This is a genomic window from Nocardioides rubriscoriae, assembly GCF_008087085.1.
In the GTDB taxonomy this organism is placed as follows: Bacteria; Actinomycetota; Actinomycetes; order Propionibacteriales; family Nocardioidaceae; genus Nocardioides; species Nocardioides rubriscoriae.
Genome location: NZ_VIYJ01000016.1, coordinates 1 through 57,023, shown reverse-complemented (window position 1 = coordinate 57,023; position 57,023 = coordinate 1). Strand labels below are relative to the sequence as shown.

General features: G+C 73.6%; 50 protein-coding genes. 23 read left to right on the top strand and 27 right to left on the bottom strand.

Annotated features, from left to right (window positions below; translation table 11 throughout):
* Window positions 1–29 precede the first annotated feature (29 nt).
* Both FZC61_RS24020 and FZC61_RS22030 read right to left on the bottom strand, forming a co-directional pair.
* On the bottom strand, window positions 30–1,355 hold the full coding sequence (locus FZC61_RS24020; protein ID WP_148616422.1) for a lytic murein transglycosylase: 1,326 nt from the start codon (window positions 1,353–1,355) through the stop codon (window positions 30–32).
* A 158-nt stretch (window positions 1,356–1,513) separates the two neighbouring features.
* Window positions 1,514–2,392 carry a hypothetical protein gene (locus tag FZC61_RS22030; protein ID WP_148616421.1) on the bottom strand — a complete coding sequence of 293 codons (879 nt, stop codon included), beginning with the start codon at window positions 2,390–2,392 and terminating at the stop codon, window positions 1,514–1,516.
* A 165-nt stretch (window positions 2,393–2,557) separates the two neighbouring features.
* Between FZC61_RS22030 and egtB the strand changes: the two genes are divergently transcribed.
* Both egtB and egtD read left to right on the top strand, forming a co-directional pair.
* On the top strand, window positions 2,558–3,850 hold the full coding sequence (gene egtB / locus FZC61_RS22025) for an ergothioneine biosynthesis protein EgtB (RefSeq protein WP_148616420.1): 1,293 nt from the start codon (window positions 2,558–2,560) through the stop codon (window positions 3,848–3,850).
* Window positions 3,847–4,827: an L-histidine N(alpha)-methyltransferase gene (gene egtD, locus FZC61_RS22020; RefSeq protein ID WP_148616419.1), complete on the top strand. Its 981-nt coding sequence runs from the start codon at window positions 3,847–3,849 to the stop codon at window positions 4,825–4,827. The genes egtB and egtD overlap by 4 nt, the downstream gene beginning before the upstream one ends.
* Before the next feature lie 7 nt (window positions 4,828–4,834).
* Here the strand turns inward: egtD and FZC61_RS22015 are convergent, their stop codons facing one another.
* Entirely contained in the window at window positions 4,835–5,572 is a 738-nt protein-coding gene (locus FZC61_RS22015; RefSeq protein ID WP_148616418.1) for a hypothetical protein, read from the bottom strand.
* Window positions 5,573–5,721: 149 nt separating this feature from the next.
* Between FZC61_RS22015 and FZC61_RS22010 the strand changes: the two genes are divergently transcribed.
* Window positions 5,722–7,410, top strand: a complete 1,689-nt coding sequence (locus FZC61_RS22010; protein ID WP_148616417.1) for an O-antigen ligase family protein — start codon at window positions 5,722–5,724, stop codon at window positions 7,408–7,410.
* Here FZC61_RS22010 and FZC61_RS22005 read toward each other — a convergent pair.
* The 4 genes from FZC61_RS22005 to FZC61_RS21990 form a co-directional block, all read right to left on the bottom strand.
* A complete protein-coding gene (locus tag FZC61_RS22005) occupies window positions 7,407–8,561 on the bottom strand; it encodes a cysteine desulfurase-like protein (protein WP_148616416.1) in 1,155 nt (384 codons plus the stop codon). The two genes, FZC61_RS22010 and FZC61_RS22005, sit on opposite strands and share 4 nt — an antisense overlap.
* Window positions 8,558–9,394, bottom strand: a complete 837-nt coding sequence (locus tag FZC61_RS22000) for an HAD-IIA family hydrolase (protein WP_148616415.1) — start codon at window positions 9,392–9,394, stop codon at window positions 8,558–8,560. The genes FZC61_RS22005 and FZC61_RS22000 overlap by 4 nt, the downstream gene beginning before the upstream one ends.
* Before the next feature lie 323 nt (window positions 9,395–9,717).
* Window positions 9,718–10,602 carry an aldo/keto reductase gene (locus tag FZC61_RS21995; RefSeq protein ID WP_148616414.1) on the bottom strand — a complete coding sequence of 295 codons (885 nt, stop codon included), beginning with the start codon at window positions 10,600–10,602 and terminating at the stop codon, window positions 9,718–9,720.
* 42 nt (window positions 10,603–10,644) lie between these two features.
* Window positions 10,645–11,892, bottom strand: a complete 1,248-nt coding sequence (locus FZC61_RS21990) for a PucR family transcriptional regulator (protein ID WP_148616413.1) — start codon at window positions 11,890–11,892, stop codon at window positions 10,645–10,647.
* Between the two features lie 245 nt (window positions 11,893–12,137).
* Between FZC61_RS21990 and FZC61_RS21985 the strand changes: the two genes are divergently transcribed.
* The 6 genes from FZC61_RS21985 to FZC61_RS21960 all read left to right on the top strand — a co-directional run bounded on the left by FZC61_RS21985 (window position 12,138) and on the right by FZC61_RS21960 (window position 18,981).
* On the top strand, window positions 12,138–12,929 hold the full coding sequence (locus FZC61_RS21985; RefSeq protein ID WP_148616412.1) for an ABC transporter ATP-binding protein: 792 nt from the start codon (window positions 12,138–12,140) through the stop codon (window positions 12,927–12,929).
* Complete coding sequence (locus tag FZC61_RS21980; RefSeq protein WP_148616411.1) at window positions 12,926–13,699, top strand: ABC transporter ATP-binding protein; 774 nt, start codon at window positions 12,926–12,928, stop codon at window positions 13,697–13,699. Before FZC61_RS21985 ends, FZC61_RS21980 begins: the two co-directional genes overlap by 4 nt.
* Window positions 13,696–15,609, top strand: coding sequence for an AMP-dependent synthetase/ligase (locus tag FZC61_RS21975; RefSeq protein WP_148616410.1), 1,914 nt, complete (start codon window positions 13,696–13,698; stop codon window positions 15,607–15,609). Before FZC61_RS21980 ends, FZC61_RS21975 begins: the two co-directional genes overlap by 4 nt.
* Window positions 15,606–16,517, top strand: coding sequence for a branched-chain amino acid ABC transporter permease (locus tag FZC61_RS21970; protein ID WP_148616409.1), 912 nt, complete (start codon window positions 15,606–15,608; stop codon window positions 16,515–16,517). Before FZC61_RS21975 ends, FZC61_RS21970 begins: the two co-directional genes overlap by 4 nt.
* Window positions 16,514–17,632, top strand: a complete 1,119-nt coding sequence (locus tag FZC61_RS21965; RefSeq protein WP_148616408.1) for a branched-chain amino acid ABC transporter permease — start codon at window positions 16,514–16,516, stop codon at window positions 17,630–17,632. The genes FZC61_RS21970 and FZC61_RS21965 overlap by 4 nt, the downstream gene beginning before the upstream one ends.
* 65 nt (window positions 17,633–17,697) lie before the next feature.
* Window positions 17,698–18,981, top strand: a complete 1,284-nt coding sequence (locus FZC61_RS21960; RefSeq protein ID WP_148616407.1) for an ABC transporter substrate-binding protein — start codon at window positions 17,698–17,700, stop codon at window positions 18,979–18,981.
* 30 nt (window positions 18,982–19,011) lie between these two features.
* On the opposite strand, the gene FZC61_RS21955 is transcribed toward FZC61_RS21960, so the two are convergent.
* The 5 genes from FZC61_RS21955 to FZC61_RS21935 all read right to left on the bottom strand — a co-directional run bounded on the left by FZC61_RS21955 (window position 19,012) and on the right by FZC61_RS21935 (window position 27,499).
* Window positions 19,012–19,866 (bottom strand): class I SAM-dependent methyltransferase, encoded by an 855-nt coding sequence (locus FZC61_RS21955; protein ID WP_148616406.1) that lies wholly within the window; start codon window positions 19,864–19,866, stop codon window positions 19,012–19,014.
* Window positions 19,867–19,926: 60 nt separating this feature from the next.
* On the bottom strand, window positions 19,927–20,706 hold the full coding sequence (locus tag FZC61_RS21950; RefSeq protein ID WP_148616405.1) for an alpha/beta fold hydrolase: 780 nt from the start codon (window positions 20,704–20,706) through the stop codon (window positions 19,927–19,929).
* Window positions 20,707–20,710: 4 nt separating this feature from the next.
* Window positions 20,711–22,279 carry an adenylate/guanylate cyclase domain-containing protein gene (locus FZC61_RS21945; RefSeq protein ID WP_211357396.1) on the bottom strand — a complete coding sequence of 523 codons (1,569 nt, stop codon included), beginning with the start codon at window positions 22,277–22,279 and terminating at the stop codon, window positions 20,711–20,713.
* Window positions 22,280–22,398: 119 nt separating this feature from the next.
* Window positions 22,399–25,497, bottom strand: coding sequence for a S8 family serine peptidase (locus FZC61_RS21940; protein WP_170286227.1), 3,099 nt, complete (start codon window positions 25,495–25,497; stop codon window positions 22,399–22,401).
* Between the two features lie 169 nt (window positions 25,498–25,666).
* Window positions 25,667–27,499 carry a phosphoenolpyruvate carboxykinase (GTP) gene (locus FZC61_RS21935; protein ID WP_148616402.1) on the bottom strand — a complete coding sequence of 611 codons (1,833 nt, stop codon included), beginning with the start codon at window positions 27,497–27,499 and terminating at the stop codon, window positions 25,667–25,669.
* Between the two features lie 315 nt (window positions 27,500–27,814).
* Between FZC61_RS21935 and FZC61_RS21930 the strand changes: the two genes are divergently transcribed.
* Entirely contained in the window at window positions 27,815–28,615 is an 801-nt protein-coding gene (locus FZC61_RS21930) for a transglutaminase-like domain-containing protein (protein WP_148616401.1), read from the top strand.
* A 4-nt stretch (window positions 28,616–28,619) separates the two neighbouring features.
* On the opposite strand, the gene FZC61_RS21925 is transcribed toward FZC61_RS21930, so the two are convergent.
* The gene (locus FZC61_RS21925) at window positions 28,620–29,654 is read right to left on the bottom strand and encodes a hypothetical protein (protein ID WP_148616400.1); all 1,035 of its coding nucleotides are present in this window, start codon (window positions 29,652–29,654) and stop codon (window positions 28,620–28,622) included.
* Entirely contained in the window at window positions 29,647–30,570 is a 924-nt protein-coding gene (locus FZC61_RS21920; RefSeq protein WP_148616399.1) for an NAD-dependent epimerase/dehydratase family protein, read from the bottom strand. Before FZC61_RS21920 ends, FZC61_RS21925 begins: the two co-directional genes overlap by 8 nt.
* 100 nt (window positions 30,571–30,670) lie before the next feature.
* On the opposite strand from FZC61_RS21920, the gene FZC61_RS21915 reads away from it, so the two are divergent.
* Entirely contained in the window at window positions 30,671–31,636 is a 966-nt protein-coding gene (locus tag FZC61_RS21915) for a hypothetical protein (protein ID WP_148616398.1), read from the top strand.
* Between the two features lie 63 nt (window positions 31,637–31,699).
* On the opposite strand, the gene FZC61_RS21910 is transcribed toward FZC61_RS21915, so the two are convergent.
* From FZC61_RS21910 to FZC61_RS21880, 8 genes are all read right to left on the bottom strand, one after another.
* The gene (locus FZC61_RS21910; RefSeq protein WP_148616397.1) at window positions 31,700–32,905 is read right to left on the bottom strand and encodes an MFS transporter; all 1,206 of its coding nucleotides are present in this window, start codon (window positions 32,903–32,905) and stop codon (window positions 31,700–31,702) included.
* A 106-nt stretch (window positions 32,906–33,011) separates the two neighbouring features.
* Window positions 33,012–34,106: a pyridoxal-phosphate-dependent aminotransferase family protein gene (locus FZC61_RS21905; protein WP_148616396.1), complete on the bottom strand. Its 1,095-nt coding sequence runs from the start codon at window positions 34,104–34,106 to the stop codon at window positions 33,012–33,014.
* A gap of 566 nt (window positions 34,107–34,672) precedes the next feature.
* Entirely contained in the window at window positions 34,673–36,040 is a 1,368-nt protein-coding gene (locus tag FZC61_RS21900) for an FAD-binding oxidoreductase (RefSeq protein ID WP_148616395.1), read from the bottom strand.
* 19 nt (window positions 36,041–36,059) lie between these two features.
* Window positions 36,060–37,277, bottom strand: a complete 1,218-nt coding sequence (locus tag FZC61_RS21895) for an MFS transporter (RefSeq protein WP_148616394.1) — start codon at window positions 37,275–37,277, stop codon at window positions 36,060–36,062.
* Between the two features lie 66 nt (window positions 37,278–37,343).
* Window positions 37,344–38,252 (bottom strand): lipase family protein, encoded by a 909-nt coding sequence (locus FZC61_RS21890; protein WP_211357395.1) that lies wholly within the window; start codon window positions 38,250–38,252, stop codon window positions 37,344–37,346.
* Between the two features lie 39 nt (window positions 38,253–38,291).
* Window positions 38,292–38,693 (bottom strand): hypothetical protein, encoded by a 402-nt coding sequence (locus tag FZC61_RS23515; protein ID WP_211357394.1) that lies wholly within the window; start codon window positions 38,691–38,693, stop codon window positions 38,292–38,294.
* A gap of 88 nt (window positions 38,694–38,781) precedes the next feature.
* Window positions 38,782–39,318 carry a GNAT family N-acetyltransferase gene (locus FZC61_RS21885; RefSeq protein WP_170286226.1) on the bottom strand — a complete coding sequence of 179 codons (537 nt, stop codon included), beginning with the start codon at window positions 39,316–39,318 and terminating at the stop codon, window positions 38,782–38,784.
* Window positions 39,319–39,326: 8 nt separating this feature from the next.
* On the bottom strand, window positions 39,327–39,635 hold the full coding sequence (locus FZC61_RS21880) for an STAS domain-containing protein (protein WP_170286225.1): 309 nt from the start codon (window positions 39,633–39,635) through the stop codon (window positions 39,327–39,329).
* Window positions 39,636–39,755: 120 nt separating this feature from the next.
* Here FZC61_RS21880 and FZC61_RS21875 point away from each other — a divergent pair, with 120 nt between their 5' ends.
* The 3 genes from FZC61_RS21875 to FZC61_RS21865 all read left to right on the top strand — a co-directional run bounded on the left by FZC61_RS21875 (window position 39,756) and on the right by FZC61_RS21865 (window position 44,170).
* Window positions 39,756–41,213, top strand: a complete 1,458-nt coding sequence (locus FZC61_RS21875; RefSeq protein WP_148616391.1) for an ATP-binding SpoIIE family protein phosphatase — start codon at window positions 39,756–39,758, stop codon at window positions 41,211–41,213.
* Window positions 41,203–41,853, top strand: a complete 651-nt coding sequence (locus tag FZC61_RS21870) for a response regulator transcription factor (protein ID WP_148616390.1) — start codon at window positions 41,203–41,205, stop codon at window positions 41,851–41,853. The genes FZC61_RS21875 and FZC61_RS21870 overlap by 11 nt, the downstream gene beginning before the upstream one ends.
* Window positions 41,854–42,007: 154 nt before the next feature.
* The gene (locus FZC61_RS21865) at window positions 42,008–44,170 is read left to right on the top strand and encodes a SpoIIE family protein phosphatase (protein ID WP_148616389.1); all 2,163 of its coding nucleotides are present in this window, start codon (window positions 42,008–42,010) and stop codon (window positions 44,168–44,170) included.
* A 36-nt stretch (window positions 44,171–44,206) separates the two neighbouring features.
* Here FZC61_RS21865 and FZC61_RS21860 read toward each other — a convergent pair whose 3' ends face one another.
* Entirely contained in the window at window positions 44,207–44,413 is a 207-nt protein-coding gene (locus FZC61_RS21860) for a hypothetical protein (protein WP_148616388.1), read from the bottom strand.
* 102 nt (window positions 44,414–44,515) lie between these two features.
* Entirely contained in the window at window positions 44,516–45,259 is a 744-nt protein-coding gene (locus FZC61_RS21855) for a TetR/AcrR family transcriptional regulator (RefSeq protein WP_148616387.1), read from the bottom strand.
* An 82-nt stretch (window positions 45,260–45,341) separates the two neighbouring features.
* Here FZC61_RS21855 and FZC61_RS21850 point away from each other — a divergent pair, with 82 nt between their 5' ends.
* From FZC61_RS21850 to FZC61_RS21820, 7 genes are all read left to right on the top strand, one after another.
* The gene (locus FZC61_RS21850) at window positions 45,342–46,217 is read left to right on the top strand and encodes an NmrA family NAD(P)-binding protein (protein WP_148616386.1); all 876 of its coding nucleotides are present in this window, start codon (window positions 45,342–45,344) and stop codon (window positions 46,215–46,217) included.
* 135 nt (window positions 46,218–46,352) lie between these two features.
* Entirely contained in the window at window positions 46,353–47,042 is a 690-nt protein-coding gene (locus FZC61_RS21845) for a hypothetical protein (protein ID WP_148616385.1), read from the top strand.
* Window positions 47,035–47,622, top strand: a complete 588-nt coding sequence (locus FZC61_RS21840; protein WP_148616384.1) for an RNA polymerase sigma factor — start codon at window positions 47,035–47,037, stop codon at window positions 47,620–47,622. The genes FZC61_RS21845 and FZC61_RS21840 overlap by 8 nt, the downstream gene beginning before the upstream one ends.
* A 119-nt stretch (window positions 47,623–47,741) precedes the next feature.
* Window positions 47,742–48,146, top strand: a complete 405-nt coding sequence (locus FZC61_RS21835) for a hypothetical protein (RefSeq protein WP_148616383.1) — start codon at window positions 47,742–47,744, stop codon at window positions 48,144–48,146.
* A gap of 93 nt (window positions 48,147–48,239) precedes the next feature.
* Window positions 48,240–49,229 (top strand): aldo/keto reductase, encoded by a 990-nt coding sequence (locus tag FZC61_RS21830; protein ID WP_148616382.1) that lies wholly within the window; start codon window positions 48,240–48,242, stop codon window positions 49,227–49,229.
* A gap of 140 nt (window positions 49,230–49,369) precedes the next feature.
* Window positions 49,370–49,870, top strand: a complete 501-nt coding sequence (locus tag FZC61_RS21825) for a hemerythrin domain-containing protein (RefSeq protein WP_148616381.1) — start codon at window positions 49,370–49,372, stop codon at window positions 49,868–49,870.
* Window positions 49,871–49,910: 40 nt separating this feature from the next.
* On the top strand, window positions 49,911–51,374 hold the full coding sequence (locus tag FZC61_RS21820) for a serine/threonine-protein kinase (RefSeq protein WP_148616380.1): 1,464 nt from the start codon (window positions 49,911–49,913) through the stop codon (window positions 51,372–51,374).
* Here the strand turns inward: FZC61_RS21820 and FZC61_RS21815 are convergent.
* Window positions 51,344–52,069: an SDR family NAD(P)-dependent oxidoreductase gene (locus FZC61_RS21815; protein WP_148616379.1), complete on the bottom strand. Its 726-nt coding sequence runs from the start codon at window positions 52,067–52,069 to the stop codon at window positions 51,344–51,346. The genes FZC61_RS21820 and FZC61_RS21815 overlap by 31 nt on opposite strands.
* Window positions 52,070–52,181: 112 nt before the next feature.
* Here FZC61_RS21815 and FZC61_RS21810 point away from each other — a divergent pair, with 112 nt between their 5' ends.
* Together FZC61_RS21810 and FZC61_RS21805 are read left to right on the top strand one after the other, a co-directional pair.
* On the top strand, window positions 52,182–53,060 hold the full coding sequence (locus FZC61_RS21810; protein ID WP_211357393.1) for a helix-turn-helix domain-containing protein: 879 nt from the start codon (window positions 52,182–52,184) through the stop codon (window positions 53,058–53,060).
* Window positions 53,061–53,360: 300 nt separating this feature from the next.
* Window positions 53,361–54,209: a septum formation family protein gene (locus tag FZC61_RS21805; RefSeq protein WP_170286224.1), complete on the top strand. Its 849-nt coding sequence runs from the start codon at window positions 53,361–53,363 to the stop codon at window positions 54,207–54,209.
* Window positions 54,210–55,008: 799 nt separating this feature from the next.
* Here the strand turns inward: FZC61_RS21805 and FZC61_RS21800 are convergent.
* Both FZC61_RS21800 and FZC61_RS21795 read right to left on the bottom strand, forming a co-directional pair.
* The gene (locus tag FZC61_RS21800) at window positions 55,009–56,253 is read right to left on the bottom strand and encodes an HNH endonuclease signature motif containing protein (RefSeq protein WP_148616376.1); all 1,245 of its coding nucleotides are present in this window, start codon (window positions 56,251–56,253) and stop codon (window positions 55,009–55,011) included.
* Between the two features lie 169 nt (window positions 56,254–56,422).
* Window positions 56,423–56,836, bottom strand: coding sequence for a hypothetical protein (locus FZC61_RS21795; RefSeq protein ID WP_148616375.1), 414 nt, complete (start codon window positions 56,834–56,836; stop codon window positions 56,423–56,425).
* Window positions 56,837–57,023 lie beyond the last annotated feature (187 nt).

Sequence of the window (57,023 nt, the reverse complement as noted above, 5' to 3'; positions counted from 1 at the left end):
AGCAACCCGCACGGGGGTCGGCCGGCACCTCAGCCGACGGGACGGGCCTCGTCGCTGGACGGGGACGTCCGGGGCGTGGCCGGCGGGCTCGACGGGGTGCTCGGCGGGGTGGGCACGGGCGTCTCGTCGGCCGGTGCGGTGTAGGTGGCCAGGCAGGTGTCGTAGTCGTCGTCGGCCACGGTGGGGTCGTCGACCAGGTCGAGCTCGGCGCAGTAGAGCGCGGCGTCCTCGGGGGTGAGGGTGCCGGGATCGGGCTCGGGGTCGGGGGGCGGGTCGGGGGTCGGGTCGGCCGGTGCGTCGGGGTCGGCCGGCGCCTGGGTGGGCGGGTCCACCGGGGCGCCCGGTCCGCCCGGCAACGCTGCGCCGACCGGTTCGGCCGCGGTGGCGGGGGTGCCGGCCGAGACGACCGACGGGCCGACCGGCTGGGCGGCGGCGGTCGGGCCACGGTGGCCGTGCGCCGGCTGGGCGGCCACGAGCCCCCCGACGGGAGGGGCGGCCGGGGCCGGCGGGCCGACCAGGGCGGTGCGGGCCGAGAGCACCGGGCGCGGGCCGGGGAGGTGGTCGTCGCGGAGGTAGCCGGCCATGACGGCGAGCACCTCGGTGACGTAGGCGTCGCTGCGGTTGTAGCGGTGGACCGCGAGCCGCTGGCCCGCGGGGCTCGAGAGGTCCTCGTCGCCGGAACAGAGGTAGACGGCCGCGGCGAGGGCCGCGTCGTCGAGGTCCTGGGGGTTGCGGTTGCCGTCGTCGTCGGCGTCGACCCCGACGACCGCCCAGGTCGACGGGATGAACTGCATCGGGCCGACGGCACGGTCGTAGCGGGTGTCGCCGTCGTACTGGCCGGCGTCGGTGTCGGGGATCGCACGGGTGCCGTGTCGCCCGTCGAGGACCGGCCCGGTGATCGGAGGGGTCGAGACCCCGTCGGCGCCGGTGACTCCCCCGCCGACGCGTCCGTGGTCGGACTCGACCCGGCCGACGGCGGCCAGCAGCTGCCAGCTCAACCGGCAGGTCGGGTCGGCGGCGCTGATGACCGTCTCGGCACGTTGGTAGGCGGCGAGCGCGGCGGAGGGGATGTCGGTCGAGGACGGCGTGCTGACCACCGGCGTGACGCGGCCGACGGACGCGGCGATCTCGTCGGACGCCGAGAGGCTCGCGGGGCGGTCGAGGGGGGCGAGGGGGACGACGGGCGCGTCGGGGAGGGGTCGCGCACCGGGGGCGGCGGCCGTCAGGGGCGTCGGGGTCGCCGCGCCCGACAGCGCCGGGCCGGACCCGGCCACGTGGGCGGTCCAGGCGACCGAGACCAGCGCGAGGGGCACCACGGACGCGACCTGCTTGAAGCGCGTCGTGTGGCCAGTCATGTCGTCGCCCCTCCGAGGGTCCGTCGTACGGCGCCTCGGACGTCCGTCGCCCGCTGCGTGGGTCCATTAGAGCACCGCCGCACAGGCAACCTCACCAATGTCCACTTGAACACTGAAGATTCACCCGGAGTTACCCGGAAAGACGGGACCGACGGCGGCTACAGGAGCCCGGTGAAGGCCTTCGTGCCCTTGACGAGCTGCAGTCCCTTGATGCCGGAGCGGCGCTGGGCGAAAGCGAGCTCCTTGGCGAGGTCACCGAGGTTGTTGGAGGCGGGGATGGGCGCGAGGGCGACGGTCGAGAGCGTGCCGACGGCCTTGCCGCCGGCGGTCATGAAGCCCGAGCCGGAGTCGCCGGGGATGCCCGGGGTGAGGGTGTAGAGCGGGTGGGACCAGCCGCGGTCGGCCGCGGCGTCACCGAGCCCGGCGCCGTACTTGGGCGACAGGACCGTGAGTCCGGCGCGCAGGCTGGAGTTGCCGTAGCTGTAGACGCGCTCGCCGAGGCCCAGGCCATCGGTGTCGAGGCCGGTGGGCCCGCCCCAGAACGGCACCGAGGGGTTGACCTTGGCGACATCCTTGGCGTCGACCTTGACCAGCGCGAAGTCGTTGTAGGCGCAGGTGGCGGGGTCGGTGGTGCCGATCCTGCGCTCGGTCAGCCACGAGGAGTAGGCGAGCGTGCCGCCGCCCAGGCGGGTGCCGCCGCTGACCAGGCTGCCGCCGCGCACGAAGGTGACCCGGGTGCCGAGCGGCAGCGACGCGGTGGTGCAGCCGTTGGTGTCGGTGGCCTCGCCCTTGCCGGCGCAGTGGGCGGCGTAGCCCAGGTAGACCCCGCCGGTGGCGTCGCTGAAGACGAAGTTGGTGGTGCACTGGGCACCGGCGGTGTAGGCCATCACGCCGGGCGTCAGCGTGGCCCGGGCCGCCGCGGTCCAGGTGGTCTTGCGCCGGGCGGGTGCGGCGTCACCGGGGCTGGGCGCGAGCAGCAGCGACGCGGCCAGGACGGCGGCGGTGGCGGTCGCGAGCAGGCGTGCGAGGCGGGTCATCGGTCCTCCGGGGAGCAGACGGGGTCGATACCCCAACGAGCATGCCCCACCCCTGGTCACGGGGCGTCTCGACGGGTGATCGCAGCGCGACGCAGACATGACGTTCTGATGACGGACGGGTGCCGGGGTGTCGACCTGGCTCGGAACGTCGTGTTCAGTGGACGCATGACGATCCAGACCCCGGCCGACTGGCCGACCGACTGGGACCCCCATGCGCTGCTCCAGCGCTACGACGAGGTCCGTGCGCACACCGAGAGACTGGCGGCGCCGCTCTCCCCCGAGGACCAGACGGTGCAGTCCATGGCCGACGTGTCGCCCACCAAGTGGCACCGGGCCCACGTCACCTGGTTCTTCGAGACCTTCCTGCTGGCCGACCACGAGGCCGGCTTCGCCCCGTTCCAGGACCAGTACTGGTTCCTCTTCAACAGCTACTACGAGACGCTCGGCCCACGCTTCTCCCGCCCCGACCGTGGCCTGATCACCCGGCCCGGTGTCCACGAGGTCGGCGACTACCGCGCCAACGTCGACGACCGGGTCCGTGACCTGGTCAGCCGCCTCGACGGCGGCACGCTCGACAAGCTGGGCGCGACGATCGAGCTCGGCTTCCACCACGAGCAGCAGCACCAGGAGCTGCTGCTCATGGACGTCAAGCACGTCTTGTCGCGCAACCCGCTGCGGCCGGTCTACGCCGGCGCTCCCCCGCCGCGCAGCGAGCCCGACGAGCTGGGCTGGGTCGACGTCGAGGGCGGCCTGGTCGAGGTCGGCCACCGTGGCGGCGGCTTCTCCTTCGACAACGAGCTGCCGCTGCACCGCCAGTGGCTCGAGCCCTACCGGCTCGCCGACCGGTTGGTGACCAACGCCGAGTGGCTCGACTTCATGGCCGACGGCGGCTACCGGCGCCACGAGCTGTGGCTGTCCGACGGCTGGTCCAGGGTCAACGGCGAGGGCTGGGACTCCCCGCTCTACTGGTCGCGGCACGACGGGGTCTGGCTCGAGCACACCCTGCACGGCACCTGGCCGGTCGACCCCGGCGCGCCGGTGTGCCACGTCAGCTTCTACGAGGCCGAGGCGTTCGCGACCTGGGCCGGCAAGCGCCTGCCCACCGAGGGCGAGTGGGAGCACGCGGTGGTCTCGACCGGCGCCGGCGGGGGTGGCCCGGACCTCGAGGCCTTCCACCCGCGCGCGGCCGGCCCGGCCACCGGCGGGCTGCGCCAGGTGCACGGCGACTGCTGGGAGTGGACGGCCTCGGCCTACCACCCCTACCCCGGCTTCCACCCGCCCGCCGGCGCGATCGGCGAGTACAACGGCAAGTTCATGTCCAACCAGATGGTGCTGCGGGGCGGCTGCGCGCTGACCCCGCCGGGCCACGCCCGCACGACCTACCGCAACTTCTTCCCGCACGCCGCCCGCTGGGCGGTCTCCGGTGTGCGCCTCGCCGATGGAGGTGCTCCCCGATGACGGAGCTCAAGGTGTCCGTGCTCGTCGACAGCGACTGGGCCTCGGGCTCCCTGGTCGACGACGTACGCCGCGGGCTCGGCTCGCACCCGCGGCGGCTGCCGCCCAAGTGGCTCTACGACGACGAGGGCTCGCGACTCTTCGACGAGATCACCCGGCTCCCGGAGTACTACCCCACCGAGGCCGAGCGCGCGATCCTGCAGGCCCACGCCGCCGACATCGTCACCGCCAGTGGCGCGAGCACCGTCGTCGAGCTCGGCTCGGGCACCAGCGACAAGACCCGCACCCTGCTCGACGCGTTCGCCGCGGCGGGCCGGCTGCGGCGCTTCGTGCCGGTCGACGTGTCGGAGCAGACCCTGCGCGACGCGGCCGACATGCTCCACCGGCGCTACCCCGGGCTGGCCGTCGAGGCGCTGGTCGGCGACTTCACCCTCCACCTGGGCCACCTGCCGCCCAACGAGCCCGACGGGCGCCGCATGGTCGCCTTCCTCGGCGGCACCATCGGCAACCTCTACGTCGAGGAGCGCGCCGCGTTCCTCGGCGCACTGGCCGACTCGCTCGACCCGGGCGACTCGCTGCTGCTCGGCACCGACCTGGTCAAGCCGGTCGACCGGCTGGTCGCCGCCTACCACGACAGCCAGGGCGTCACCGCGCAGTTCGTGCGCAACTGCCTGGCCGTCCTCAACCGCGAGCTCGACGCCGACTTCGACCTCGACGCGTTCTCCTACGTGCCGTTCTGGGACGGCCACATGGAGCGGATGGACCTGCGGCTGCGCGCCGAGTCGCCGCAACGGGTCACCATCCCCGGCGCCGGGCTCGACCTCGACCTCCACGTCGGCGAGGAGCTGCGGGTCGAGATCTCGACCAAGTTCCGCCCCGACGGCATCCGCGCCGAGCTCGCGGCCGCGGGGTTCGAGACCGTCGAGCTGTTCACCGACCCGGCGGGCGACTTCGGGCTGACCCTGGCCCGGCTCGCCTGACGGGCTGCTAGTCGACGGGGGCGGTGCGCGCCGAGGCCGTGGCGTCGTCGTAGCCGGGCCGCGAGGCGCTGACGACGACCCGCAGGCGCACGCCGCGGTCGGCGCGGACCACCCGGTACTCGGGCCGGGTGGCGCGCGGGATCGCCGTACGCCCACGGAACCACTGGTAGGTCAGCTCGACGCCGCGCGGCGACCACGAGCCCTCGGAGACCGAGAGCCGGCGTCCGACCGCGGCGCGGCCGCTGATCTCCGGGACCTCGCGCAGGTCGATGGTGCCCGGCTGCACCCGGCGGGTCGACTCCGAGACGGCACTGCCGGCGGTGTAGCCGCTGCGGCGGGCGACCACGACCACCGCGACCCGCTGGCCGACCGCGCGGGCGCCCGGGGTGTACGTCGGGCCGGTGGCGTCGGGCACGACCCGGCCGCCCAGGAGCCACTGGTAGCGGACCTTGACCTCCCGCGGCCGCCAGGTGCCCGGGGTGGCGCGCAGGGTCTCGCCCACCTCGGGGCTGCCGGTCACGACGGGCGCGACCCGCACGGTGACCGACGGCGTGCTCACGCTGAGCCGGTCGTACGACGCCGCGTAGGCACCCCGCAGCAGGTCGCCGGCCTGGCCGGCGGCGGCACCGTGGTGGGCCCCGGCGGGCCGGTGGTGCCCCTGCGGGGCGACGAGGGCGTACGACGAGCCGGCGGCGCCGAGCACGAGGGCGGCGACGGCGGTCGGGACGAGACGGCGGAGCGGCACGGGAGTCTCCTACGGGTGGTGGGTGGAGCGACGGTAGGCGCCGCGCGGACCGCGCCGCAGGGCTTCGGGGGCCACGTGGCCCTGCCTGACCAGGAGGTCCGACCGATCGGCCACCCCACACGGTCGGGCGGCGTGCCAGGCTGCGCGGTGTGAACGGCCCGGTGAGCGCGTCCTGGCGCCGTCGGCTCGCGCTCGGCCTCCTGGTCGCGGCCCCGCTGGTGTCGGTGCCCGGTGGCTTCTCGGGCCACGTGCCGGCGGCGCTGCTGCTGACCACGCTGGGCTGCCTGGTCGCCCTGAGCGCGCCGGCGGTCGGCGTCCTGCCCCGGCCGCTCGTGGTCGTCGGCGTGGCCTGGCTGGCCGTGCTGGTCGTCGCCGCCCTGGCCGGCGAGACCCCGGTGGCGTCGCTGGTCGGCCGGTGGCCCCGCTACGAGGGGGCGCCGGTGCTCGTGCTGTACGCCGCCGCGGCGTGGGCGGGCGCGCGGGTCTTCGTGGTCCGCGAGCCATGGCTGGCGCGGGCCCTGGCCGCGGCGTCGGCGGTGCTGGCCGTCGCCTCGGTGGTCGCCGTGGCCGGCGGGGAGGGACGCTCCGGCGCGCTGCTGGGCAACGCCAGCGACCAGGGCGCGGTGGCGATGATGGCGGCGCTCGTGCTCGCGCGGCCGGCGGTGCGCGACCGCAGCCCGGTCGAGGTCGTCGGCCTGGTGGCCGCCCTGACGACCGTCGCCGCGTCCGGCTCGCGCACCGCCCTGGCGCTGACCGCGGTGGGCCTGGTGGTGCTGCTGGCGCGCGTCGCCGTGCTGCCGCTGGTCATCCTGCTGGCGGCGATGGTGGCCGCGGCCCTGGCCGTGCCGTCGACCCGTGACCGGCTCGTCGGCGCCGAGACCGGGCGGGCCCGGCTCGACCAGTGGCGCCTGACCCTCGACCTCGTCGCCGACCACCCGTGGCTGGGCCTGGGCCCGAGCCGCTACGGCGACGCGTTCCCCGCCCACGAGAGCGCCGGCTTCGTCCGGTTCACCGGTCCGTCGGTGCTCGCCGACTCCCCGCACTCACTGGCCCTGCAGGTGCTGGTCGCGGGCGGGGCGGCCCTGCTCGCGGTGTCGGCCGTCGGGGTGGTCCTGGTGGCGCGCCGGTGCGCGGCGGCGGTCCGCGCGGACGCGACGACGCTGCCCCTGGTGGTCGCGGTGGCGGCGTACCTGGGGTCGGTGGCGGTCAACTTCACCACCGCCGGCCCGACCTGCCTGGCCGCGGTCCTGCTCGGGGCGGCGGTCGCCCTGCCGGCGGGCGACCGACCACCGCGGTCCGTGCTCGCCCCCGGGTCGCTGCTGCTGGTCGGCGTCGTCGTGCTCGCCGCGGCCTGCGTCGGCGACGTCCGGACCGCGCAGGGCATCGACGCCGCGGTCGACGGCGACGTCGGCGCCGTCTCCGACCGGCTCGACGCCGCCCACCGCTGGCGCCCGTGGGACGCCGACCTCGGCACCCTCGCCGCGCCCGCCCTCGCGCAGCGCGCCAGCAGCGGGCTCCCGGGTGCCGACGGCGCGGCCGGTCTCGCCGAGGAGTGGGCCGAGCAGGGCCTGGCCCGCTCCCCCGACGACTACCGGACCCTCGTCGCGCTCGCCGTGGCCCGCTCCGTCGAGGGCCGGTACGCCGAGGCCGTCACGGTGCTCGACCGCGCGGTGCGGCTCGCCCCGCGGCGCCCGGACGCCTACGTGCAGCGCGCCATCGCGCGCGTTGGGCTCGGCACCCCCGAGGGCCGCCGCGCCGCCCTCGCCGACGCGCGCGCCGCGGCTGCGATCACGCCGCGCTCCCCCGTCGTACGCCGGCTGCTGCGGGTGCTCGGCTAGAGCGCGGCGAGCGCCTCGAGCAGCCGGTCGACCTCGACATCGGTGGAGTACGGCGACAGCCCGACCCGCACGCCCCCGGTGTCGCCGAGACCGGCGTGGCGGGAGGCCTCGATCGCGTAGAAGCTGCCGGCCGGGGCCAGGACGCCCTGCGCGGCGAGGTCGGCGCGCACGTCGTCGCCGGCCCGGCCGTCGACGTGCAGCAGCACGGTCGGCGTACGCCGGGCGGGTGTGCCGTGCACGCGCACGTGGTCGAGGCCCGCGAGGCCGGTGAGCAGCCGGTCGAGCAGCGCGGCCTCGTGCTCCTCGACCAGCGGCATGCCGCCGATCGCGTCGATGAAGTCGACGGCGGCGGTGACGCCCGCGAGCTGCTCGTAGGGCAGGGTGCCGAGCTCGAAGCGCTCGGGCACCGCGTCGCTGGAGGGTAGCAGCTTGCCGGGGCGCAGGGTCTCGAGCAGCGCCGGGGCCGCGGCGAGCGCGCCGAGGTGGGGCCCGAAGAACTTGTAGGGCGAGCACGTCAGCAGGTCGGCCCCGAGGTCGCCGAGCGAGACCGGCGCGTGGGCGGCGAGGTGGACCGCGTCGACGTGCACCAGCGCGCCGACGGCGTGCGCGGCGTCGGCGACCGCGCGCACCGGCGGGCGGGTGCCGAAGAGGTTGGAGGCCCCGGTCAGGGCGACCAGGCGGGTGCGCTCGGAGAGCACGGTCGCGGGGTCGTCGAGCTCGGTGGTCACCGGGTCGAAGCCGAGCCAGCGCACGGTCGCGCCGGCGGCCTCGGCGGCCAGCACCCACGGCCGCACGTTGGCGTCGTGGTCGAGGCGGGTCACCACGACCTCGTCGCCCGGGCCCCACGTCGCGGCCAGGGCCCGGGCGACGTCGAAGGCGATCGCGGTCATCGACCGGCCGAAGACGACGCCGGCCGGGTCGGCGTCGAGCAGCCGACCGATCGCGGCGCGCGCGCCCTGGGTCGTGGCCTCGGTCAGCCGCTCGGGCTCGGTCAGCGACCCGCGCTGGCACATGCCCGACGTCATCGCCGTCGCGACCGCCTGGGCCACCTCGACCGGCAACAGCGACCCGCCCGGGCCGTCGAAGCGCACCAGGCCCGAGTCCAGCGCGGGGAAGGACGCGCGGACCCGCTCCACGTCGAAGGTGCTCATCGGTCGTCCTCCTGGGTCTCCGAGTGGGTCTCCGTCTGCGTCTCGGTCACCAGCGCGACCAGGTCGGCGATCGAGTCGACCACCACCGTCGGGCGGTAGGGGAAGGTCTCGACCTGCTCCGGCCGGGTGGAGCCGGTCGTCACCAGCACCGTACGCAGGCCCGCCTCGAGCCCGCTGATGATGTCGGTGTCCATCCGGTCGCCGACCATCACCGTCGACTCGGAGTGGCCGTCGATGCGGTTGAGCGCGCTGCGCATCATCAGCGGGTTGGGCTTGCCGATGAAGTACGGCGTGCGCCCCGTCGCGGTGCTGATCAGCGCGGCCACCGACCCGGTCGCGGGCAGCAGCCCCTGCTGGCTCGGGCCGCTCGGGTCGGGGTTGGTCGCAATGAACCGCGCCCCGGCCGCGACCAGCCGGATCGCCTTGGTGATCGCCTCGAACGAGTAGGTGCGTGTCTCGCCGAGCACGACGTAGTCGGGGTCGCGGTCGGTCATCACGTAGCCGATGTCGTGCAGCGCGGTGGTCAGCCCCGCCTCCCCCACGACGTACGCCGTCCCGTGCGGGCGCTGGTCGGCGAGGAACTGCGCGGTCGCGAGCGCCGAGGTGAAGATGGCCTCCTCGGGCACGTCGATCCCGCTGCCGAGCAGTCGCGCGCGCAGGTCGCGCGGGGTGTAGATCGAGTTGTTGGTCAGCACCAGGAACCGGCGACCCGACGACTGCAGCGCCGAGATGAAGTCGGTCGCGCCGGGGATCGGCACCTCCTCGTGCACGAGGACGCCGTCCATGTCGGTGAGCCAGGTCTCGACCGGGCGGGCGGTGAGCAGGGAGGTCATGACCCCAGTCTCGACCACGGCACCGCCGGCGCGAAGATGCGGGGACGTCGACGGCACTGGGCGTGACGACCGCCTGCCCGCCAGAGGCCGGTCGATTGCGGGAGTTTCACCGCTGAAGCGGTGAAACTCCCACTTCTGTCGCAAAACTTCGTACCAGAAGTGGGAGTTTCTTCACGTGAGTTGAGCGTGACGACCTGCTGCTGGCCTGGGGGGGCGGCCGGTTGTGGGAGTTTCACCGCTGAAGCGGTGAAACTCCCACTTCTGTTGCAAAACTTCGTGCCAGAGGTGGGAGTTTCACCGCGTACGCGGTGAAACTCCCGCCGCTAGCTCGCGTCGAGAGCAGCGATCTCGTCGTCGGTCAGCACGAGGTCGGCGGCGGCGGCGGAGTCCTGGATCGACGAGGGCCGCTTGGCGCCGGGGATCGGGATGACGACGGGCGAGCGGGCGAGCATCCAGGCCAGGGCGACCTGCTGCGGGCTCACGGCGTGGGCGGCAGCGACCTCGGCGAACGCCGGGTGCTTGTCCGCGAGCTGCTTGGCGTCGCCAAGGCCGCCGAGGGGGCTCCACGGCAGGAAGGCCAGGCCGAGCTCCTCGCAGACGTCGATCTCAGGGGCGCTGGAGCGGAAGGCCGGGCTGTACTGGTTCTGCACGCTGACCAGCGCGTCGCCGAGGACGGAGTGCGCGAGCCGGATCTGGTCGGGGTCGGCGTTGGAGAGCCCGAGCATCGCGACCTTGCCCGACTCGTGGATCTCCTTCATCGCCCCGAGGACCTCCTCGTAGGGCACGGCCGGGTCGGGGCGGTGGTGCTGCCACAGGGCGATCTGCTCGACGCGCAGGCGCATCAGGCTCGCGTCGACCGCCTCGTGCAGGTGCTCGGGGTCGCTGTCGAGCCCCCAGCCGCCGCCCTCGGTGCGCACGTGCCCGCCCTTGGTGGCCAGCAGGACCTGGTCGCGGACGCCGAGCTCGTCGAGGAGCCCGGCCACGAGCCGCTCGTTGGCGCCCTGGGCGTCGATGCCGAGCTCGTCGCCGGGGCCGTAGGCGTCGGCGGTGTCGAAGAGGGTGACGCCGGCGTCGAGGGCGGCGCGCACGGTGTCGAGCAGCTGCTCGCGGGGCTGGGTGCCGGTCTGGTCGAAGGTCATCAGGCCCAGGCCGATCGCCCCGACCTCGTGACGGCCGACGGTGTCGTTGCCGAGGTGTCGTGTCTGCATGGTCCCTGTCTAACAGGGCCGGCAACGGGCAGGAGCAGGGCGCTACTCGCTGCCCGACACGATGCTCACGGCCAGCAGCAGGTCGATGAGCTCCTCCACCCGGCGCACGTCGCAGCCGGTGCGCTCGGCGATCCGCTCCAGGCGGTAGTAGACGGTGTTGGCGTGCACGTGCAGCTGCATCGCGGCGAGCTTGGCGTTGAGGTCGCAGGCGACGTAGCGGCGCAGGGTCTCGACGAACGTGCCGCCGGCGGCGAGGTCCTCCTGCACGAAGGCCCGCACCTGCGGGCGCACCAGGCGCCGGACGGTGCGGTCGTGGGTCTGCACGAGGTAGTCGAGGGTTGACATGCGCGACAGCGACTGCACGCCGGAGCGCCCGCGCAGCGATCGCCGCGCCATGCGCGCCTCCTCGTAGGCCTCGGGGATGTCGAGGAAGCCCGGGTGCACCGAGCTCACCCCGACGACCGGGAAGACGCCGTGCCCGGCGAGCGAGGCGATGCCGGCGCGCACCCGGGTGAGCATCCGGTCCTCGCCGCCCTCCTCGACGGGCACCACGGCGACCACCTCGTCGTGGCGTACGACGACCAGTCCGCGCCCGGGGTTGTTGAGGGCCGAGCGCAGCAGCGCGTGCGCGGCCCGGTCGGGGCTGCGCCCGGCCGGCAGCGCCAGCGACCCGACCACCACGGCCAGCGGGGCACTCTCGCTGATGCCGACGTCGGCGAGCATCTCCAGGCGCGGACGCACCGTGGGCGGTCGGCCCTCGAGGAGGTCCTCGAGCAGGTCGCGCGCCAGCCGCGCCGAGTCGGCGAGCTGGAAGGCCTGGGCCTCGAGGTAGGCCTCGGCCGCGGCGGTGCTGCCGACCTCGATGGTGCGCATCAGCTGCCCGACGATGTGCAGGGCCGAGTCCTTGGTCGAGGGGTCCTGCGCGACGCCCTCGAGGACGCCGTCCCACAGGGCGATCTGGCCGATGCGGAAGGCCTTCATGAAGTCGGCGAGGGTGATGCCGAGGTCGACGCGACGCATCGCGTGGCGGCCGGTCCAGGGGAAGTCGGCCCGGGTCGGGTCACGACGCTCCGCGAGCGTCTCGGTGAAGGCGGCGAAGACCTGCGCGCAGTGCGACTCGACCTCGGAGCGGAACCCCCGGTCGTCGTGCACCGCGTAGGCGTCGATCTCGTCCCACATCGTCGCCGCGGCGGCGTGCGCGACCTCGTCGGTGCACGCGCGCACCCAGGAGACGAGCCGGTCGACCCCACTCGTCTCGTTGCTGCCGGCCGTGGCCACAGCCCCGGTCACCGCCATCTCGCACCCCATGTGTTCGCTGGTGGCGCGGAGTCTGCACCAGGTGAATGTGGTCACACCACCCCCACGGGCGATCGCTGAGACGCGGTCTATACCGCGCCGACCGGATGCTCGTCCCAACCCCCGTCGGGGATCTTTGTGACCCGACCCCAAAGACACCGGGCGGTGCACGACGGGACGGTGAGACGGCGCTCACACGGCGCAGTCCCCTCACCCTCCCTGTCCCCGATCGGAGTCCTGTGCTCGCCGTCCGCAACCTCGAAGTCGTCTACGACGACTCGGTCCTCGCCCTGCGCGGGGTCAGTCTCGAGATCCCCGACCAGCGCATCGTGGCGCTCCTCGGCTCCAACGGCGCCGGCAAGACGAGCCTGCTGCGGGCGCTGACCGGGCTGCTCGACGTCCACGACGGCGAGGTCACCAAGGGCGAGGTCAGCCTCGACGGCCAGGACCTGCGCCGCACCCGCCCCGAGAAGATCGTCAAGTCGGGCGTGCGCCAGGTGATGGAGGGCCGCCGGGTCTTCGTCGAGCTCAGCGTCGAGGAGAACCTCCGCGTCGGCGGCCACACCACCCGGGGCCGGATCTCCACCAACCTCGAGCGCGTCTACAGCCTGTTCCCGGTCCTCGCCGACCGGCGCGCCAAGACCGCCGGCTACCTCTCCGGCGGCGAGCAGCAGATGCTCGCCATGGGACGGGCGATGATGTCGGACCCCCGCTACCTGCTGCTCGACGAGCCCAGCCTCGGCCTCGCACCGCTCATGGTCGAGTCGATCCGCGACGTGATCGTCGAGATCAACGCCACCGGCACCGGCATCCTGCTCGTCGAGCAGAACGCCACCATGGCGCTCTCGGTCGCCCACCACGGCTACGTCCTGGAGACCGGCCGCGTCGTGCTCGACAAGCCGGCCGAGGCGCTGCTGGCCGACGACGACGTGCGCGAGTTCTACCTCGGCCTGCACCCCGGCGAGGACGGCGTCCGCAAGTCGTTCCGCGATACCAAGCACTACCGACGCAAGAAGAGGTGGTCGGCATGAGCCCCGTCCTCGAGCTCGACGACGTCCACCTCGCGTTCGCGGGGGTCAAGGCGGTCAACGGCGTGAGCCTGCACGTCGACCCGGGCGAGCTCTTCGCGATCATCGGCCCCAACGGCGCCGGCAAGACGTCGCTGTTCAACGTCATCTCCGGGGTCTACCGCCCCCAGCGCGGCAGGGTCCGCTTCCTCGGCCAGAGCACGCTGGGCGAGAAGCCGTCGACGATCGCCGGTCGCGGTGTCGCCCGCACCTTCCAGAACATCGCTCTCTTCGAGCACCTCACCGTGATCGACAACCTGATGCTCGGTCGCCACCAGCACATCAGGTACGGCGCCGCGTCCGCGATCGCCTGGCTCGGTCGGGCGCGCCAGCAGGAGATCCACCACCGCCGCTTCTGCGAGGAGATCGTCGACTTCCTCGAGCTCGAGGCGTGGCGGCGGCAGCCGGTCGGGCTGCTGCCCTACGGCGTGCAGAAGCGCGTCGAGCTGGGCCGGGCCCTGGCCATGGAGCCCAAGCTGCTGCTGCTCGACGAGCCCGTCGCCGGGATGAACCTGGAGGAGACCGAGGACATGGCGCGCTTCGTGCTCGACATCCGCGACGAGCTCGACGTGCCGATCATCATGGTCGAGCACGACATGGGCCTGGTCATGGACCTCGCCGACCGGATCCTCGTCGTCGACTTCGGCACCCCCGTGACCACCGGCACGCCGGCCGAGGTGCAGACGCACCCCGAGGTCGTGCGCGCTTACCTCGGCGAGGAGGTGTCGCGATGAGCGTGCTCGACCAGGCCCCCGCCGGGGCCCACGCCGCCACCACGAGCCCAGCCACCCGGATCCGCGAGCACGCCCGGGTCCGTCCGCGCGCGGTCGCGCTGCGCGACAAGCACCTCGGCGTGTGGCGTCCCTGGACCTGGGCGCACTACTGGGACCAGGTCGAGCTCGTCGGACACGCCCTGCTCGCCCGCGGCGTGCAGCCCGGCGACCGGGTCGCCATCCACTCCGAGAACCGGCCCGAGTGGCTGGTCGCCGACATGGGCGCCCTCGCGGTGCGCGCCGCGTCGGTCGGGCTCTACCCGTCCAACCCGGCGGCCGAGGTCGGCTACCTGCTGGCCGACTCGGGCGCGGTGGTGCTGGTCGCCGAGGACCAGGAGCAGGTCGACAAGGCCCTCGAGGTCCTGGCCCAGGGCGGCGCCCCCGCCCTGCGGACCATCGTCTACGTCGAGCCCCGGGGCGTGCGCGGTCGCTACGAGGCCACCTACGGCCAGGCCACACTGGTCTCCTGGGAGGACTTCCTCGCCGAGGGCGTCCAGCACCGCGAGACCCACCCCGGCGCGGTCGACGCGCTCACCGACGCCGCGCGCCCCGACGACCTGGCGACCCTGATCTACACCTCGGGGACCACGGGCCCGCCCAAGGGCGCGATGCTCACGGTCGCCAACGTGGAGTTCGCGATCAAGGTGCTGTGCGAGGAGGGCGGGTTCACCAGCCCGCCCCCGGGCCCCGACGACCTGCTGCTGTCCTACCTGCCGCTGAGCCACGTCGCCGAGCGCATCTTCACCACCTGGTTCAACGCCGCGGCCGCCACGCAGGTCTGCTTCGCCGAGTCGATCGACACGGTGCCCCAGGACCTGCGCGAGGTGCAGCCGACCATCCTGTTCGGCGTACCGCGGATCTGGGAGAAGCTGCTCGCCGGCGTCGAGACCCGACTGACCGGGGCCACCCGCTTCAAGCGGCTCTCCACCCGGTACTGGCTCAAGCGGGCGTCGGCCATCGCGGCCGCGGTCGAGGCCAACGGCGGGGAGCACACCCGGGCGACCCGGCTGCAGTACGCCCTGGGCTGGCTGTTCTGCTACCGCTCGCTGACCGAGCGGCTGGGCATGCGCCGCGTGCGGCACGCGACGTCGGGCGCCGCCCCCATCGCCCCCGAGGTGCTGACGTTCTTCTCCAGCATCGGGGTGCCGATGCACGAGGCCTACGGGATGACCGAGAACACCGCGGTCGCCACCTCGGCCAAGCCCGGGCGCATCCGGCTCGGCACGGTGGGCGAGGCCCACCGCGGGGTCGAGGTGCGCATCGACGAGCAGACCGGCGAGATCCTCACCCGCCACGCCGGCGTCTTCGCCGGCTACTGGGGCCGGCCCGAGGCCACCGCGGAGGTGCTCGACCCCGACGGGTGGCTGCACACCGGCGACGTCGGCGAGTGGGTCGACGGCTCGTTCCTGAAGATCACCGACCGGATGAAGGACATCATCATCACCGCCGGAGGCAAGAACATCTCGCCCTCGCAGATCGAGAACGAGCTCAAGGCCTCGCCGTACGTCAAGGAGGCGCTCGTCGTCGGCGACGGCCGCACGTATCTCACCGCCCTGATCGGCATCGAGCTCGACACCGTCGGCGAGTGGGCCCAGCGCCAGCGCCTGGGCTACAGCACCCTGCGCGACCTCACCGAGAAGCCCGAGGTGGTGGAGCTGCTCACGACGGTCGTCGACGACGTCAACAGCCGGCTCGCCTCGGTCGAGCAGGTCAAGGTCTTCCGACTGCTGCCCAAGGAGCTCGACCACGAGGACGGCGAGCTCACCGCGAGCCAGAAGGTCAAGCGGGCCGCGGTCGTCGCGGCCTTCGACGACCTCGTCGAGTCCATGTACGACGGCCGCCCGGCCGCAGCGACAGGAGCCCAGCGATGAGCCAGTTCCTCGAAGCCCTGATCCGCGGCCTCGGCACCGGATCGGTCTACGCCCTGCTAGCACTGGGGTTCGTCATCATCTACAAGGCGACCCGGGTGATCAGCTTCGCCCAGCCGGCCTTCATGCTCACCGGCGCCGTGCTGACGTCCTACCTGGTGCCGGCGATGGGGTTCGTGCTGTTCACCGGGCTGTCGTTCCTGCTGTCGGTCACCACCGCCGCCCTGCTGACCGGTGCCCTCGCGCTGGTCATCGAACGGGTCGCGGTGCGGCCGATGGTCGGCAAGGCCGTCTTCACCATCGCGATCATCACCCTCGGCATCGACATCGCGGTACGGGTCGTCGTCAACGGCTACATCGGCATCGGGGCGCGGCCGATCGGCTTCCCCTGGGGCATCGACACCATCGAGCTCCTCGGGCTGTCGATCCAGATCCGGCACCTGGTGATGATGGGCACCGTCGTCGTCGTGGGGCTCGCGCTCTACGCGTTCTTCCAGAAGTCGCCGTTCGGCCTGGCGATGCGGGCGGCAGCCTTCGACCAGGAGGCCGCGATGACCCAGGGGGTCAGCGTCGGCTCGGTGTTCGCGACGTCGTGGGCCCTCGCCGGGGCCCTGGCCGCGATCGCCGGCTCGCTGCTGGCGACCAGCGCCGGCGTCGACCGGCAGCTGTGGGTGATCGCGCTCGTGGCGCTGCCGGCGATCATCCTCGGCGGCCTGGACTCCCTCGAGGGAGCCGTCATCGGCGGCCTCGCGGTGGGTGTCGTCGAGGCCCTCGTGAGCACCTACCAGCGCGACTACGCCCCGTGGCTGGGCGACAACGCGGCCACCGTGGCGCCGTACGCCCTGATGCTGGTGGTCCTGCTCGCCCGCCCGTACGGACTGTTCGGCACCCCTGAAGTGAGGCGAGTATGAGCACCAAGGTCACCGGACGCCCGGCGTTCTTCCAGTCCTACGGCCAGGAGCTCGCGCTCTTCAACACCCGGCCCAAGAAGGTCGGCGTCGCGCTGGTCGTCCTCGTGGCCGTGCTGGGGCCGTTCTTCTTGCAGGACCCGCTGCTGCGCACGCTGTCGCTGGCGTTCGTCTTCGCCATCGGGGCGCTGGGGCTCAACATGGTCACCGGCCTGGCCGGCCAGGTGTCGCTGGGCCACGCGTTCTTCGTCGGCATCGGCGCCTACACCGCCGCGGCGATCTCGGGTGACCCCGACGCGCGCACCATCGGCTTCGGCGTGCAGGAGATGTGGGTCTGGCTGCCCGCCGCCGGCATCGTCGCCGCGCTCTTCGGCGTCCTCGTCGCACCGATCGCGACCCGCCTGCGCGGGCTCTACCTGGCCATCGTCACCCTCGGCCTGGTGTTCCTCGGCGAGCACGTCTTCCGCGAGTGGAGCAGCCTGACCGGCGGGGCCGGCGTGGGTCGCAGCGCCGCCGACCCCGTGCTGTTCGGCTTCGACTTCAGCCAGTCGTCGTCCGACTCCTCCTTCACCGGACCCCAGCAGCTGTACTCCCTGATGCTGGCGCTGCTGCTGGTCTTCGCCCTCGCGGCGCGCAACATCGGCCGGTCCAAGGTCGGCCGGTCGTTCGCCGCGGTCCGCGACCGCGACATGGCGGCCGAGATGATGGGCATCGACCTGCCGCGGGCCAAGACGCTGGCCTTCGCGCTGTCGTCGTTCTACGCCGGCTGCGCGGGCGCGCTGCTCTACACGATCTCCGGGTTCTTCGACCCGGGCTCGTTCAGCCTGCTGCTGTCGGTGCAGTTCATCGCGATGGTCCTCATCGGCGGCGCCGGCACCGTCGGCGGCACCATCGCCGGTGCACTGTTCGTCTCGTTGCTGCCGACGCTGAGCCGCGAGCTCCCGAGGTTCCTGACGTTCCTCAGCTCGTCGCCGGCCGAGACCCCCAACGTCTTCCAGGTCGAGCAGATCCTCTACGGACTGCTGATCGTGGTGTTCCTGCTGTTCGAGCCTCGGGGCCTGTACGGCATCTGGGTGCGCCTGCGCACCTATTGGAAGAGCTGGCCGTTCAGCTACTGAGCGCCCGGACCCGCATCGCCAGCAACTGGCGTTGATCAACCGGCAAACAACAAGGAGTACGTGCTGTGAAGGTGCACAAGACAGGCATCGCGCTGGCAGTCGCTGCGCTCGTGCTGAGCGGGTGTCGTGGGGGCGACGACGGTGGCGCGGGCGGCGCCATCAACGCGCCGGGCGTCACCGAGGACGCCTGCCCCGAGGCGGTCAACAAGGACAACGGGTGCATCTACCTCGGCACCATCTCCGACCTGACCCAGGGCCCGTTCGCCGCGCTCGGCGTCCCGATCACCGCCGCTCAGAAGGCCTTCTGGAACCGGGTCAACGAGCAGGGCGGCATCGGTGGCTACGACATCGACGTCACCAAGTACGTCAAGGACAACCTCTACAACCCCGAGACGCACGCCCAGCTCTACACCGAGATGGAGCCCGACGTGCTCGCGCTCGCGCAGACCCTCGGCTCGCCGACCACGCTCGCCATCCTCGAGCAGATGAAGGGCCAGGACGTCGTCGGCGCCCCGGCCTCGTGGACGTCGCTGTGGGGTTTCGAGGACAACATCCTCGAGTCCGGCTCGTCGTACTGCGTCGACGCGATGAACGCCGTCGACTACTTCAGCGAGTCCCAGGACGTCGACAGCGTGATGGCCGTCGGCTTCCCCGGCGACTTCGGTGGCGACGGCGCCGCCGGCGCCGAGATCGCGGCCAAGGCCGCGGGCGCCGACTTCGAGTTCGTCGAGACCGCGCCCGGCGCCGAGAGCCAAGCCGGCGCGATCAGCGCCGTCGTCGGCAAGAAGCCCGACCTCGTGATCCTCGGGGTCGGCCCGACCGAGACCGGCGTCATCGTCGGCCAGGCCGTCGCCCAGGGCTTCACCGGCGGCTTCGTCGGCCTGGCCCCGACCTGGAACCCGGCCCTGCTCGACAGCCCGGCCGCGCCGGCCCTCGAGAAGGCCTTCGCCCACGTCGGCCCCTGGGGCAGCTACGGCACCGACACCCCCGGCCACCAGGCGATGCGCGAGGCCCTCGGCGACGTCGAGCAGCCCAACGACGGCTACACCGCCGGCTGGGCCTGGAGCTACCCGATGAAGGCCGCGCTCGAGAAGTGGCTCGACGGCGACACCTACGACAAGACCCGCGAGGGCCTCTACGAGGCCGTCGGCGACCTGGAGTCGGTCGACTACGAGGGCATGCTGCCCGAGGCGGCGGGCGACCGTACGGGCGACAACGACATCTTCACCGAGAGCGTCATCAGCACGGTCGACCCGTCGGCGCCCGCGGGCCTGAAGCTGGCCAAGGACTTCATGGCCGGACCGACCGCGTCGGGCTACGACTTCACCGGCGCCTGCTTCGAGGGCTGATCCACCGCACGCCCCCCACGGACGGCCCGGTCACCGCGAGGTGACCGGGCCGTCCGGCGTCGTCGCGACGACCTCGAACCACCGTGTGGGGGCGCTGATCGGCCCGTCCCCGTAGCGCTCCCGCAGGGCGCGCTCAGCGACCTGGGTGGCGCGGTCGGCATCGAGCGTCGCGTGGGCGTCGAGGGCCACCCGCAGCGGCGTGCCCTGGCAGTAGGCGACCGCGGCGTCGGCGGGCGTCGTGACGGAGGTGCCGTCGACCGGCGTGACCGTGACGTCGACGTAGCCGGCCGCGGCGAGGTCGGCGCGCACGACGTCGGGGTCGTGGTAGCCGTGCGGGGTGCGGCCCATGAAGAGCAGCGGGTCGTCGGGCACGGTCGCGTTGATCGCCGACTCGATCACCCACGCGAGCTCGTTGGTCTCGATGCGGTCCCAGGTGTCGAGGACGAAGGCCCCTCCCGGGCGCAGCACCCGCCGCGCCTCGGCGTAGCCGCGGACCCGATCGGGGAAGAACATCACCCCGAACTGGCAGGCCACCACGTCGAACGACGCGTCGGCGTACGGCAGGTCGAGCGCGTCGGCGGGCGCCCACGTCACCCGCTCCTCGGCCGCCAGCCCCGGCGCGTGCGCCGCCGCCGCGAGCATCGGGCGGTTGAGGTCGGTCGCGGTGATCAGGGCGTCCGGGCACCGGCGCACCAGCGCGCGGGTCAGGGCGCCGGTGCCCGCAGCCGTCTCCAGCACGTCGTGCGGCGCCCGCTCTGCGACCAGCCCCGCGAGGCGTTCGGCCGGCTCGGCAAAGATCATCGGCACCAGCAGACGCTCGTAGACGTCGGCGACCGCCCCCACGAACCCGGCGGCGTCGCCGCTCCTGCCCTCGTCGGCACCCATCTCGTGACGGTACTGCCGGTGACGACCCGCGTCGAGGGACCGACGTCGTGACGTGCGGTGTCAGCCGACCATGTCGAGGAGCGCTGCGGCGGCCTGCAGCGGCCGCTCGAGCACCGTGAGGTGGCCGGTGCGCGCCAGCACGACGGTCCGGGTGGCGCGAGCACCGCGCGCCGCCGCCATCTCGGCCGCCCGGACCGGCGGGGTCTCGGTGTCCTCGTCGCCGAAGAGCAGCAGGACCGGCCCGTCGTACGCCGCGAGGTCGGCGGTCGTGTCGCGTCGCCCGGCGACGGCGCGGGCCACCCACGCGACACCGACCGGGTCGCTGGCGGCCACGACCTCCTGCAGCAGCGGCAGCAGGGTGGGCTGCTCGCGCAGCGCGGTGCGCCCCAGCCCGGCGTCGGCACCCTTGACCAGCGCGTCGAGGTCGCCGGTCGCGTCGAGCTCGTCGGCGAGCGCGCGCCGCTGGGCCGGCACGTCGGGTTCGATCACCCGGGTCGTGGTGCTGCCGAGCACGAGCCCGCTGACGCGGTCGGGGTGCCGGGCGGCGAGCTCGAGGGCGACGTAGCCGCCGGTCGAGACGCCGAGCACGACCGCGCGCTCGACCCCCTCGGCGTCGAGGACGGCGACGACCGCGTCGGCCATCGCGGCCACCGACGGCTCACCGACGGCCGCCGGGGCACTGCGCCCCAGCCCGGGCAGGTCGACGCGCACGACCCGCGAGCCGTCGAGGTGACGGCGCAACCGGTCGAAGACCGTCGACGACAGCGGGAAGGCGTGGAGCAGGACGACGGGTGGGCCGGCGGGAGGACCGGTGACGTCGTACCAGGGAAGGGGTGACATCTCCTCAGTCGACCGGCTGCTCCCGGGGTCCGGCTACCTCCGTGGGGAGGGGCCGGCCGGCGACCGGGGCGAAGACCTCCACCGGCTCCGACTTGCCCTTGAGCGCGACCAGGCCGCGCGCGACCAGCGGCTGGGGCCGGGTCAGCAGGTCGCGGGTCGCGGCGGTGATGAGCAGGTCGTCGCCGGTGTCGCGGGTCGCCGCCTCGACCCGGGCGGCCACGTTGACGGCGTCGCCGATGACGCTGAAGTTGAGCCGCCCCGCACCGCCCAGCGGACCCGCCACGACCCGACCGGAGTTGACGCCGGCCGCGACCCGCAGCCCGCTGACCCCGAGGTCGACCGCGTCGACGATCATCCGGGCGGCGTCGACCGCGCGGTCGGCGTGGTCGAGCTGCCGCTCGGGCGCCCCGAACACCGCCATCAGGCCGTCACCGAGGAACTTGTCGACGTGGCCGCCGTAGGCCTCGACGACCGGCACGATCTCGGCGAACAGGGCGTTGAGGGTCGCGACGACCTCGGTGGCCTCGGCCCGCTCGGCGTAGGCGGTGAACCCGCGGACGTCGCAGAACAGGATCGACACGTCGACCTCGACCCCGGCGGCCGGCACCTGCCCCGACAGGATCAGCCGCACGACCTCCTTGTCGACGTAGGTGCCGAACGCGTTGCGCAGCTCCTCGCGCTCGGCCAGCCCGCGCGCCATCCGGTTGAAGTCGTGGGCCAGCTCGCCGAGCTCGTCGCTGCTGAGCACCGGCGCCCGTGCTGCGTAGTCCTCGTCGCGGACCCGTGCGAGCTGGGCGCGCACCTGTCCGAGCGGCCGGGTGATGCTCACGGTGAGCAGGTTGGTCAGCTCCAGCGACAGGAACAGCCCGACCGCGAGCGACACGACCACGGTCAGCACCAGACGACCCGAGCCGTCGGGGCCGTCGGTCGACCCGCCGAGGAGTCCGGCGACCACCACCCCCGTCGTCGTCGTGTACGCCGGCACCGAGAGCCGCAGCCGGCGCGCGAGCGACAGCCCGTGCGGCACGAACGCGAGGTCGTCGGGCAGCTCGGCGGCGATCTCCTCGACCAGCGGGCGGACCAGGATCTCCCCGACGCTGAAGCTGAGCACCGTGCCGTAGAACCCGGGGATGACCGCGGCGAGGACGAGCGCCCCGGCCCCCGACCAGCCGAGGTCCCAGACCACGGTGGCCGCGGCCACGGTCGGCACGATCGACGCCGCCCCGACCAGCACCGAGAGCCGGCGGTACTGGCGCAGCGTGAACGTCGTGGCGACGCGCCAGGCCGCGGCCGTCTCGCGCGGGGTCGGCATCGCCGTGGCCTTCCAGCGGTCGATCACGGCGGCGTCGCGGCCGCCCCACCACACCGAGCACGAGACCGCCACGGCCGTGGCGAGCACGCCCACGGCGCCGACGAGCACGACGTCGCGCCACGGCGGGTCGTAGTAGGTCGACACCACCACGACCGACACCGCGGCGACCAGCACCGCCGAGGCGGCCTCGCCGACCAGCACGACGTAGCGGTAGCGCCGCCCGGAGGCGCGGTAGAGCAGCCCCACGAGCCGCTCGAGCACGCTTCCACCACGAGGCCTCACGAAGGGAGAGTGTGCCGTGTCGCGACGCTCGCCGGTCCGGGAACGCCGAACGGCACCCGGGCGGACCCGGGTGCCGTTCGGTGTGACGTGCCTGTCGCTCAGCAGCGGGCGCCTGCGGGCCTGACGGGCGGGCACCCCGCGACGTCCACCTGGAGCAGCGTGGTGTCGGTGCTGCCCGCGTAGTCGACCAGTCCGAAGTAGCGGTTGGGCACCAGGCCCGTCCACGACGCGGTGTACGACGTGTCCTCGGCCTGCGTGACCGGCAGCGGGTCGGGCGCGACGGTGAGGTCGCCGACCGCGGTGCCGCCCCCGACGTCGTAGGAGGCGTTGCTGAACGCGATCGGGGCGCCACCCTGGCCGGCGGCGTAGCCGGCGACCTCGGTGATGTAGACCGGGTGGTCGGGATCGGCGATGACCACGCGCTCGTCGGCCGACCCGGTCGCCGACGTACCGGCGATGGCGTCGATGGCGGCGAAGTCGCACGCCGACGCCGAGTAGACCGTCAGGTCGAGGTCGGCGGTGTCGTCCACGGCGTCGACGTCGAAGATCGCGGCCCTGGTGGTGCCCGGCGTGACGGTCCAGCAGTCGTAGTAGAACTCGCCGACCGGGATGGCGTCGCTGTAGCTGCCGGCGCTGGGGGCGACCAGGCCGGTGGCCGTCAGGTCGAGGGTGCCGGTGAACCCGGCGGTGACCGGGACCTCGACCGAGCCGGTGCCACCGGTGCCGGTGACCGACGTCGGGGCGTCGACCAGGACCGGGCGCATGGCGACCGGCATCCGCACGAGGGTGGGGCCGGCCAGGGTGATGGTGCCCTTGGCGTAGGTGCCGAGCGGCGCGGTGGTCCGGGTGAAGGTGAAGGTCACGTCGACGACGTCGTTGACGCGCTTGGACACGACCTTGGCCACCGACGGGGTGACGGTGAAGCCCGGCAGGTAGGAGCTGATCTTCCAGGTGCCGACGCGCGAGGCGCGGAAGCTGCGGGTGATCGTGGTCGAGCCGGCCACGCCACCGTCGGCGAACGACGGGAGGTTGAGGTCCTTGGCCTCGACGGCGGGGACGCCGGTGTCGAGGCCCTGACCGGTGATGAAGCCGCGCCAGCCGCGACCGGTCTCGGTGACGAACAGGCCCGGGTCGAAGAACTTCTTCGGGTCGACCTGGCCGGCGCCGGTGGCGAAGACGTCGGAGCTGTTGCCGCCGGTGGCGTTCTTCATCTTCGAGGCGGTCGTCATCATGGCCGACTTGATCTGCATCGGCGTCCACTCGGGGTGGACCCCGAGCAGGAACGCCGCGAGGCCGGTGATGTGCGGGGCCGACATCGAGGTGCCCGAGTAGAGGTCGTAGGCGCGGCCCTGGTTGGACGGCGGCGCGACCGCGGCGAGCACGCTGGCCCCCGGGGCGGTGATGTCGGGCTTGAGGATGTCGCCGTCCTGGGCGAGCGCCGGACCGCGCGAGGAGAAGCCGGCCACCTGCGGCAGCGGCGTCACGTCGGAGGTCTTGTTGCCCGGCGAGAACAGCGCCGTCGGGGCGGTCGCGGTCGCCAGGAAGTCGGCGAGCGTGGCGCCGTCGGTGTCGGAGATGTGGACGGTCGGGACGGCGTGGAAGTCGGCGTCGAGGCTGTTGGGCGTCGGGTTGACCAGGATCATCGCGGCGCCCCCCGCCCGCTCGACCTCGGCGCTCTTGGCGACCCGGTCGTAGGTGCCGCGGTAACAGACCACGATCTTGTCGGCGACCTTGGCGGGGTCGAGGGTGTCGGGCCCGCAGATGCGGGCGTCGGCCGCGTCGCCGCCGGCGACCACGCTGGCCTCGGCGGTGACGATCGGACGGCGTCCGACCGGCGCACCGATGATGGAGGCGCCGACGATCTTGTCGGGCACCAGCGTGTTGCCGTCGGCCAGGACGATGGTGGCCTCGAAGTTGACGTGGGTGCCCGCGGCGACGGTGGTCAGCCACGGGCTGTTGTGGGCGACCGTGGCGGCCGTCGGGCCGCTGTTGCCGGCCGACGCCGCGACGAAGACGCCGGCCTCGGCTGCACCCTCGAAGGCGAGCTCGACGGCGTCCAGGACGGTGTCCTGCGCGCCCGAGATCGAGTAGTTGATGACGTCGACGCCGTCGGCGACCGCGTCGTCGATGGCCGCGAGGCTCGCCGAGGTGGCGCAGCCGCTGAGGTCGGGGTCGACGTTCTCGAAGCAGACCTTGTAGATCGCGAGCTTGGCGGCGGGCGCCATGCCGGAGACGGTGCCGAAGGTGCGGCCCTCGACGCTCACGGGGCCGGTGACGCCGCCCGCGGCGGTGCTGGCGGTGTGGGAGCCGTGCCCGGAGCCGTCGCGCGGCGAGATGTACTCGGAGTCGGGCCGGTCCTCGGGGGCGGTCTGGTCGAGGTAGGCGTCGGGGTAGTAGCGCGCGCCGATCACCTTGGAGGTGCAGTTGGACGTGGTGAACGCCTGGCCGGTCTCGCACTGCCCGCGGAAGACGGAGCCGTCGAGCTTCTCCATGCGGGTGTTGCCGTCACCGTCCATGGTGATGTCCCACTTGGTCACCGGAGCGGTGCTCAGCGGCGCACCGCTGAACGACGGGCCGGGCCAGTAGCCGGAGTCGATGTCACCGACGACGATGCCGCCACCGGCGTTCTTGCGGTTGCTGCCGTGCGCGGTCCACGCCCCGCCGGGGCCGTCGAGCCCGAGGAAGGTCGGGGTGTTCCAGGTGTCCTTCTTCAGCAGCGCGTCCTCGGCCAGCAGCAGCACCGACTTGTCCTGCGACAACCGGGTCGCCTGGGGGCCGGTGAGCCGGGCGGCGAAGCCGTTGAGCGCGATCGTGTAGTGCTCCCGGGCGGTCGCGCCGACCTTGCCGGCCAGCGCGTCCTGCGTGCGGCGCAGGTAGGTGGTGTAGGCCCGGGTCGCGGCGGAGTCGGCGCGGAACTGTTGACCGCCCGCGGCCCGCGTGGCCGCGAACCGACGGTTGCTGCCGTCGTACGACGCGGCGGGCGCGGCCTTGAGGACCACGACGTAGCGACCCGCGTCGTAGGTGCTGGGCGCGGAGCCCTTCGGGATCTGACGGTCCGACGCCGGGGAGGCCGGGTCGGCGGCCACGGTCGGGCTCGGCGCGACCAGCGCACCGGTGAGCGCCACGGCCAGGCTGGCCGTGGCCAGGCCGAGGAGGCGGACGTGTCGCCTCCGGCCTGCGAGGGGGTTCGAGGACAAGATGTCTCCCTGGTGAAGGGACGGCGTACGGCCGTCAGCGCCGCGATGGCACTGAGTGGCATCCTGGACCATGCGAGCCGGTTTGTGACCCGATCCTCACCGGGAAGTTCTGCGGATTTTCTGCCCCGGGGCCGGACGTCCGTTCGTCGGGACGCCCGGAGCGCCGGAGCTAGGCCGTGTCGAGGGCCTTGGCCACGCGCCGGTGCGCCTCCCAGATCGCCTCGGGCAGCCGCTCGAACTGCCGGAGGTGGTCCTCGCGGAAGCCCATCTCCTGGCGCCACCGCTCGAGGTCGAGACCCAGGATGCGGTCGAGGTCCTCGCTAGGCACGTCGAGCCCGGTCAGGTCGAGCTCGTCGAGGGTCGGGAGGACGCCGACGGGGGTCTGGCGACCGGAGACCTCGCCGTCCTTGAGCTGGCACAGCCAGAGCAGGGGCCGGAGGTTCTCGCGGTAGCCGGGCCACAGGAAGTGCCCGTCCTCGGGGTCCTTCTGGAACCAGTTGACGTGGGCGAAGATCGGCTGGTCGGTGGCCGCGCCGATGATCGACAGCCACTGCGCGGCGTAGTCGCCCTCGCCGTAGGCCATGAAGGGCCGCATCGACATCGGGTCGTAGCGCAGCTGGCCGTCGAGGCCGTCGGCGGCGAACGTCGCCTCGGCGCCCAGGGTCAGCCCGTCGTAGACGCCCTCGGCCAGGTCGGTGATCGCGCGGACCAGCGGCTCGCGGTCGCGGGTGCGGCCGCCGAAGATGATCGCGTCGATCGGCACGCCGGCGGGGTCGGCGAAGTCGGACGCCACGTTGGGCACGTTGGCCAGCGTCGTGGTGAAGCGGCTGTTGGGGTGGGCCCAGGGGCTGTCGTCGCCCGCAGGGCGGTCGGCGATCCTGTCGCCCTTCCAGTCCTCCCAGCCGGTGACGTCGGCGGGCGGCTGCGGCGTCTTGCCCTCCCACCACACGTCCTGGGTGGTGGGGTTGTAGGCCACGTTGGTGAAGATCGCGCCGCTGCCCGGGAGGATCGACTCGAGCGCGGTGGGGTTGGTCAGCTCGTTGGTGTCCTTGGCGACGCCGAACACGCCGAACTCGGGGTTCATGCCGTAGACGCGACCGTCGTCGCCGACCCACAGCCAGGCGATGTCGTCGCCGTAGAAGTCGACGTGGTAGCGGTCGCCCATCGCGTCGGGCGCCAGCGTCATCGCCAGGTTGGTCTTGCCCGAGGCGCTCGGGAAGCCGCCGCAGACGTGCCACTTCTTCCCGGTCTGCTTGTCGGTGATGCCGAGCAGCATGAACTGCTCGGCGAGGAACTTGCCGCTGGCGCGGCCGTCGTAGCAGGCCTGGCGCAGGCCGTGGGCGATCTTGCCGAGCAGGGCGTTGCCGCCGTAGGAGGAGCCGAAGTGGAGGATCGTGCGCTGGTCGGCGACGGTCACGAAGTAGCGCTGGTCGTCGGGGGTGCCCTGGCCGAGGTTCTCCAGGTCGCCGGTGACGTGGACGGCGCGCACGAACGTCGCGGGGTCGGCGAGGTTGTCGAGGTGGTCGGTGCCGACGCGGGCCATCCGGATCATGTGGAGCACGACCGGGCGGTTGTCGGTAAGCTCGACGCCGGCGGCGTACTGCTCCAGCGGCGAGCCGGGGGGCGCCATGAGGTAGGGGACGACGTACATCGTCTTGCCCCTGCTCTGCCCGCGCATCCGCTCGAGCTGGCCGGCCGTCATCTCCTCGGCGTCGCGCCAGTTGTTGTAGACGCCCTTGTCGTGGGGGTTGCTGGTCGCGACGATGGTGCGCTCCTCGGAGCGCGCGGTGTCCTTGTAGTAGGAGCGCGAGTAGTAGCGCCCCTCGCCGGCCGGGAAAAGCTCGCCGGCCTCGACCGCCTCCGCGCACAACCGCGCGTCGTCGGAGGCGTTGACCACCTCGATGCGGTCGGGCTCGGTCACGCCGGCCCAGTAGCTGACGTACTCGCGGACGTGGGGGTTCTTCAGCCCCGCCTCGTCCAGGACCCGATCGACATCGACCATCTGCTCTACCTCCGGATCGCGTGCGCACCCCGAGGGGTGCTCGTGGCGGGTCACGCTACCGAGGGGGCGGGGGGTGTCGCCCGCCCGGTCCACTTGGATCGATCAAGAGCACAGGCACGCCGCGAGGAACGAGCGGCGTGCCGTGGTGCTCGCAGGTCGAGCGGGCCCTGCGACCGAGGAACGAGGTCGCAACGGGCACGTCGAGACCACCGCAGCCGAAGGACCGACGCAACCCGGCCACCCGCCCCGGCCCACCCACCCCGGCCCACCCGCCCCGGTGTGCCCTCGTCGTGGCGCGCGTGTGAGCATCCGGCCATGGACCGCACGGTGGGCGCCGAGCTCGGCATCACGGCGTACGACACCTGCGAGATCGAGCTGCAGGTCGCCGTGGCGCGCACGCCGGGGCTCGAGGTGAGCGAGGCCCTGGTCGTGCTGCACGAGAGCGGCGAGCTCACCACGGTCGAGGTCGAGGTGCCCCACGACGGGCGGCTGCACCTGGTGACGCTGCCGCCGGGCTACACCACCGTGAGCTACCAGGCCCGAGTCAGCGGCACCGCCGAGGTGCCGGAGCCGACGCTGTTGGACCTGTCGCTCTACCGCCGTCCCAGCCGCTACATCGAGTCCGACACGTTCGGCGGGTTCGCGTTCTCGGAGTTCCACGGGGTCAGCGGCGCCGAGCTGCTCGAGGCCGTGTCGTCGTGGGTCGGCACCCGGCTGGTCTACGTGCCGGGCAGCAGCGGCCCGACCGACGGCGCCACCGAGACCCTGCTCAGCGGCGCGGGCGTGTGCCGCGACTACGCCCACCTGGTGATCGCGATGCTGCGCGCGCTGCGGGTGCCGGCCCGGCTGGCCGCGGTCTACGCCCCCGGCTGCGACCCGATGGACTTCCACGCGGTCGTCGAGGCCTACGTCGCGGGCGGCTGGTACGTCCTGGACGCCACCGCGCTGGCCCCGCGCTCCTCGCTGGTGCGGATCGCCACCGGGCGCGACGCCGCCGACACGGCGTTCATGACCACCGTGTCCGGCGGGGCCAACCTCGACTGGTCCAGCGTCACCGCCGTCGCCGACCACGGGCTGCCGTTCGACGACCTCGACCGGCTGGTCGCGTTGCGCTGAGGGGCTATCCCTCCAGCAGCGCGGCGACGGCGTCGCCGGCGTAGAACGGCGCGAGCTCGGCGCGCAGCATCCGCTCGAGGTCGCCCGACTCGACCAGCGCCTCGACCACCGCGGGGGCCAGGCGCACCAGGTCGGCGACGAGGTCGGCCCGGTCGAGGTCGAGCTCGGCGAGCAGCTCGCCGGGCGTGTAGCCGCCGAAGCCCGCGAGGAAGCCGTCGACCACGGCGTGGGCGAGCGCCACGGTGCGGGGGTGGGCCAGCGTCGTGACCACGAGGTCGTGGGCGGCGTCGACGACGCCGGCGACCTCCTCGTCGGTGACGTGCTCGCCCAGGCCGCTGACCGGCTCGGCGGCGACGAGGTCCCACACCTGCAGGACCGCCTCGCGGGTCGTGGGGTCGCGCAAGGTGTCGACGACGATGCGGTTCATGCGTCGTACGGCCAGGGTGCCGCCCTTGCCGGCGGTGTCGGCCAGGAGCCCGTCGAGCTGCTTGTCGGCGGCGCCCACGACGCCGGCGGCGGCGCGGGTACCGAGCGAGAACAGCGACCCGAGCCCCGGCACCTTGTCGGCGACGGCCTGGTTGGCCGCGAGCGCCTCGGCGACGATGCGACCCATGAAGCGGCTGACGGCGGTGCCGACGAGGGGGCTGGCGGTCAGCCGCTCGAGCCCGCGCTCGAGCACCGGGGTCAGGGCCAGTGCCTCGTCGAGCAGCCGCTCGACCTGGTCGCGGGCGATCACGTCGGTCAGCGGCAGCGGCTCGCCCGGCCCGGCGCGCACGACGTCGCGACCGAGCTCGATGAAGCCGGCCACCGCCGCACTGCCAGGTACGTCGGTCAGGGCGCGGGTCACGACGTCCTTGAGCACCGCCGCGTCGACGAGGTCGGCGAGCTGGTGGCCGTCGGCGGCGTCGAGCACGCCCTCGGCCAGCCGCGCGACGGTGGCGGCGAGGGCGTCACCGGTCAGCCGCTCGAGGTGGAAGGCGACCTGCGCGTCGAGCAGGCGGTCGGCGAGCGAGCCGGTGACGTCGGTCGGGTCAGGCAAGGCCGGCCGCCAGCTCGGCCAGCGCGGCGTCGAGGGTCACGGTCGGGGTCCAGCCCCAGGCGTGGGCGCGGTCGCTGTCGAGCCGCCCGGTCCAGGCGGCCCCGTCGTCCCACACGGGGTCGACGCCGACGGCCCGCGCGACGGTGCCGAGGTAGTCGCGCCACCGGGCGGGCTCGCCCGCGACGTTGAGCGGAGTGCAGCCACCGGGGACCGGTCCGCGGGCGGGGTCGTCGGACTCGGCGACGCGACCCACGGCCAGGTCGGCGGCGATGGCAGACAGGTCGGTGACGTGCACCCAGGGCCACGACTGGTCGGGCACGGCGTGCCGCGCGCGCTCGTCGTCGCGCAACGCCGCCGGCCGCAGGGCGTTCCACACCGAGGTCGCGCCTGCACCGAGGATCGCGGGCGGCCGGAGCAGGACCCGGGTGGGGCCGTCGACCGCCGCGACCGCGGCGTCGGTGTCGCGCTTGGTGACGGCGTAGTCGTTGGCGTCGTCGTCGACCAGCGGGGAGGACTCGTCGACGTCACCGGCCTCGGGCGAGCGGTCGTAGACGGCGGCGGTCGAGACGTGCACGAGGCGCGCGACGCCGGCGTCGGCCGCGGCACGGGCGAGGGTCGCGGTGCCCTGCACCCCGATCCGCTCCTGGGTCTCACGGTCGTCGCCCATCGGGTGGACCGTGGAGACGACGGCGTCGGCGCCGGCCACCACCTCGGCGGCGAAGCCCGGGTCGGTGAAGTCCCCGACGTGCTCCTCGACGTCGCGCAGCTGCGGCGCCGTGCCCGCCCGTCGTACGACGGCACGCACCGTCGCGCCGCGCTCGACGAGCGCGACGCAGACGTGGGCGCCGACGAGCCCGTTGGCGCCGGTCACGACGACCACGGTCGGGGAGGAGCCGGTGTCAGGCAGGGAGCTCATGGCTCCAGCCTGCCATCGCCCCGGCTCGCACCCAGGGGAGGGCGGACAACTTCTGCGCCCGTCGGTGCGTCTCACGTCTCCCGACCCCTGGAGGCCCGCCGTGCCGACCCGCTGCCCCGCCCTCGCCGTCCTGGTGCTGGTGCTCGCGCTCGCCGGCTGCGGCCGCGAGGACGACGACGCTCCGACCGTGGCCCCCGCCGTCACGAGCACCACCCCCACCTCGTCCGCGCCGGCAAGCCCGTCGGTCGACGCCGTCCGCGTCGTCGTCCCCGACCTCCCGACCGGGCCGCCCCCACGCGTCGACGTGGTCGTCGACGACCGCCTGTTCCACGACGGCCGGAAGATCGCCCTTCCCGACGACCTCGCGGGCGCGTACCCCCTCGGCGGCTACCGGGGTCGCACCTACCTGTCGATGGGCGGCCGGATCGTCACGGTCGCCGACGACGGGTCGGTCACGTCCGTCGGCGAGCCCCACGACACCTACAACCGGTTGCCGGCGCTCGTGACCGGGACCGGCCACGTGCTGTTCCCCGTGCAGGACCGCAGTGGTCCGACGGTCGTCACGGTGATGGACGCCGTGACCGGCGAGGACCTCGCGGTCGTCCGCGGGCCCTACCGTCGCCGCGCCTCGGGCTACGACGCCCTCGAGCCGGCCGACCGGGCCCTGGCCGAGTCCTGGGAGGACGACGGCGCGATGGACGACGTCGACGTCGCCGCGCGCTCGGCCGACGGCACCGTGGAGGTCGTGACCTCGGTCCCCGACGACGCGGGAACACCGGTGGTGCTGACCCTGCAGAGCGCCCGCGACGGCGACGGCGCCGTCGCGTTCGCCTTCCCGTTCCCCGATCCCGAGGCGGTCACCTACGACGTCGTGCTGACCGACCAGGTGGTCCTCGAGGGCGACGACTCCTTCCTGGTGGTGACCGCGACCGGCGAGAACGCCGAGGGATTCGACCACGTCGTCGTGCGGTGCACGACCCGCGGGGCCTGCGAGCGGACAACGCCCGTCGGGACCCAGGTGCAGGTGGCCGGGACCGACCTCCCGCTGTCCGCCGCGGCGCGCTGAGGCGCGTCGTCCGGTGGCGGACCGGCGACCGCGGGGTCGTGGTGTCGCTCGCCGGACCGGTCGTCAGTCGGTCGAGCGGTACTTGCGCAGGAGCGCCGCCGTCGCGGACAGGACGATGACCAGGCCGCCGTAGGCGTACGTGGTGATCGCAAGGCCGACGTGGGGGGCGGCGATGCCGGCGATGACGGCCGGGACGCCGAACGCGAGGTAGCTGACCACGAAGACCGAGGCGAACAGCTCGCCCCGCTCGTCGGGACCGACGGTCGGCGTGATGGAGCGCATGATGCCGAGGAAGGAGGTGCCGAAGCCGGAGCCGGCGACCACGGCGGCGGCGATGAAGCCCCAGTAGGAGCCGAGTGCGAGGGCGACTAACGTGAGTGCGGTGCCGAGGGCCAGTGCGGTCGTGCCGTAAAGCGTGATCTGGCGCGAGGTCCGGTTGCGGGCCGCGAAGCACGACAGGGCGCCGATGCCGGTCAGCGTGGTGACGACGAGGCCCTGCTCCACGTGGTCGGCGCCACCGAGCTCCTGCGCCACGATCGGCGCGCCGAGCGAGAGGTAGAGCCCACCGGTGGCCCACCCGGCGAACAGGGCCGGTGCGCTACGCGCGAAGGCGGGGCGCGCGGCGACCGGGACGCCGACGGTCGGCCGGAACGACTGCAGCACTCCGGCGTGGCGCGGAGAGGTCTCGGGCAGCAGCCAGACCGCCAGCGCGAGGACGGCGTAGACGGCGGCGAGGGCACCGAAGACCGCGCCCAGCGGAGAGTCGCTCACGTCGATCACGGCCCCGCCGACCAGGGCGCCGAGCGCGAGGCCGGCCAACGGCATCACGCTGTTGGCGGTGGGGGCGATCCCGGGGCGGCCGGGGGGCTCGAGATCGACCACGGTGGCGGTGAGGGCGGAGAGCAGCAGACCGCTGGCGACGCCCTGGACCACGCGGGCGGTGACCAGGAGCGTGACGGAGTCGGCGTGCCAGAAGACCAGCATGCTCACGGCCAGCAGGGCCAGGGCCCCCGAGAGGACCGGGCGGCGGCCCAGGTGGTCGGACAGCGAACCGGTCACGAGCAGCGTGAGGAGCAGGGCGACGGCGTACACCGCGAAGATGCCCGTCAGCGTGGCCGGGGAGAACCCGATGGCGCGCTGGAGCACCGGGTAGAACGGCGACGGGGCGCTGGCCCCGGCCATCATCACCAGGACCGCGCCGAGCGCGAGGGCGAAGCCGGCCGGGTGACCACGACGGGTGGCGGCCGGGGCGTCGACGGTGGTGGCCATGGTGGGTCCTCGCGGGGATCGGTGTCGGGACTGCTCGACTCGGTGCTGGGCCCTGCGCCGAGTATCGGCGCACGGGACGCCCTGACGGCGTCCCGCGGCGGCCGGGTCAGCGGCCGAGCACCTCGCGCAGCGCGGCGAGCACCAGCAGCGCGGCGTCGGGGCGGGCGTTGTGGCCCATCAGGCCGATGCGCCACACGGTGGCGGCGTACGGGCCGGCACCGGCGCCGATCTCGATGCCGTAGGTCTCGAGCAGCTGGCCGCGGACGGCCGCGGAGTCGACGCCCTCGGGCACCTTGACGGTCGTCAGGTCGGGCAGCCGCGAGCCCTTCTCGGCGAAGAGCTCGAGGCCCATCTCCTCCAGACCGTCCTGCAGCAGGGCGCCGGCGGCCTCGTGGCGCGCCCAGACAGCGGGCAGGCCCTCGTCGAGGATGCGGGTCAGGCCGGCGTGCAGGCTGACGACCATCGCGACGGGAGCGGTGTGGTGGTAGGTGCGCTTGGCCCCCTTGCCGGACGCCTCGCCGACGTAGCCGCCGAGCAGGCCGAGGTCGAGGTACCACGAGCGGGGACGCTCGACGCGGCGCTCCCAGGCGCGCTCGCCGATGGTGAACGGCGCGAGGCCCGGCGCCACGCCGAGGCACTTCTGGGTGCCGGCGTAGCCGAGGTCGACGCCCCAGTCGTCGGCGCGCAGCTCGATGCCCGCGATGCTCGTGACCGCGTCGACCAGCAGCAGCGCGTCACCCTTGGCCGCGCCGAGGGCGGCGATGTCGGAGCGGACGCCGGTCGAGGTCTCGGCGTGCACGGCGGCGATGATCTTGGGGCTGGGGTGGGCGGCGACGACGCGGTCGACGTCGACCGGGGTGCCCCACTCGTGCTCGACGGTGACGACCTCGGCGCCGCAGCGCGACGCGACCTCGGCCATCCGCTGGCCGAAGAGCCCGTTGACCGCGACGACCACGACGTCGCCCTCGTGGACGGTGTTGACGAACGCCGCCTCCATCCCGGCCGACCCGGTCGCCGAGATCGGCAGGGTGCGGGCGTTGTCGGTGCCCCAGACCTGGCGCAGCATGTCGCAGGTCTCGTCCATCAGCGTCACGAACGCCGGGTCGAGGTGACCGAGCAGCGGCAGCCCCAGCGCCGAGGTCGCCTCGGGGTAGGGGTTGGACGGGCCGGGGCCGAACAGCTTGCGCTCGAGGATCGTCATGCCCTCCACCTTAGGACCCGCCGACTCAGACCCCCTGCGCCCGGAAGAACACGATCGTGCGGTCCATCGCCGCGACGAACGCCGGCTCGAAGGCGTGCCCGTCGTCGTACGTCACCAGCCGCGCGTCGACGCCGGCCCTGGTCAGCGCGCGCCGCGTCGCGTCGGCCGAGGCCGGCGAGCGTGTCCAGTGCTCATCCGCCCGACGCCGTCGCCGCTCAGCCGCTGGGTCGGGCCACCCGGCACCGGGGCGGTGTGAGAGCCACCTTCCGCAGCAGGCTTGGCATGAACAAAGGTGGCTCACCCACCGCCCGAACGTGCCGCGCGCGGGGGCGCGGGTGTGCCTCGGCCACCACGTCCGCGCCTACCGGTCGCGCCCGGATCGGCGACCTGTTGCCGCGTCCGCAGCTGCGCGCAGCACTCGATCGGTCGCGTTCATCGCGCCTGAGACGCGGACGTCGGTGCCCGCGGGGAAGTAGGCCCGACGCCGCCGCTCCAGGACGTGCCACAGGCGGGCCGGGTGTCGGACTTCGAGCGCGCCACGGCGACCAGCGCAGCGACCCGCGCCCTCAGAGCCCGAGCGCCCCCGGGTTGAGGATGCCGGCGGGGTCCAGGGCGCGCTTGACGCGCCGGTTGAGCTCCATGACGTCGGGGCCGAGCTGGTCGGGCAGGGCGGCGGCCTTGGCGCGGCCGACGCCGTGCTCGCCGGTGATCGTGCCGCCCAGGGCGATCGCGGCGGCCATCACCTCGTGGAAGGCGGTGCGCGCGCGGTCCTCGGACTCGGGCGTGTAGACGATGATCGGGTGGGTGTTGCCGTCGCCGGCGTGGGCGACGACGGGGATCTCGACGCCGTGGCGTACGGCGATCGCGGCGATCCGGGCGAGCAGCTCGGGCAGCAGCGGGATCGGGACGCCGACGTCCTCGAGCAGGATCGAGCCGCGGGCCTCGATGGCCGGGAACGCCATCCGGCGGGCGGCGACGAACATCTCGCCCTCGGCCGGGTCGTCGGTCACGAAGACCTCGGCGCCGGCGGCCTCGCAGGCGGCCTGCATGACCGCGACCTCCTCGGCGCGGGCGGCGCCGGGGGCGTCGGACTGGGCGACGAGCAGGGCGGCGGTCGAGCGGTCGAGGCCCATCGGCTTGTAGTCCTCGACGGCGTTGATCGAGGTCTGGTCCATCAGCTCCATCATCGAGGGCCGCATCGTGCGCCCGACCGCGACGACGGCCTGTGCGGCCGCGGTCACCGAGCCGAACGACGCGACCAGCGTCGAGCGCGGCGCCTGCGCCGGCACGAGCCGCAGGATCGCGCGGGTGACGACGCCGAGGGTGCCCTCGCTGCCGACGAAGAGCTTGAGCAGCGACAGCCCGGCGACGTCCTTGACGCGCTTGCCGCCCAGGGTGATCAGCGTGCCGTCGGCCAGCACGACGTCGAGGCCGAGCACGTAGTCGGTGGTGACGCCGTACTTGACGCAGCACAGGCCGCCGGCGTTGGTGGCGACGTTGCCGCCGATCGAGCAGATCTCGTACGACGAGGGGTCGGGCGGGTACCACAGGGCGTGCTCGGCGGCGGCCGCCTTGACCTCGATGTTGAGGGCGCCGGGCTCGACGACAGCCACGCGGCACTCGGTGTCGATCTCGATGGCGCGCATGCGCTCCAGGCTCAGCACGATGCCGCCGTCGACGGCCGACGACCCGCCCGACAGGCCGCTGCCGGCGCCGCGCGGCACGACGGGCACACCGTGCTCGGCGGCCCAGCACACGGCGGTCCGCACGTGCTCGGCCGTCTCGGCGCGCACGACCGCGAGGGGCGTGCCGGCCGAGACGTCGTGCGACCAGTCCCAGCGGTAGGGCTCGACCACGTCGGGGTCGACGGTCACGACCCCCTCGGGCAGGGCGGCGACCAGGGCGGGGAGGGCAGCGACGGCGTTGTCGGTCACGCCTCCCAGCAAAGCACGGTCAGTCGCTCTGGCGGACCAGCATCGCGATGCCGGCCGGCACGGCGAGCGCGACGAGCGCAGCGAGGCCCGTGAGCACGGGTGTGACGTCGAGCGCCGTCAGCAGCGCACCGATCACCACCACGGGCACGGTCAGACCGACGTAGGCCGCAGCGAAGAGCGTGGCGAGGGTCCCGGCCCGACGCTCGGGGGCAGCCAGCCCCGACACGGTGGCGACGGACGCCGAGAAGACCAGGCCGACGCCGCCGGCCGTGAGGAAGCCGCCCACCACGTACGCCGCCAGGGCACCGGTCTGACCCGCGCCGGCCATCACGACCACACCGCCGGTGACCAGCGCGGCGCCGACCTGCAGCTGGCGTCGGCGCGCAGCACGGCTGAGCACGACCTGGCTGACGACGCCACCGGCCAGCACCGTCGTCACGATGGCGCCGGTCACGACCCGCGACGTCGTCCCGACCACCTGCACGAGGAACTGCCCGGTCAGCGCCGTGATGAAGGCCAGCACCGCGAAGCTGCTGAACGCGGCGACCGCCGCTCCGACGAACGGTGCCCGGACCTCGCGGTCGATCACGAGGCGCTGCGGGCGGTAGCGCCAGGGCGCGGCCACGACGTCGCCGGACACCGTCTCGGGCACGCGGCGCAGTGCGACGCCGACGCCGACGAGCAGCATCACGTAGACGACGTACGGGGTGCTGAGGGGCCGCGGGAGCAGCGAGGCCAGCGACGCGACCAGCGGTCCGATCGCGAGCCCACCCAGGTTGGCGACGTTGGCGACGGTCCGCCCCAGGACCGGGGCGGCACCGGGACGCCAACAGGCGTGCAGCTCGAGGAGGTAGGCGGTCGCGGTGGGCGCGCACCCACCGACTCCGAGCCCGGTGAGGAACCGCAGCACCAGCAGCCACCACGTCGCGCTCCCAGCCGCGAAGCCCACGGCACAGGCCGCCTCGAGCACCACCACACCCAGCAGCAGGCGACGACGCCCGACGTGGTCGCTCACGTGCCCCAGGAGAACCAGGCCCAGCACGACGCCTGCACCGAACGCGGCGAAGACGAGGGTCACGGTGAAGGGGCCGAAGCCGTTGCGCTCCTCGTAGAGCCCGTAGAGCGGCGTCGGCACCGTCATGAACGACATGACGACCAGGAACGACGCGGCCGTCAGCCAGAACGACCGGGCCGCGTGGGTCCGTTCGTCGGTGTCGGTGTCGGTCCTGGCGGCCACGAGTCGCGCAACCAGCCGCGCGCCGGTGATGTTCCCCAGGCTGTTCCCCAGGCGCGAGTCAGCGGTTCATCGAGGCATCGGCACCGGGGCCAGGGAGTTGCCCTGGGCGATGCTCCCGCAGCTGCTCGGGGCGGCCGGCCCGGCGAAGCGCTGCTCGACCCACGCGATCGCGTCGGGCAGCCACAGCGAGACGGTGGTGAAGTGGCTCAGCGGGTACTGCTGGTAGCGCACGCGGGTGCCGGCCCGGCAGTACCGGCGCGCCAGGCTCCGCACGTCGCCGGCGATCATGACGCCGTCGCCCGCACCGATCCCGGGCTTGGTGCCGGGGGTGCCCTCGACCTCGCCGCCGGTGCCCTGGCCGATGAACATCGGGACCGTCGGGCTGGGCCGCTGGCCGAGGTTGAGCTTGTTGACGGCCTCGGCGTAGACGCCGACGCTCTCGGGGTCCCGGTAGCGGGGCTTGGCGATCTTCTGCCAGGTCAGGCCGGGGTAGGCCCCGAGCACGGTCGTGATCGACGCCTGGTCGAGCCGGGCGAAGAGGCGCTTGCCGTAGGCGTTGAGGTAGGGGTCGAGGTCGAGCTCGAAGGCGCGCCCGGCACCGATGAGGGCCATCGCGAGCACCCCGGCCCAGACCTGCGAGCCCGAGACGTAGCCCAGGTTGTTGTCGGGCGCGACGAGCACCCCGCCCTCGGCCGCACCCACGACGAGCCTGTTGATCCCCGGCGCGTACGACGGCGCGAGGGCCGCCGCCCAGCCGGTGGCGATCGCGCCGCCGGAGTAGCCCAGCAGCGCGATGTCGGGCCGGGGCGCGATGCCGGCGGCGGGCGAGCGGAGCGCCGCGCGCAGCGAGTCGAGGGTGGTGCGGCCGTACTCCGGCCCGGCGGCGAAGTCGGCGGTGCGGCCCTGGGTGTCGGCGACGACGACGCTGTAGCCCTCGAGCAGGAACGGCGCGACCAGCCCGAGCTCGGCGTGCACGGCGCTCGCGCCCGGGCTGCGCCCGCCGCTGACGGCGTACTACGGGCCGTCGAGGGGGTTGAGCGAGTCGTAGAAGGAGCCGTAGGCCACGACGCGGTCGGGGTGCAGCGCGACCGGCGGCCGGAGCACCGAGGTGACGTTGGTGGTGGGTCGCCCGAGCTGGTCGGTGGTGCGGTGGAGCAGCTGCACGACCCGGATCGGGACCGGCACCCCCTGCAGCGAGTAGGTGAGGCTGCGGGTCCTGATGACCGTGCCGCGCCGCATCTTCGCCAGCTCGGCCCGCGTGCCGGAGTAGGTGTGGAATGCGTCGGCCCTCGCGGCCCGAGCGGTGGCCGCAGCGGCGGCCCGATCCGAGACGACAGCCGCCGACGTCGGGGCCGGGACGGCGAGCAGCACGGCGGCGGTGGCGGTGGCCGTCAGCGCGGCGACACAGCGGGACACGCGGCCCATGGTGACCTCCAAGGTCGCGGACCAGGCGGTCGCCGGGTCGGGAGCACGCCCATGATCGGTCACCGCGGGGGCGCGACGCTCACCCGGTTCGCACGCTGGACGTGAACCGGCTGAGGTCGACCAGGCGGTGCAGGTGCTCGTCATAGAGCTGCCCGTCGCCGTAGGGCTCGGTGCCCGGCAGGGTCGCGACGAGCGCGAACCCGGAGCGCAGGGCGACCCGGCACGACGCGCCGTTGACAACCGCGTGCTGGAGCCGGATCGACGTCGGTGCGAGCTCGGTGAACGCGCGTCGGCAGGCGGCGGCGACGGCGGCCGTCGCGACACCACGACCGGTCTCGGCGGCGCGGACCCGGTAGCCGATCTCGGCCTCGCCGTGGCCGTCGTGCATCCCGAACACCGACACCGTGCCCAGGAACCGGTCGTCGTCGGGGTCGGCCACCGCCCAGGTGCGGAAGTCGGTGCCCTCGGCGCCCCGGTTGTTGTCAGCGCACCACCGGGCCGGGTCGAGGTCGGCGGGCCCGGGGTTCCACTGCGCGACGTCGGGCTCGGCGAACAGGGCCGCCACCGCCGGCTCGTCGGCCGGGACGAACGCGCGGAGCCGGACCGTCGCGCTCACGGCACGGGTCAGGCGGTGCGGTGCGGGAGGCCGCAGACGAGGAGCACCCGCTGGGCGATGCTGCCCTCGTCGGCGCGCAGTTCGAGGGACTGGCCGGCGGCGGTGGCCTGCTGGTGGGCCCGGGCCAGGACGCCGACCGCGGCGCTGGGCAGGTAGGTCACCGCGGTGAGGTCGAGGACCAGGGAGCGCGAGAACGCCTCGGTGCGGCTGTCGAGCTCGTCGCGGAGCTCGGCCGCAGCGGTCTCGTCGACCTCGCCGGTGACGGTCAGGACGTGAGCGGCGTCGTCGTAGTCGGTGGAGAAGGACCCGGGGTGCACGCGCACCACCCTAGTAGGTCCCGGCTATCGACTCGCGGGTGAGCCTGGGCCCCCGGGGCTCTGGCATCGTGAGACGGCATCGACCTCCCCCACGGGCCCCCTAGACAGTCAAGAGATTCAGTGACCGACGACGACCTCGACGAGTTCACCGCTGCGCTGCACGACGTCGTCCTGCCCGTGAGCGTGCCCGTCCTGCCGGGTCTCGACCTCGCCGCGCACTTCTCGGTCCCGGCTGAGCCGGGCGAGGCGACGGGCGCCTGGTTCGACGTCGTCCGGCTGCGGTCGGGGCGCGTCGCGCTGAGCCTGGGCCAGGTGCCCGGCAGCGGCCTCGCGGTCGTCGCCGCCGCCGGGTCGGTCAGCGCGGTGCTGCGCGCGGGCCTGCTGTGCCACGAGGACGTCGTCGAGGCGCTGCGGCTCGCCACCTTGTACGCCGAGCACAGCCCCGGCGTGGCCGGCACCACCGCGGTCGTCGCGGTGGTCGACCCGGCGACGCACGAGCTGACCTACGCCACCGCCGGCCACCCGGGCCCGCTCGTCGCCCCGGCCGGCGCCCCGGCCCGGGCCCTCGACCCGACGGCCCTCGACCGGCTGGGGTCCGGCGCCGAGCCCGTCGCGGTCCGACACCGGCTCCACGACGGCGACGTCCTGCTGCTGAGCTCCCAGGTGGAGGCCGTCGACACGGCCCAGGCGGGTGAGGGCGACCTCGCGCTGCTCGACCGCACCCGGGTGCCCGGCGACGTCTCGGCGACCTGCACCGCCTACGCGGCCGCGCTCGGCGAGCACCAGGCCCGTGGCGCGGTCGCCGTGGTCGCCGCCGAGGTCAGCTCGACGGTGCACGACGCCCTCGACCTCGACCTCGTGGTCGACGACTCCACCAGCCGCGCGGCCCGCGGCGCGCTCGGCGACTGGCTCGAGGCCCTCGGCGCGACCCCCACCGACGTCCTCTCCCTGATCCACGCGAGCGCCGAGCTGGTGGCCAACGCCGCCGAGCACGCCTACGCAGGCGGCACCCCCGGCACGGTCGGCCTGCACGCCTCCCAGTCGACCGACGGCGAGATCACCGTCGAGGTCACCGACACCGGGCGCTGGAGCGCCGCGGTCGTGTCCGACGTCTCTCGCGGGCGGGGTCTCGCGATGGCGGCCGGTCTGGTCGACGACCTCCTGGTCACCCACGACGACCAGGGCACCCGGGCCCGTCTGCGCCACCGGCTGACCCGCCCCGTCCTGGTCGACCGCGTCCCCGCCGACCCGGCCCGGCCGGCCGACGAACCCCTGGTCGTCGAGCGTCCCGCGCTCGGCGTCGTACGCCTGTCGGGCGCGCTCGGCCACGACGAGGTCGACCAGCTCACCTACGCCCTCCTGCTGGCCTCCCAGGGCCGCACCCAGGCCCTCGACGTCGACCTGTCCGAGGTCACCGCCCTCTCGGCCGGTGGGCTCACGCTGCTGGGCGACCTCGTGCGCCCCGACGGCGCGCCCGACCCCGGGTCGGCGCGAGCACCCGTCACCCTGCTCGCGCGCCGGGGGTCGGTGTCGCAGGTCGAGCTCGAGCGTGCCGGGATCGCCCATCGTGCGTCCTGACTCGATGGGCCAGCGTCGTCCGCTGCGCGTCGCGGTGGCCGAGGACGCGCCCGTGGTCGTGGCGGGCGTCGAGGCCATCCTGCGGGCCGCGGGCTCCGACCTCACCCCCGTCGCCATCGACAGCTCCCGCCACGGCTCGCCCCCGCCCGACGTCGTGCTCTACGACCCCCACCGCGGCGTCCCCGACGGCATCGGCCCGGTCGCGGGCCACCCCGGTCCGACGCTGATCGCCTTCTCGTGGACCGTGAGCGAGGACGTCGCCGTGCGCTCGCGCGCCCAGGGAGCCGCCGGGTTGCTGTCCAAGGACCTGCCGGTCGCCCGGCTGCTGGCCTCGATCCGCGCGATCCACGCCGGCGACCGCATCGACTACACCGTGACCGTCGAGGGGGGTCCCGCGACCGGCCGCAACGCGCCGCGACCCGACGGCCTCACCGCTCGCGAGGTCGAGATGCTCGAGCTGATCACCCAGGGCCTGAGCAACGAGGAGATCGCGCGCACCCTCTACCTCAGCATCAACTCGGTCAAGACCTACATCCGCACCGCCTACCGCAAGATCGGGGTGACGCGGCGTCCCCAGGCCGTGCTGTGGGGCGTGCACCACGGGTTCGCGGCCGACCCCCCACGGCCGCTGTCGGGCTGAGACAGGCCGTCCCCGAGCCGAGATTCACCCCTCCGGTGCCCCACAATCACCCCCCGGGATCCGCGACGGATGTGCCCAGCGCCTGCGCCGTACGGCAGACTCGGTCCCGAACATTTCGTGGCACGGGCTCAGGACAGGGTGGGATCGCAGGTAGATGCTGGACGACGGACTCGAGGTAGGTGCGCTCGACGAGGCACCGGCAGCGGTGCTGGTCGTCGACCTGCCGTCGCGCCAGGTGGTCCACGTCAACGACGTCGCGCAGCAGCTGGCCCCCGGGATCGGCCTGCCCGTCGACCTCGACAAGTGGTCCGACGCGGCCGCGCTGCGCGACCCCGACGGCGCCCAGCTCTCCGAGACCGACCACCCTCTCTCCCGGGTCGCGCGCAGCGAGCCGGTCGCCGGTCAGGCCGTCTCGGCCGCCCGGCGCAGCGCGATGGGGGCGCGGCGGGTGCCGCTGTGGCTGGTGGCGATGCCCATGGCCGGCGCACCGATGCTCGAGCAGCACGCCCTGGTGGTCCTGCTGCCGCTCAACGACTCCCGGGCCGCGTCGCTGCGTGCCGGCACGACCACACCCGACGACCTGCCCGCGGTCCTTCCCGTTGTCGACGACGACGTCCTGGTCGGGCGCGAGCTGCGCGACCGCGCCCTGAGCGCGACGGCCCTGTCGTTCACCGTCGCCGACGCGCTCGACCCAGAGCAGCCCCTGGTGTGGATCAACCCGGCCTTCACCGCCTCGACCGGCTACGAGTTCGACGAGGCCGTGGGCCGCAACTGCCGCTTCCTGCAGGGCGAGGACACCGACGAGTTCGGGCCGCGTCGCATGCGCGAGGCGATCGCCCAGGGGGTCTCCACCAGCGTCACGCTGCTCAACTACCGCAAGGACGGCACGCCCTTCTGGAACCAGGTCGACCTCAGCCCGGTGCGTGACCTCGAGGGCCGCATCGCCCACTACGTCGGCATCCAGACCGACGTGACGCTGCGCGTCGAGTCCGAGCTGCGCACCAGCCACGCCCTGGAGTCCGAGCGCGAGGCCCGCGCCGACGCCGAGGCCGCCCGCGGCCGGCTGTCGTTCCTCGTCGAGGCGGTCAACCGCCTCAGCGGCACCCTCGACGCCACCGAGTGCGCCGAGCGGCTGCTCTCGTTGGTCGTCCCCTACCTCGCCGACTGGGCCCTGCTGCTGCAGGTCGACGCCCCGCTCGGCGACCAGGGGCCCTCGCGGATGGCCGGACGGCACCGCCACCCGCACCGGCAGCCCGAGGTCGACGCCTACGTCGAGGTGCTGCCCGACGCCCTGCGTGACGGCAACCTGGCCGAGCTGCTCCTCGACGGCAAGGAGGTCCGGATCATCGGCGACCTCGACCAGCCCTCGAGCCTGCGCGAGCGGGCTGGCTACCTCCAGGACCTGTCGCTGACCGAGCTCACCCGGAGCCTCGAGGGGCGCGAGGCCATGCTCGTCGCCCTCACCGGTCGCTCCGCGGTGCGGGACGTCCTGGTGCTGGTGCGCACCGGCGACCGCGCGGCGTTCGACGACGAGGACGTCACCATGGCCGTCGACCTGGGCCGCCGCGCCGGGCTGATCCTCGAGAACGTCGCGCTCTACCGGGCCCAGGCCCGCATCGCCGAGGTGCTCCAGCACAGCCTCCTGCCCGAGCTGCCCCGCATCGAGTCGGTCACGGCGGCGGCCCGCTACGTCGCCAACCAGTCCGGAGCCGAGATCGGCGGCGACTTCTACGAGCTGCTCGACCTGCGCGACGCCGGCATCGGCATCGCCATCGGCGACGTCACCGGCCACGACATCCTCTCCGCGGCGGCCATGGGCCACCTCAAGGGACTGCTGCGCGCCGCGGCCTACGACAACTACGCCCGACCGGCCGCCGTCCTCGAGCAGGTCGACCACCTGATGCTGGGGCTGGGCATGCCCACCATCGCCACCGCCGCCTTCGCCCACGCCACCCGTCACGGCGACGGGTGGCGCCTGACCTGGACCAGCGCCGGGCACCCGCCGCTTCTCGTACGCCGCCCCGACGGCAGCGCCGAGACGCTGTCCATCACCCACAACGACGTGCTGCTCGGGCTCGCCGAGAGCACCCGGACCCAGCACGAGGTGCTCCTGCCGCGCGGGTCCACGGTGCTGGCCTACACCGACGGGCTGGTCGAGCGGCGCCGCGAGGCGATGGACGAGGGCCTGGCCCGGCTGCTCGTCGCCGTGGGCGAGGCACCTGCCGACGTCGACGGGCTGTGCGACCACGTCCTGGCCGTCATGGGCGGCAGCGACCGCGACGACGACATCGCGGTCCTGGCCGTCACGCTCGAGTGACGGCCAGCCGGCGCGAGCACGCGGCTCCGGGGCGCGTCAGGCCGGAACAGCCGTACGGGCGGCAGGGTGGTCGATCATCGCCGCGATGCGGTGCACCGTCGAGGCGTCGAACGGGTCGAGACCCTCGACGACGACCCCACCCGGGACGTCGGGGTGCGGAGCCGCGGCGTGACCCAGCGCGGTCAACGAGCTGATCACCTGGTCGGCGGTGGTCGCGCTGGACAGGATGAGCTGGAGCCTCATGGGTGCACCTTTCGTCGCGTGCGCCACTGCGCGCACGGGTAGTTGATCCCCGCCCCACCACCGCCCGAAACCGCACCTGCGGGTGAGAAGGGTCGCGCGGCCTCAGGTGTCGCCCAGCGAACGCAGCGACCGCAGGGAACGTGCCAGCCACTCCCCCATCAGCGTCCGTTCGGCGTCGGTGAGCGCGGGCAGCTCCGGCAGCAGGGCCGCCAGGGTGACGACCGCCGTCGTCAGCCGGTCGTCGCCGCCACGCCCGTCGTCCGGCGCGGCCCCGGGCGTCAGGATCGCGGCCGTCACGGCGTCGAGCACGGCCTCGGCGAGCCCCGGGTCGCGCCTGGCCGCCGGGGTCTCGAGGAGCGCGGTGACGGTGCCCGCACCGGCCGCACGGACCAGGCCCAGGGCACGGTCCTCGTCGACGCGGAGCAAACCCGCCGAAGCGAGGCGGCGCAGCCGGGCGCGCAGCACCTCGATGCCCGCCCGGGTCGCGGGTGAGGGCTCGCTGCGCGCAGGCCCGCCGAGCAGCGCGTGGAGCTCGGGGTTGGCCAGGCAGAAGTCGACGTGCATGCGCCAGCCCTCGCGCAGGTCGGTGACGGGGTCGACCTCGGTGGAGGCCGCGGCCGCGCGCTTGGCGGCGACGTAGGTCGCCATCACGTGCTCCGCGACGGCCTCCACCAGGCCGTCCTTGTCGCCGAAGAGACGGTAGATCGCGGGCGCCTGGACGGCCGCGGCGCGGGCCACGGCGCGCGTGGTGAGCGCCCGCGCTCCGTGCTCCCGCAGGAGTCGGGCGGCGGCCTCGACGATCCGCTCGCGCGTGTCGTCGGGGCCGGGGCCGGCGTCGATGGTCATCCATCAATGTTATCGACGTCTTGCTTCCGTTGATATTCCAGCGTTAGCGTGGTGGCGATATCAACGGAAACAGGAGGCGGCCATGCTCGTCATCACCGGTGCGACCGGACAGCTCGGATCACGGGTCGTCGGGCGCGTCCTGGCCCGAGTACCGGCCGAGGAGGTCGCCGTGAGCGTGCGCGACCAGGCGGCCGCCCGGGGCCTGGCGGACAGAGGCGTCCGGGTGCGTGTCGGCGACTTCACCGATCCCGCCACCCTGACGCACGCCTTCGAGGGGGCACGGCGCGTGCTCGTCGTGTCAGCCTCGATCCGTGGGCCGGGCGCCGTCGCCGCCAACGTGGCCGCGATCGAGGCCGCGCGAGCCGCCGGGGCCGAGCGGGTGCTCTACACCAGCCACCAGGCCTCGTCCCCGACGTCGGCCTTCGCCCCCCAGCACACCCACGCGGCGGTCGAGGCCCACCTGGTCGGGCACGGCCTGCCCTTCACCGCCCTGCGCAACGGGTTCTACGTCAGCACCCTGGCCCACTTCCTCGGCGACGCCGTTGCGTCCGGGCGCCTGGTGCTGCCCGAGGACGGCCCGGTCTCGTGGACCCACCACGACGACCTCGCCGAGGTGGCGGCCGCCGCGCTCGTCGGCGACGCGGGGCTCGAAGGGCTCGACGGGCTGACCCCACCGCTGACAGCCCCGGGCCCGCTCGACCTCGCCGCGGTCGCCGAGATCGCCGCAGAGGTCCTGGGACGCCCGGTCGAGCGCGAGGTCGTCGGCGACGACGCCTGGAAGCACGCGGCGGTCGCGGGAGGCATGCCGCCGGCAGCGGCCGACTTCACGCTCGGCATGTTCCGTGCCGCGCGTGCCGGTGAGCTCGTGGCCGACGACCCGACCCTGGAGCGGGTGCTCGGTCGCCCGGCCGTCAGCGCGCGCGCGGCGATCGCGGCGATGGTGGGTGCCCTCGGGTGACAGCCGACGCTGCCCTCGGGGTCCCCCGGTCGGGCCCTCTCGACCGGGATCGCGGCTGTAACACCCGGGCGGGGCCACGGGAGGAGATGATCAGCAACGCGCCACGCCCCACCCGACGATCGGACTGTGTCCCCGATGAACCCCCGCCCGCGAGACCTCCGGCTCGACGTGCCCCCGGTCGAGCCCCCCGACGACCTGGTGCACCGCCTGGCGGTGCTCGCCCGGGCCAGCACCCCCACGCGGCGCGCCCGGCACCGGGTGGTCACGTTGCTCTCGACCGCGCTGGGGGCCCTGTTCCTGTCCGTGGGCGCCGCCTGGGCCACCGGCGCGATCACCGTCCCGGGGCTGCCGGCCCCGACGCTGGAGCAGTCCCCGACCGCTCCCGCCGACCCGGGCACGCCCGACAGCACCGACACCACCGACCCCACCGGCCCGACGGACCCGACCGACCCGTCGGGCCCGACCGGCGTCCCCGGCACCGGTCCCGCGACCGGCCAGCCCGCCCCCGGCGAGACCCCCCGCACCCCCCGCCCCGGTGGGCCCGGGTCCGGCCAGCCGGACCGGCCCGACCAGCCGACCCGTCCCGCGCAGCCCACCCAGCCGCCGCGACCCGACGTACCCGCACCGCCGCGGCCCGACCGCCCGCCGCGCCCGGACCGGCCCGACCGCCCGGACCGTCCGGACCGCCCCGACAAGCCCGACAAGCCGCCCAAGCCGCCCAAGCCGCCCAAGCCGGAGCCCGGTCCGTCGAGCCAGTCCGGCCCGCCAGCCGCGACCACAGCTCCCCACCCCACCCCGGTCACTGGCCAGGGTGTGCATGGCTGAGCCCCCCCTCGAGCCGTCCGGCTCCCCCGACGACGACCTCGTCGCACGGGCCAAGGACGGCGACCCGGACGCCTGGCGAGAGCTCTACCGAGAGCACGCCGGGCGTCTTGTCGCGTGGCTACGGCTGCGCCCGACCGGCGACGCCGCCCTCACCGCCGACGACGTCGCCGCCGACGCGTGGCTCGTGGCGGCCAGCAAGATCGCCGACTTCGACGGGACGTCGTCGGAGTTCGCCGGATGGCTGTTCGGCATCGCCCGCAAGATCAGCTTCCGCGCCAAGGAGCGGTCCGACCGCCGGCGTACGGCGCCCGGTGAGGTCAGCGAGGTCGGCGACCACCTCGAGACCGTCGCCGACCCGACCCTGGCGATCGACACCCACGACTGGGTGCGCCACACGCTCGAGAGCCTGCCGCCACGCGAGCGCGACGTGGTCGGCCTCATCGACGGCCTCGGCCTCGACACGCAGGGAGCGGCCGTCGCGCTCGGCATGACCCAGGTCGCCGTCCGGGTCGCCCGGCACCGCGGGCTGCGTCGGCTCGAGCGGATCGCCGCGAGCCGGGCCGACCTGACCCCTACCTGAGCCGGGCCTGTCCAGACCACTGCAAGCAATTTCTGGACCCCGTGTAACGCAGGTCACGGTGCGCGGGAGGTAGGCCTCGAACCCCCCCCACCAACATCTTCGGACCATCAGGAGCACTCATGCACACCGCTACCCGTGTCGCCGGCGTCGTCGCCGGCCTGACGATGACCTTCGCCTCCCTGGGCGCCGTCCCCGCGTCGTACGCCGACGAGGCCGCCGGCGACCCGGCCGCCGCCCCGTGCGCCGACCAGCAGGCGCAGGTCGACCGGGCCGAGGACGCCCTGGCCCGCGTCACCGCGGTCTTCGCCAAGCAGCAGGCCCGGGTCAAGAAGGCCAAGGACGACGTCGAGGCTGCTGACACCCCGCGCGAGGAGAAGCGCGCCGAGCGCGCCCTGGCCAAGGCCAAGGACGCGCGTGCGGAGGCCAAGCAGACCAAGCGTGCCCAGCAGCAGCGCGTCGCCCGCGCGCAGGCCCGCCTCGACGCCTGCCAGGCCGAGCAGCCCACCGAGCAGCCCGCCCCCTGACCGACCCGGCAGCGGCGACCCCCATGGGAGCCGGCAGCACCCTCGTGGTGCGGCCGGCTCCTGTCGCGTCCGGCGGCGTCGTAGGTTCGGGACATGGACACACGCACTCTCGGACAGGGCCTCGAGGTCTCGGCGATCGGCCTGGGCTGCATGGGCATGAGCCACGGCTTCGGACCGGCCAGCGACACCGCGGAGATGACCACGGTGCTGCGTGACGCCGTCGAGCTCGGCGTCACGTTCTTCGACACCGCCGAGGTCTACGGCCCCTTCGTCAACGAGGAGCTGGTCGGGGCGGCGCTCGCGCCGGTCCGCGACCAGGTCGTCATCGCCACCAAGTTCGGCTTCGCCTTCGACGCCGACGGCCGGCAGACCGGTGGGCTCGACAGCACCCCCGACCACGTCCGCGCGGCCGTCGACGGCTCGCTGCGGCGCCTGGGCCTCGACCACATCGACCTGCTCTACCAGCACCGCGTCGACCCCGCCGTCCCGATCGAGGAGGTCGCCGGGACCGTGCAGGAGCTGATCGCGGCCGGCAAGGTGCGTCACTTCGGGCTGTCCGAGGCCGGCGTCGACACGATCCGCCGCGCCCACGCCGTGCAGCCGGTGACCGCCTTGCAGAGCGAGTACTCGTTGTGGTGGCGCGACCTGGAGGCCGAGATCATCCCGGTGCTCGACGGGCTCGGCATCGGCCTGGTGGCGTTCAGCCCCCTCGGGCGCGGCTTCCTGACCGGCGCCATCACCAGCGACACGTCGTTCGACAGCAACGACATCCGGACGTCGCTGCCGCGCTTCGCGCCCGAGGCCCGGGCGGCCAACCAGGCCGTCGTCGACCTGCTCGCGCGCCTGGGCGCCGACAAGGGCGCCACGCCCGGCCAGGTCGCCCTGGCCTGGCTGCTGGCGCAGCAGCCCTGGGTCGTGCCGATCCCGGGCACCCGACGTACGTCGCGGGTCGCGGAGAACATCGGCGCTGCCGACGTCGAGCTGACCCCCGCCGACCTGGCTGACCTCGAGTCCGCGATCGCGGCGGTCGAGGTCGTGGGTCACCGCTACTCCGAGGCGATGGAGAAGATGATCGACCGCTGAGGCCGGCCCTCCTGCACCGGCCCTCCTGCACTGGTCCTGCACTGGTCCTGCACTGGTCTCTACGGGTGAATCAACCGCCTGGGGTCGCGCCTAGCGTCGGGGGTCCGCCGTCAACGTTCGACCCGACCGGAGGGACCCCCATGTCCACCGACGCCATCGTCCTGCTCAAGGACGACCACAAGGCCATCCTCAAGACCTTCCAGGACTTCGAGAAGCTCGGACCCGACGCGCACGTGCGCAAGGGCCAGCTCGTCGACCGCATGGTCGAGCTGCTCACCGTGCACACCTACCTCGAGAACGAGGTGATGTACCCGCGGGTCCGCGAGCTGCTCCCGGCCCTCGAGGACGACGTCCTGGAGTCCTACGAGGAGCACCACGTCGCCGACGTGCTGGTGATGGAGCTGGTCGGCATGAAGCCCGACGCGGAGCGCTTCACCGCGAAGACCACGGTCCTCATCGAGAACGTGCGGCACCACATCGACGAGGAGGAGAAGCAGTGGTTCCCGCAGGTGCGCGAGGGCCTGAGCCGCACCGTGCTGCAGCAGATCGGTCAGGAGATGATCGACGCCCGGGCCACAGCGCCGACCAAGCCGTCCCAGCCGGGCGCGCTGAAGAAGACCATCGACGCGGTCATCAAGTAGTCCTCGTCGCGCACCGGAGGCTGCACGAGAGGAGGGCGTCATGACCGCGACGACGATCGCCGGCCGCTACACGGTCGAGCGGGTCATCGGCCACGGCGGCATGGGGTCGGTCTACCTGTGCCGCGACGAGGTGCTGGGCCGCCGGGTGGCGGTCAAGCAGGTCGGGCACCTGCCGGGCGAGTCGACGTCCGACGTCGACCGGGCGCTGCGAGAGGCCCGCTCGTCGGCCGCGCTCAACCACCCGCACGTCGTGTCGGTCTACGACGCCGTCGAGGACGGTGACCACAACTGGCTGGTCATGGAGTACGTCGAGTCCCGCACGCTCGCGGAGGTGCTGGCCGACGAGGGCCCGCTCAGCCCCGAGCGCGCGGCCCGCCTCGGCGCGCAGGCCGCCGACGGACTGGCGGCGGCCCACTCCCGCGGCACCGTGCACCGCGACGTCAAGCCCGGCAACATCCTGGTGACCGCCGACGACCACGTGAAGATCATGGACTTCGGCATCTCCCGCACCCACGGCGACGCGCAGCTCACGTCGACCGGGCTGCTGACCGGCACCCCCGCCTACTTCGCGCCCGAGATCGCCCGGGGCGAGGAGCCGGGCCTGGCCGCCGACGTGTGGGCCCTCGGCGCCACGCTGTACGCCGCCGTCGAGGGGCACCCGCCGTACCCCGAGCAGGGCAACGCCCTCGCGCTGCTCACGACCATCGCCACCCGCTCGGCCCCGCTCCCCCGCCGGGCCGGCGTCCTGACCGAGGCCATCAACCGGATGATGGACCGCGACCCGGTCGCCCGGTGGTCGATGGCCGACGCCGCCCACGTGCTGCGGCGCATCCAGGACCAGGCGGCGGTCGAGGTGGTGGCCCCGCCCCCCGCGGCCCGCACGACAGCCATCACTCCAAAGACCCCCGCGACTTCCGTGACCCCCGCGACCGGCGACGACCGTCGCCGTGGCTGGCTGCTCCCCGTGGCTGCGGTCCTGCTGCTCGCGCTGCTCGTGGGCGCGGGGGCGCTGCTGCTGCAGGGCGGTGACGACACCCGTGACCGGGTGCCGGCCGCGGGTCGCACCGACACCCCGCGCAAGACCCGGACCCCGGCCGCGGCGCAAGCCCCGGAGACTTCGTCCGAGCCGGCCCCGTCGGCATCCGTCCCGGTGGCGCCCTCACCCCCGGCCGAGACCGAGGGCGAGAGCGAGGCCGACTCCCCGGCGCCGACCGGTGACGTCGAGGCGTTCGGCGAGGAGTACTACGGCCTGCTGCCCGGCGACACCGAGGCGGCCTACGCGCTGCTGTCGCCGTCGTACGGCTCCAGCTACGCGCAGTACGACGGGTTCTGGCGCACCATCGAGGCCGTCGACGTCCGCGACGTCACCGCGGTCGACGACACCACCGTCGACGTCAGCCTGACCTACACGACCAGCGACGGCGGGACCGACGACGAGACCCGACGGCTCTACCTGGAGCCGACCGACGACGGCTACGTGATCGTCGACGACACGGTGGTCTGAGCCCACGACGTCTCACCGTGCCGGTCGACGAAACGTCCGGAGCCCCGGCCCGGCCCCTCGGTGGCGAGGGCGACGACGGCGTCGGTCCCCTCGGTGACCGTCTGCGGGCCGGAGTGGGCGTTGAGGTCGGTCGCGGTGTAGCCGGGGTCGGCGGCGTTGACCCGGATGTCGGGCAGTGCCTTGGCGTACTGCGTGGTGAGCATGGTGAGCGCGGCCTTCGAGGCCGTGTAGGCCGGCGCGACGACCTGCGACTCGGGCCGCGACGGGTCGTGCGTGTGCTCGAGGGACCCCATGCCGCTGCTGACGTTGACGATGACGGGGTCGGCGGAGCGCCGCAGGAGCGGGAGGAACGCGGTGGTGGTGCGGACGACGCCGGCCACGTTGACGTCGAGCACCTCGAGGACGTCGGCCCCGCTCAGCGAGGCCGGGTCGACGTGGGTGCCGAGGATGCCGGCGTTGTTGACGAGCACGTCGACGTGGCCCTCGTGGGCCGCGACGTCGGCGGCCGCGGCGCGCACGGAGTCGTCGTCGGTGACGTCGATCTGCACGAAGCGGACGCCGAGACGCTCGGCCGCGGCGGCGCCGCGTGCAGGGTCGCGGGCGCCCAGGACGACGGTGTGGCCGAGCTCGACGAGGCGGCGGGCGGTCTCGAGGCCGAGGCCCTTGTTGGCCCCGGTGATGAAGGTGGTGGTCATGGCTCGATCCTGCGGGGACCACGGGCCGGCCACCAGGGACGTCGCGACGGTAGGAGCCGCCGTACCACCCACGGCGCTGCCACGACCTGCGGTCGCGGGGCATGATCGAGCGGTGACGACCGCGACCGACCTGGGCTCCACCATCCGCGCGTGGCGCGACCGGTTGCCGCCCGCCGCCGCGGGGCTACCGGCGCGGCGCGGGCGGCGTACGACGGGGCTGCGCCGCGAGGAGCTGGCCGAGCTGGCGGGCGTCTCGGTCGACTACGTCGTGCGCCTCGAGCAGGGTCGGGCCACCACCCCGTCGGCCCAGGTCGTCGCCGCGCTCGCGCGGGCCCTGCAGCTGAGCACCGACGAGCGCGACCACCTGTTCCGCCTGGCCTCGCTCGCGCCCCCCAGCAGCGGCCTGGTCTCCGAGCACCTGACCCCGAGCGTCCACCGGGTGCTGTCACGCCTGGACGACGCAGCGGTCGCCGTGTTCGCCGCCGACTGGCAGCTGGTCTGGTGGAACAGCGGCTGGGCCGCCCTCCTCGGCGACCCCGCCACCGTGCCGGTCGCCGTGCGCAACTTCGCGCGCTGCGTCTTTCCTGTCGCCGGCGACCCCGCCACCGTGGCCCAGTGGCCCGTCGTCGTGCACGACCAGGCCCACACCGAGGCCGCGGTCGCCTCCGACCTGCGCCGCGCGACCGGCCGCTTCCCCCACGACCCCCGACTGGCCGCCCTGGTCACCCGCCTGCTCGACGGCAACGCCCGCTTCGCCGAGCTGTGGGCCGACGGCACCGTCAGCGCCCACCGCGAGGACCGCAAGGTGGTCCACCACCCCGCCGTCGGACCCGTGACGGTCGACTGCGACACCCTCACCGACGGCGAGGCCGACCTCAAGATCGTGGTGATGACCGCCGTACCCGGCTCCGACGACGAGAGCCGGTTCCGGCTGGCGCTGCTGGCCGGCGTCCAGGGTGAGGACGTGGTCCGGACCAGAGCCGGGTCCTGACGGCCGGGTCGGGGCGCTGGGGGGCACCAAGGACGCCGTCTCGCCCTGCGAGGTCCTCGACCCGGCTTTCGAGCGGCTCGTGACCACCGTGCACGTCGACTGAGGTCCCGCTGGTCCGGAGCCTCCTCATCGGCGGTCTCACCGACTGGCGGGGGGGTCGCGAAAGGCACGTGAACTGGGACGTCACGGCGTCACGGCGTCACGGCGTCACGGCGTCACGGCTTCATGGTCGGGCGGGTCCGGCCGTTTACACTCCTCCTGCCAAGGGCGTCAGGCCCGCCGCACGTCGTCTGGATGGTCGTGAACCAGGAGCCCGATCCGCTCGAACGTCTCGTCCCCCCAGGACCGCCCGTCGTGCCCGAGCCGGCACACGAGCTGCCCCAGCGCACCGGTGCCTCGGCGGTCGAGCAGTGGCCGGCACGGGCCATGGGTCAGCCAGCGGCCCACACCGCCTACTACCCCGACGAGCAGCTGGGGCGCGGGCATGCTCCGCGTGGCTCGCAGACGATGGCACGGTGGGCGCTGGGGCTCTCGCTCTTGTTGTGCGTCCCGTTCGGGTTCCTGGTCGGTGCTGGCCTCGCCATCGCGGTGTTGGTGCGCAGCCATCGCCACCGCATCAACTACGGCAGACGCAAGGCGATTGCGGCGCTGGCGATCACGGGCTTGGTGCTGGCAGCCAACGCCGTCTACGTCGTCATCGTGTTCTTCAACGGTTTCGATGCCAGCGAGCGGGACTCGTCTGGTCGAGTCGTCGAAGGCGGTACGGTCACGCTCGATCGCCTACGCGCAGGCGATTGCTTCAACGGCGGTGGCCTCGAGGCTCTGCCCGAGGACGGCATCGCGGGTGAGGCGGCGCTCACGGCTGACGTCGTCCCTTGTGGTCGTGCCCACCAGGCCGAGGTCTTCCACCTGTTCGACATCGAGTCGGACAGTTACCCAGGAGACGCGGCTGTGCAGGAGCGCCTGAAGGAATGCGTCTCGAAGTTCCGGACCTTCGTCGGCCGGTCCTATCAACGCTCGCAACTGGAGATCGTCTTCCTCTATCCATCGAGCGACACCTGGCGCCTGGGGGACAGGGAGGTCACCTGCATCGTGGTCGACCCAGACCTGACCGAGGTCATCGGCAGCCTTGCCGGGTCGCGACGCTAGTCGCGGCGCCGAGCCCACACGGCATCGCACGCTCACAGTGTCTCGAGTGGTGACCCCAACAGGAACGCGCCTGGCCGGGCGCGGCGGACCCTTCGGTGCGAGGGCCTGGGCCGCCTGACACCGGTCGCGCGAGGCGCCCCCGGCCGTCGTCACCACAACCGGTCACACGCTGCCGAGCCACCAGGGTCCACCACCGCCATGCGGGGAAACGACGACAACGCTTGACGCGAGCCACCTCACGCGGATGGTCGGGCGGAGCACGCTGGGCGGCAGAGTCGGGCGGATCCGCTGTCGGCAGGTGCGGGCGGTGAGTGAGCCACTCTTTCCATGCCGCGCCTGGTGCCCAAGGTGGCTCACACACCGCTCGGGTGCCAGGTCGCAGAGCTTGGCGGCGCGGCGGTGAGCGAGCCACGAGGGAACGTTGGGCGGCACGTGCCGGCGGCTTGACCTGCGACGCATCAGGCGAGGTTCGCGTGAACCTGGTGCACGCGATCCTCGCCTGATCCTGATCCGAACGGCGACGGCGTCGGGCGGACGAGTACCTGAACACGACCGAAGGTTCGTGCCACCTGGTGGCACGAACCTTCGGTGCTGACCTCTCGAGCCTGGGCTCACGTCGTCAGCGGAGGATCCTCGACGCCACACCCCGACATTCCTCCACCGTCCGACACCGGTGGGCAGCGTCACTCACCAGGCCTCGAGGCTCGGGCCCAGCGGCCCTCGCACCTCGACCACCGTGAAGGCAGTCGCCCGACCGTCGGCAAAGTCGGGCGGATCACCCTCGACTCATTCAGAACCGTCAGGTGCGCATGGGGTCGGTGCTGGGGTCGTGGGCGCGGGCGTGGTGGTAGGGGCACAGCAGCTGGGTGGTGCGCAGGTCGGTGCCGCCGCCTTGGGCCCAGGGGATGACGTGGTGGGCGTGGCACAGGTAGCCAGGCACGTTGCAACCTGAGTGGTGTTGGCAATGTCGTTGCTCGATGATCGCGGCCAACCGTTGGGCCGGGGTGTGGAACCGGCAGGTGCGGCCCAGGGCGAGGACCTCACCGTTGGCGTTCATCCAGGCCGGGATGATCCCGGCACCGCAGGCCATGCGGAGGAACTCGGTGTGGCTGATCCTGGTGCCGGTCTCCAGGGTCGCGGCCTTGACCTTGCCCTGGAGGATCTCGTAGTCGCCGATGACGACGACGGTCGCTGACAGGCCCCCAACCTTCGGCAAACGTGACGGGTCGTAGCCACCGATCCATTCGATGAACGCGTGGCCCATCCGCTCAGCCGACGGGGTCTTCCAGTCGTAGGAGCCGGCCCCCTGTGCTGCGCGTACGTGTTTCGGGGCGGCCAGTGCGTGGAGCTGTTTGCGGAACGCGTCGGCGATGGCGGTGGGGATGGTGAACCGGCCGTGGGTCAGGCCGTCACTGGCGTTGGCCATCGACAGCTTGGTCTTGGCGCGGGCCCGGGCTTCCTGGTCCTCCAGGGCCTTGGCCTCGCGGGCCTCGTAGCCGGTGGGGTCCAGGCGTTCCCAGATCGCCTGGCCCAGGCCGACCAGGGCGTCGGCGTCACAGCCGCCGGTCGCTTCGTTGAGCAGGAACGCCTCCGCCCGGGCCTGGTCATGGGGGCTGACGCGTTCGGCGTCGAGCAACCCGACCTGGTCGGCGATCGCCTGGGCCTGCTCGGCGTGGATCTCACCGCGTGCGGTCGCCGCCCGGGTGGGCTCGAGATCCGCGCACGCCTCGGCGAGCCGGACCTTGCCCCGGGCGGTGCGCCGGGTGACCCCGGTGGTGCGTTGGACCCACCGCGCGGTGTCGCGACACTGCGCAGCACCGGCCAGGTCCAGGACCGAAGCCTGGCTGATCGCGCGGGCCTCGACCTCCGCGACCCCGGCCGCGACCCTCGCCGCCAACGCGACCACCCGGGTGGTGGTCTCGGCGTCCATCGACCAGGTCGGGACGTCAGCCAGGCCCTTCAGGTCGTCGAGCACCGAGCACAGCAGCGCCTCGATCGGGTGACCCGATCGGTGCGTCGTGGTGGTGTCGGTGCGCTCGGCCATGGGTCCATTCCAGCACCCACCACCGACAGTCCAGATCGAGTTTCCCGCTCAACCACAGGGGTTGTGGACAACGCGACGGTCACCCGGGACTGTGGACGACTCCTGGTTGATTCCACAGCCACGCGGCTCAGCGAGGGCCGGGAGACGAGCCACGAGCGAACACCCGGTCCTAGGACCGGCGCCGCCTGAACCATCGTCGCGACGACCCGCCGGCAGCCGAGCCGACCGGAGGCCGCAGCGACTCAGCCTGCGGATCGAAGCAGACCAGGCCGTGCTGGGCCGCCACCTCCGCGGCGAACTCCGAGTCCTCTTCGGCCCGGGTCCACACCATCGAGAAGTAGACGGCATCCCCGTCGGCGTTACTCATGAGAGGGCAGTCCGCCCAGGGCGACTCCTCACCGGCGTCAGCGTCAAGGTCGGGCCAGCGGGACAGCAGGGCCTCGACGTAGGCGCGGATGCGCGGCGTCGGTTCGGCGGGATTGTCCTCGGACTCGAACCGGCTCATGACCAGCTCGTAGGTCTCCGCAGCGGCGGCGTCCGACTCGGGTCTCGGCCCGTCCCAGACCGCGAGGTCGTAGCTCATGCCCGCACCCTGCCATGTCGTACCAATGCCCTGGAAGCGCGGTTCATGGGGTCTCGAGGCTCGGGCCTAGGAGCCTGCTGAACAAGCAGGGGTGGGGACCCGCGTTTGTTGTGGGTGCGGGCGGAGCGCCGCCAAGGCAGTCGAGCTGCGGTCAGCACACGTGGTGCGACACGGGGTCGTTCCGCCC

Excerpts from the sequence above, each read along its gene's own strand:
- FZC61_RS22000 (WP_148616415.1), bottom strand. The coding sequence starts at position 9,394 with ATGACCTCCCTGCTCACCGCCCGCCCGGTCGAGACCTGGCTCACCGAC.
- FZC61_RS21860 (WP_148616388.1), bottom strand. The coding sequence starts at position 44,413 with ATGAGGCTCCAGCTCATCCTGTCCAGCGCGACCACCGCCGACCAGGTG.
- FZC61_RS21910 (WP_148616397.1), bottom strand. The coding sequence starts at position 32,905 with ATGGCCACCACCGTCGACGCCCCGGCCGCCACCCGTCGTGGTCACCCG.
- FZC61_RS21920 (WP_148616399.1), bottom strand. The coding sequence starts at position 30,570 with ATGAGCTCCCTGCCTGACACCGGCTCCTCCCCGACCGTGGTCGTCGTG.
- FZC61_RS21855 (WP_148616387.1), bottom strand. The coding sequence starts at position 45,259 with ATGACCATCGACGCCGGCCCCGGCCCCGACGACACGCGCGAGCGGATC.
- FZC61_RS21965 (WP_148616408.1), top strand. The coding sequence starts at position 16,514 with ATGAGCACCAAGGTCACCGGACGCCCGGCGTTCTTCCAGTCCTACGGC.
- FZC61_RS21930 (WP_148616401.1), top strand. The coding sequence starts at position 27,815 with ATGGACCGCACGGTGGGCGCCGAGCTCGGCATCACGGCGTACGACACC.
- FZC61_RS21845 (WP_148616385.1), top strand. The coding sequence starts at position 46,353 with ATGAACCCCCGCCCGCGAGACCTCCGGCTCGACGTGCCCCCGGTCGAG.
- FZC61_RS21835 (WP_148616383.1), top strand. The coding sequence starts at position 47,742 with ATGCACACCGCTACCCGTGTCGCCGGCGTCGTCGCCGGCCTGACGATG.
- FZC61_RS21905 (WP_148616396.1), bottom strand. The coding sequence starts at position 34,106 with ATGACGATCCTCGAGCGCAAGCTGTTCGGCCCCGGCCCGTCCAACCCC.
- FZC61_RS21795 (WP_148616375.1), bottom strand. The coding sequence starts at position 56,836 with ATGAGCTACGACCTCGCGGTCTGGGACGGGCCGAGACCCGAGTCGGAC.
- FZC61_RS21830 (WP_148616382.1), top strand. The coding sequence starts at position 48,240 with ATGGACACACGCACTCTCGGACAGGGCCTCGAGGTCTCGGCGATCGGC.
- FZC61_RS22005 (WP_148616416.1), bottom strand. The coding sequence starts at position 8,561 with ATGAGCACCTTCGACGTGGAGCGGGTCCGCGCGTCCTTCCCCGCGCTG.
- FZC61_RS21950 (WP_148616405.1), bottom strand. The coding sequence starts at position 20,706 with ATGTCACCCCTTCCCTGGTACGACGTCACCGGTCCTCCCGCCGGCCCA.
- FZC61_RS21850 (WP_148616386.1), top strand. The coding sequence starts at position 45,342 with ATGCTCGTCATCACCGGTGCGACCGGACAGCTCGGATCACGGGTCGTC.
- FZC61_RS21935 (WP_148616402.1), bottom strand. The coding sequence starts at position 27,499 with ATGGTCGATGTCGATCGGGTCCTGGACGAGGCGGGGCTGAAGAACCCC.
- FZC61_RS21865 (WP_148616389.1), top strand. The coding sequence starts at position 42,008 with ATGCTGGACGACGGACTCGAGGTAGGTGCGCTCGACGAGGCACCGGCA.
- FZC61_RS21980 (WP_148616411.1), top strand. The coding sequence starts at position 12,926 with ATGAGCCCCGTCCTCGAGCTCGACGACGTCCACCTCGCGTTCGCGGGG.
- egtB (WP_148616420.1), top strand. The coding sequence starts at position 2,558 with ATGACGATCCAGACCCCGGCCGACTGGCCGACCGACTGGGACCCCCAT.
- egtD (WP_148616419.1), top strand. The coding sequence starts at position 3,847 with ATGACGGAGCTCAAGGTGTCCGTGCTCGTCGACAGCGACTGGGCCTCG.
- FZC61_RS21815 (WP_148616379.1), bottom strand. The coding sequence starts at position 52,069 with ATGACCACCACCTTCATCACCGGGGCCAACAAGGGCCTCGGCCTCGAG.
- FZC61_RS21800 (WP_148616376.1), bottom strand. The coding sequence starts at position 56,253 with ATGGCCGAGCGCACCGACACCACCACGACGCACCGATCGGGTCACCCG.
- FZC61_RS21820 (WP_148616380.1), top strand. The coding sequence starts at position 49,911 with ATGACCGCGACGACGATCGCCGGCCGCTACACGGTCGAGCGGGTCATC.
- FZC61_RS21825 (WP_148616381.1), top strand. The coding sequence starts at position 49,370 with ATGTCCACCGACGCCATCGTCCTGCTCAAGGACGACCACAAGGCCATC.
- FZC61_RS21995 (WP_148616414.1), bottom strand. The coding sequence starts at position 10,602 with ATGCAGACACGACACCTCGGCAACGACACCGTCGGCCGTCACGAGGTC.
- FZC61_RS21955 (WP_148616406.1), bottom strand. The coding sequence starts at position 19,866 with ATGGGTGCCGACGAGGGCAGGAGCGGCGACGCCGCCGGGTTCGTGGGG.
- FZC61_RS21975 (WP_148616410.1), top strand. The coding sequence starts at position 13,696 with ATGAGCGTGCTCGACCAGGCCCCCGCCGGGGCCCACGCCGCCACCACG.
- FZC61_RS24020 (WP_148616422.1), bottom strand. The coding sequence starts at position 1,355 with ATGACTGGCCACACGACGCGCTTCAAGCAGGTCGCGTCCGTGGTGCCC.
- FZC61_RS21970 (WP_148616409.1), top strand. The coding sequence starts at position 15,606 with ATGAGCCAGTTCCTCGAAGCCCTGATCCGCGGCCTCGGCACCGGATCG.
- FZC61_RS22030 (WP_148616421.1), bottom strand. The coding sequence starts at position 2,392 with ATGACCCGCCTCGCACGCCTGCTCGCGACCGCCACCGCCGCCGTCCTG.
- FZC61_RS21840 (WP_148616384.1), top strand. The coding sequence starts at position 47,035 with ATGGCTGAGCCCCCCCTCGAGCCGTCCGGCTCCCCCGACGACGACCTC.